This window comes from Kocuria sp. WN036 (assembly GCF_002287015.1).
Taxonomy (GTDB): Bacteria; Actinomycetota; Actinomycetes; order Actinomycetales; family Micrococcaceae; genus Kocuria; species Kocuria rosea.
The window spans coordinates 1-55,245 of the sequence record NZ_NSKF01000003.1 but is presented as its reverse complement, the minus strand read 5'-3'; the positions used below and the strand labels follow the sequence as shown (position 1 = coordinate 55,245).

The window sequence follows — 55,245 nt, the reverse complement described above, 5'->3', positions numbered from 1 at the left end:
GACGTGCGCGGGGTCGATGGGCAGCGGCTCGCCCAGCTGGCGGGAGAGGTGCACGGTGCGGGCCACGTCCTCGAGCATGGCCGCGGCCTTGACGGCGTCCCGGGCATCCTTGCCGATGGTGAACGGCCCGTGGCTGAGCATGAGGACCGCGCGGGAGCGGTGGCCGGAGAGGGTCTCCACGATGCCGCGGCCGATCGAGTCGTCGCCGATGATCGCGAAGGGCCCCACGGGGATCTCCCCGCCGAACTCGTCCGCCATGGCCGTCAGGACGCAGGGGATGGCCTCGCCGCGGGCCGCCCAGGCCGTGGCGTAGGGCGAGTGGGTGTGGACCACTCCCCCGACCTCCGGCATGTGCCGGTAGACGTAGGCGTGGGCGGCGGTGTCGCTGGACGGCGAGCGCTCCGCGCCGGGGGTGCCGGGGACCGGCCGGCCGTCCAGGTCGCACAGGATCTGGTTCTCCGGGCCGAGGTCGTCGTAGCTCACCCCGCTGGGCTTGATCACGAAGAGGTCCGTGCCGGGGACCCGCCCGGACACGTTGCCCGCCGTCCAGACCACCAGCCCGTAGCGGACCAGTTCGGCGTGCAGGTCCGCGACCTCGCGCCGCACGCGGGCGATCCGCTCCTCGAGCTCGGGCGTCAGGGCGTTCACGCGGAGACCTCCTGGGTGGAACGGGCGTTGCGCCGGAGCGCCTTGAGCCGGCGCATGACGTCGCTGCCGCCGCGGCCGAAGTGGTCGTGCAGCGCGGTGTAGTCCTCGTAGAGGACGGAGTAGGCCTCGGTGTGCGCGGGGTTCGGGGTGTAGGCGTTGCGCTCGAGCCGGCCCATCGCCGCGGCGGCCGCCCGGACGTCCGGGTAGGCGCCGGCGGCCACGGCCGCGTGGATGGCGGAGCCCAGGGCCGGGCCCTGGTCGCTGCCGATCACCGAGATCGGCATGCCGAGCACGTCGGCGTAGATCTGCATGAGGAACGCGTTCTTGATCAGCCCGCCGGCCGCCACGAACTCGGTGACGGGGATCCCGGAGGCGGCGAAGGCCTCGACGATCGTGCGGGTCCCGAAGGCGGTGGCCTCCAGCAGGGCGCGGTAGACCTCGTGCGGGCGGGTGGCCAGGGTGAGGCCGACGAGCAGCCCGGAGAGCTCGTGGTCCACGAGCACGGACCGGTTGCCGGACTGCCAGTCCAGGGCCAGGAGCCCGTGCGCGCCCACCGGTTCGCGGCTCGCCTGCTCGGTGAGCAGCTCGTGCACGCTCAGCCCGCGCTCGGCGGCCTCCTCCTGGAGCCGCCCCGGCACGAAGTGGGCCGTGAACCAGCCGAAGATGTCGCCCACCCCGGACTGCCCGGCCTCGTAGCCGTAGAGCCCGTCGATGATCCCGCCGTCCACCACGCCGCACATCCCGGGGACCTCGCGCAGGGTGTCGGAGCTCATCACGTGGCAGGTGGAGGTGCCCATGATCGCCACCATCTGACCCGGCGCGGTGGCCCGGGCGGCGGGGGCGCTCACGTGCGCGTCGACGTTGCCCACCGCCACGGCGATGCCGGCGGGCAGGCCCGTCCACTCCGCGGCCTGGGCGCTGAGCGTGCCCGCGGCGGTGCCGAGGGCCCCGATCGGGTGGTCGACCTTGTCCTGCGCGAAGTCGGCGAACCCGGGGTTGAGGGCGCCGAGGAACTCGCGGTCGGGGTACTCGCCGTCCTGCAGGATGCCCTTGTACCCGGCGGAGCACGCGTTGCGCACGTAGCTGCCCGTCAGCTGCCAGACGATCCAGTCGGCGGCCTCCACCCAGTGGTCCATCAGGTGGTACAGCTCGGGGTCCTCCTCGAGCAGCTGCAGGCCCTTGGCGAACTCCCACTCGCTCGAGATGAGACCGCCGTAGCGGGCCAGCCAGCGCTCTCCGCGCCGGGCCGCGAGATCGTTGATGCGGTCCGCCTGGCCCTGCGCGGCGTGGTGGCGCCACAGCTTCACGTAGGCGTGCGGGCGGCCCGCCAGGCCGGGCAGCTCGTTGAGGGGTGTGCCGTCAGCCCGGACGGGGACCATGGTGCAGGCGGTGAAGTCGGTGCCCACGCCCACCACGGCGCTCGGGTCCACGCCGGCGGCGCGGACGGCGGCGGGCACCGCCTGCCGCAGGACGTCCACGTAGTCGGCGGGAACCTGGAGCGCCCACTCGGGCGGCAGGGCCTCCCCCGTGGCGGCGAGCACGGTGTCCATCACGCCGTGCTCGTACTCGTGCACCGCGGATCCAATCTCGGCGCCGTCGTGCACCCGCACGACGACGGCCCGCCCCGACAGGGTGCCGTAGTCGACGCCGATGACGTACGTGGGATCTGGGCTGGGCTGGCTCACGGAGGACCTCGTTGTCGTTCGAGCCGCACGTTCCGGAAGGGGCGGCCGCCGGCCGGCCCGCCTCGAAATGTGAACGGTCACATCTGATGTTCGGGCCAACCTATCGCAGCGTGGAAGCACGTGTCCCACATCACTTGATAACAGTTTGGTAACGGCGTGGCCGAGTGTCCGTCAGCCCTGGTCGGACGCGGGCGCGGCCGTGGACTCGCGGACCACGAGCACGGGCTCCACGTCCCCCGGCCGGACCGGCTGCTCCCTCCGCAGCTCCGCGAGCAGCACGGCCATGCAGCGCCGGCCCAGCTCGGGGAAGTCCTGGCGCACCGTGGTCAGCGGCGGCAGGAAGTGCGCGGCCTCGGGGACGTCATCGAAGCCCACCACGCTGACGTCCCCGGGCACGTCCAGCCCGGCCTCGGCGAACGCGTGGACGAGGCCGAGCGCGATGTGGTCGTTGCCGCAGAAGACCGCGCTGAGCCCCCGGTCCCCGCGCAGTCCGAGCCCCGCGCGGTAGCCGGAGTCCGCGGTCCACGCCCCGGCGGGGACCACCACGGGCTCGAACCCCCAGGCGGTCATCTCCTCGCGGTAGCCCTGGCGGCGGGCGTCCGTCTCGACCCACCCCTCAGGGCCGGGGACGTGGACCACGCGGTGGTGCCCCAGCTCCAGCAGGTGACGGGTGGCCAGCCGGGCCCCGGCCAGCTGGTCGACCGACATCCGGTGGTCCTCGCTGTGCAGGGAGTGCACGGTGACGAACGGGATCCGGATGGACAGCTGCTCGATCACCTCCAGCGTGCGCGACTGCGGCGCGAGGATCACCAGCCCCTCCACCGCGTGGCCGACCATCCGGTCCAGGGCGGACTCGATGGAGGCGCGGTCCGCGTGGTCGATGTGGGCGGTGTCCACGACGTAGCCGGCCTCGTCGGCCGCCGTCTCGACCGCCCGGAGACTCGCCGACGGGCCGTACTCGGCGCCCGAGGAGACGAGGGCGCCGATGGTCCTCGACTCGCTCGTGACCAGGGCGCGGGCGGCCCGGTTGGGCCGGAACCGCAGCTCCTCCATGGCCTGCAGCACCCGCTGCCGGGTCGAGTCGCGCAGCGCGGGGTGCCCGTTGATCACCCGGGAGACCGTCTGGTGGGAGACCCCGGCCGCGCGGGCCACGTCCCGGATGTTGGGGGCGCGCGGAGGCCGTGCGGAGTTCGCACCACCCTCAACGGTCATGGCCAGAACGGTACTGCACAGCACCGGACGGACCCAGTGGAGGGGTCCCCGGGAGGGACCTCCACCCCTCCGGTGCTTGCGCGGCGGACACGTCGCACCGCATGGTGGTCCCCGGCGCCCCCGGAACCCGGGCCGCCGTCCCCCGGGCCCCCGGGAGACCCTCCACCGATCGCGGAACGGGATTCTACGCATGGAGCAACGCACACTCGGCAGGACCGGACGGAAGGTCTCCACCGTGGGCCTGGGCACGTGGCAGCTGGGCGCGGACTGGGGGGACGTCGACCCCGCCGAGGCCACCGCCGTCCTGGAGGCCGCCGTGGAGTCGGGGGTCACGTTCTTCGACACCGCCGACGTCTACGGCGACGGCCGCAGCGAGCAGACCATCGGCGCGTTCCTGCGCGAGCGCCCCGACCTGGACATCACCGTGGCCACGAAGATGGGCCGCCGCGCGGACCAGGTCCCGGAGAACTACACCCTCGCGAACTTCCGGCAGTGGGTGGACCGCTCGCGCCGGAACCTGGGCACCGACACCCTCGACCTGGTCCAGCTGCACTGCCCGCCCACGCCGGTCTACAGCGACCAGGAGGTCTACGACGCCCTGGACACCCTGGTCCAGGAGGGCGCGATCCGCCACTACGGCGTCAGCGTGGAGCGCACCGACGAGGCGCTCGCGGCCATCGCCCGCGGGAGCACCGCCACCGTCCAGATCATCCTCAACGCCTTCCGGCTCAAGCCGCTGGACGCCGTGCTGCCGGCGGCGAAGGAGGCCGGGGTGGGGATCATCGCCCGGGTGCCGCTGGCCTCGGGGCTGCTGTCCGGGAAGTACACGGCGGACACCCGGTTCGCGGCCGACGACCACCGCAACTACAACCGCGGCGGCGAGGCCTTCGACGTCGGCGAGACGTTCTCCGGAGTGGACTTCCAGCGCGGCCTCGAGGCCGTCCGCGAGTTCGCCGGGCTGCTCCCGGACGGGGTGACCACGGCGCAGGCCGCGATCGCGTGGATCATCGCCCAGGACGGCGTCAGCACCGTGATCCCGGGGGCGCGCAGCGTGGAGCAGGTCCGCGGCAACGCCTCGGCGGCGGACACCGGGGACCTGGGCCGGGAGATCGACGCCGGGGTCCGCAGGATCTACGACGCGTACTTCCGGGCGGACATCCACCCCCGCTGGTGAGCCCCTCCGGCACCTCCCCGGAAGAGCCCGGGGAGGCGCCGGGGAGGTGCCGGACGACGCCGGGGCAGTGCCGAGCCGGCGCCGTCCCGGCGTCGTTCCGGGCGACGACCGGGGCAGCCGCCGCGACCGGGAAATGCGGTGCGGCTAGGAGATCTGCAGCCCCCCGTTGATGTCGTATGTCGCCGCGGTGATGAATCCGGCGTCCTGTCCCACGAGGAACGCGAGCAGGGCCGCCATGTCCCGCACGGTGCCCACACGCCCCACCAGGATGTCCTTGGACATGTCCGCCTTGCGCTCGTCGCTCAGCGTGCCGCCCATGATGTCGGTGTCCACGGGACCGGGGGCGATGCAGTTCACGGTGATCCCGTGCTCGCCCATCTCGCGCGCCACGGCCCGGGTGAAGCCGATGATCGCGGCCTTGGACGCGCTGTAGGCCACCTTGGAGTAGGTCCCGCCGCCGCGCTGGGCGGAGATCGAGGAGACGCTGACCACGCGGCCGAGCTTGCGCTCGATCATCCCGGCCAGCACGCGCTGGGTCATCATGAACGTGCCGGTCATGTTGATGGCGAAGACCCGGTCCCACGCCTCCCGGGTCTCCTGCATGAACTCCGTGGGCGAGCTGATGCCCGCGAGGTTGACGAGGGCCACGATCGGCGGGAGCTCCGCCTCGACCCGTGCGACGGACTCGTCCACGGAGGCCTGGTCGGACACGTCCGTGCGCAGCCCGAGGGCCTGCACACCGTGCCGTCCGGCGATGTCCTGGGCGGCCTCCGCGGCGGCCTCGCCGTCGATGTCGAGGACGGCGACGTTCCAGCCCTGGCTCGCGAGCAGGTCGGCGGTGGCGCGGCCGATGCCGCGCGGGGAGGCGGCGCCGGTGAGCACGGCGGTGCGCTCGGCGGGAAAGGGAATGGTCTCGGTCATGTCAGTCGTCTCCTGTGCTGTGGGGAAAGGGTCCGGGTGCCGGGTCGGGACCGCCGGGTGCGGTCCCGCCGCCGATGTAGTGCTCGTAGTCGGCGTAGGTCTGGTCGATGTGGGCCTCCATGGCCTTGCGCGCCGTCTCGGGGTCGCGGGTGCCGATGGCCTCCAGGACGAGCCGGTGGTGCTCGATGGCGTGCCGCTGCACCTCGGGGAAGGCGGAGGTCGCCCGCCGCTCGGCGTAGAGCAGCTGGGAGAGCTGGGCCAGCAGGACGGGCACGAACGGATTGCCCGAGGCCCGGAGCACCACGTCGTGGAAGGCCATGTCGGCGCGGGTGACCTCGTCCAGGTCCTGCGCCTCGTGCGCGCGCTGGAGGTCCCGGACCGCGGTCTCCATCGCGGCGAGGTCCTCCGGGGTGACGTGCACGGCGGCCAGCTCCGCGGAGCCCGTCTCCACCATGCGCCGCACCTCCAGCAGCCGCAGCGCCACCTGGTGGGAGGTCGCCCCCCGGGAGGCGGCCTTCAGGATCGCCTCGAGGCCGGTCCACGCGTCGGGGGGGTTGACGTAGGTCCCGAGGCCGCGCCGCACGTAGACGATGTTCTGCGCCTGGAGCGCCTTGAGGGCCTCGCGCACGGTGAGCCGGCTGACGTCGGACTCCCGGGCGATCTCCGCCTCGGGGGGCAGAGCCTCGTGCGCGCCCACCTCGCCCTCGAGGATGCGCTCGAGCAGGTCCTCGGCGACGGCCTCGACCAGCGACTTCCTAGCCATCGGCTCGCCGCCGCGCCGCGGCCCTCACAGGGGGAGCGGTGCGCACGTCGGGATCGGGGTTCACGGCGCGTACCTGCCTCTTGTCAGACGTCATATGTGTGACTAGCCTCACATGGAGCGCCGCTCTCGTCAATTCCCGCGCCCGGGCAGCAGCCCGGCCGTCCCACGTCCCCGAGGAGCCGATCGCCGTGGATCTGCAACTACTCCTGGCACTCGTGCTGGGCATCGCCACCATCATCGTCCTGGTGCTGCGCACGCGCCTGGACGCGTTCGTGGCGCTGCTCATCGCCGCCCTCGTCACCGGTCTGGTCGCGGGCCAGCCGGTGCTCGACATCGTCTCGGCCATCACCACCGGATTCGGCAACACCCTGGCCTCGATCGGCATCGTGATCGGCCTCGGCGTGGGCATCGGCAAGATCCTCGAGGTGTCGGGGGCCGCCAACGCGCTCGCCCTCGCCTTCCTCCGCGCCTTCGGCCACGGCCGCGAGCCATGGGCGATGGGCAGCGTGGGCGCCCTGGTCTCGATCCCCGTGTTCTGCGACTCCGGCTACGTGATCATGAACCCGCTCGCCCGGTCCATCGCCCGGGTGAAGCGCGCCGGCTACGTGACGCTCGCCCTGGCGCTGGGCTGCGGCATGACGCTCACCCACCACCTCGTGCCGCCCACCCCGGGCCCCCTGGCCGTGGCCGGCATCCTCGGCGCGGACATCGGGGCGATCATCCTCGTCGGCCTGGCCTTCACCGTGCTCCTGCTGCCCGTCGTGGTCCTCTACGCGCGCTGGATCGGTCCCCAGCTCGAGCCCAAGATCGAGGAGCACGTGCGCGAGGCCGTCTACGGCACCGTCGCCACGGCCGGCGTCGGGGGCGGCGGCTCCCGCACCTCGGGCACGGACCTGGTGGAGGGCCCGCGGGACGATCTCGACGACGAGGCCGCCCAGGCGCCCGCCGCGGAGCCGTCCCACGATCTCGGCGAGCCGCCGGCCGGCGCCGAGCCGCACCGGATCGGCGCGTTCGTCGGGTCCCTGCCGCTGGTCATCCCGCTGCTGCTGATCATCCTCAACACGGTCACCGGCGCGATCGACCAGAACGCCCAGGGCGTCGTCGGCGGAGACGAGTACGAGCCCTCCGCCTGGGCGGTCCCGTTCGCCTTCATCGGCAACCCGGTGGTCGCGCTGATCATCGGCATGGTGCTGGCCCTCTACGTGCTCCTGCCCCGGTGGACGCCCCGGAACAAGGCCCACGGCTGGTTCGCCGAGGCCGCGGCCTCGGCCGGTCTGATCCTGCTCATCACGGGCGCCGGCGGCGCGCTGGGCCAGGTGCTCCGCAGCTCCGGCGTGGGCGACGCCCTGGCCGAGGCCATCGCCTCCACCCCGCTGCCCGCGTTCCTCGTGCCGTTCCTCATCGCCACCCTCGTGCGCATCGCCCAGGGCTCCGGCACGGTGGCCATGATCACCGCGGCCTCCGTCTCGGCGCCGCTGGTGACCACCCTGGGCATCGACCCCGTCGTCGCCGCCGTGGCCTGCACGGCGGGCTCCATGGTGTTCAGCTATTTCAACGACTCCTACTTCTGGGTGGTCACCCGCTTCACCGGGCTGGAGGGCACGGACGCGCTGAAGGGCTGGTCCGGGATCACCACCGCCGTCTGGGCCGGGTCCATCCCGTTGCTGTTCGTCCTCAACCTCATCCTGGGCTGAACCCGGCCGGACCATGGCCCGACCCGGCGGGACAGCCGGGCTCCGACCGGGACGGGGCGGCGTGCCGGGGCACGCCGCCCCGTCTACGCTGTCCGGAGATCCTCCCTCCCGCGTCCTGAAAGGGTGTGCCGTGCTCACCAACGCGTCATCGGCCACGGGCCGGCGGGCCCGCCTCGGCTTCGGCTTCCTCGGCGTGGTGCTGATCGCGGTCAACCTGCGGGTCGGCTTCGTGACCGTGGGGCCGCTGCTCGAGGAGATCAGCCGCGACCTCGGCATCTCGGCGGGCCAGGCCGGGCTGCTGACCGGGCTGCCGCTGGCCATGTTCGCCCTGTTCTCCCCCGTGGCCCCGGCGGTGGCCGCCCGGACGGGCCTGGACCGGGCCCTGTGGCTGTCGCTGCTGCTGCTCGCGGCCGGGATCGCCGGCCGTTCCGCCCCGGTGGAGGGCGCCGTGTGGGTGGGCACGGCGGTGATCGGCATCGGCATCGCGTTCCTCAACGTGCTGCTGCCCTCGTTGGTGAAGCAGGAGTTCCCGCTGCGCGTGAGCCAGGTGACCGGCGTGTACACGTCGATCCAGGGCGCGGTGGCCGCGGCCGGCTCGGCGCTGGTGGTCCCGATCGCCCACTCCGGGCCGGCGGGCTGGCGCCTGGCCCTGGCGGTGTGGGCGGTGCCGGCCGTCGTGGCGCTGGTGGTGCTCTCGCCCGGGCTGCGGACCGGGAGCTCCGGGCCGGCGGTCCCCGCGGCGGAACCGGGCCCCTACCGGTCCCCGTGGCGGTCGGCGCTGGGCTGGCAGGTCACCCTGTTCATGGGCCTGCAGTCGGTGGCGTTCTACGTGCTCATGGCGTGGCTGCCGAGCATCGAGCGCAGCCACGGCGTCTCGGCGACCGCCGCGGGCACGCACATGGCGCTGTTCCTGCTGATCGGGATGGGCGCCAGCCTGGGCACCGGGGCGCTCATGCACCGGCTGGGCGACCAGCGGCCCGTGGCCTTCGCGGGCAGCGCCCTGGCCCTGGCCACCTTCGCGGGGCTGGCCGCCGCGCCTGAGCTGACGCTGCTGTGGATCGTGCTCGGGTCGATCGGCTGCGGCAGCCTCATCGTCGTCGCGCTGTCCCTGTTCAGCCTCCGGTCCACCGACCACCGCCAGGCGGCGGCCCTGTCCGGGATGGCCCAGTCCGTGGGCTACGCGCTGGCCGCGATCGCCCCCGCCGTCTTCGGCGCCCTCTACGACGCCGGAGGCCGGTGGGAGCCGCCGCTGCTGCTCATGGCGGGTCTCATGGCGGTGCTGTGCGTCGTGGCCCTCTTCGCCGGGCGCGACCGCGTCATCGGGCCGGGCCGCTGAGCGGTCCGCGCCGCCCGTCACGGCGGAACGCCGCCCGGCCGCGGCGGCCGGGCGGCGTTCCGGTGGGGACTGCCGGGCGCCCGAGGGGCGCCGGAGCGGATCAGACCATGCGGCGCGGGGCGAACCACTCCTTGACCGGGGCCTTGAACGCGGTGACCAGCCACAGGACGTTCACCACGACCAGCACCAGCCCGAGGACCAGCAGGACGATCCCCAGCCCGCCGTAGGCCATCGCGCCGAGGAGGCCGATCAGCGTCCCGACCACGCTGAGGATGGACAGGACGATGCCCAGGACGCGGGCCCAGTTCTTGCCCTTCTTCAGGAACACGTAGACGAGGGCGTACAGGCCCAGGGCGATCACCAGCATCACGATGCCGGTGATCTGCCCGATGCCCGAGGCCTGGTCGGCCGCCGCGATCTGGTCGGCGGACAAGCCCATCTCCCGGTACATCTCGGTGGTGTCCGCGGTGGTCGCGGCGATGATCCCCACGATGTCGTTGAGCAGGTAGACGGCCGCGGAGACGAGGGTCAGGGTCAGGAGCCGCTTGACCTCGGGGGGCGCGGCGCCGGGGTGCCCGCCCTGGTGGGCTCCGTACTGGTCGCCGCCGGCCTGGTACTGCGGCGGGCCGCCGCGGGCGCCCTCGGGCTGCTGGGGATAGGGGTTGCTCATGAGGATCTCCTTCGGTGGAACGGCAACGGCACAGGATGCGCCCTCCCATCCTCCCCCGCGGTGTGCGATCGCACCTCCGTCTTCAGGACGAGGCGTGTCCCCCGCCCCGGGCCCTGCGCCCTGGGGCCCGCGAGATCGCAGGTGTCGGCGACAGCGGCGCCCCCGGTCGCCGGCAGCTGCCATCTCGCGGGAGAAGGGAGGGGTCAGGTGGCGAGGGTCGCGTAGACCACGTAGTTGTCGTCGAACAGGCCGGTGGCGGGGTCGTAGCCGTCGCACGTGATCAGGCGCAGCTCCGCCCCGGCCGTGTTGCCGTAGACGGCCCGTGTGGGAAAGGCGTTCTTGGCGTGCTGCTCCCCGCGGTCGACGACGAACACCGCCGTGCTGCCGTCCGCCCGCGTGATCTCCACGGTGTCGCCGGGGGCCAGCCCGCGCAGCCCCGCGAAGACACCGGGCCCGCCGTCGGTCGCGTTGACGTGGCCGAGCAGGACGGCCGGCCCCCGCTCCCCCGGCGTGGGCGAGGACGTGTACCAGGAGGCCGGGGCCCCGGGACCGGTCGGCGGCACCTCCAGCGAGCCGTCCGGGCGCAGGCCCAGGTGCAGCAGCTCGGACGAGGCCCCCACCGCGGGGATCCGCACCGCCACGGGCGCGGACCCCGGCAGCACCGGCGGCAGCGCCTCGGGCGCCGGTGCGGCGGACGGTGCGGCAGCCGGTGTGGTGGGCGCTGCCGTCGCACCCGGCGCCGGCGTCCGCGCCGGCGCGGCGGACACCGCTGACGACGACGGGGCAGCGGGCTGCGCGGGGGACCCGCCCGCGCAGCCGCTGAGCAGCAGGAGGACGACCGCCGCAGGGACCAGGCGGCCCCTGCGGCGGCCGGCGGTCGGATCCGGCACGGGGACCGGTCCCTCCGCCCGGACCGGCCTAGGCCCGGCCGGCACCGCGCCGGCGCACCGCCACCGCGGCGGCCGCCGCGACCAGAGCCAGACCGCCGGCGAGGACCGGGGCGCCGGGACCGGCGTCCACGGCGGCACCGGTGTCGGCGCCACCCACGGGCACCTCGTCCACCTGGGTGTACGGGTCCTCGGCAGGCACTTCCCCGGGCACCTCGCCGGGCACCTCGCCGGGCTGGGCGTCCGGCCCGGGGCCGGCGCCGGGGACCCAGTCGATGACGGTGTGGCTCCAGCCCCCCGATGCGTTCTCCACGGGGATGCGGGTGGGGTCGTAGGACCACTCGGCGCTCTCGCACACGACGCCGTCGCCGTCGTCGTCGACGAGGCTCGTGCTGTAGCTGACGGAGCCCACCGGGATGTTGTGGACGCCGTACCCGGCGGCCGTGGCGCAGTCGGTGAAGACCATCGCGTCACCGGGCGCGGCCGTCGCCGGTCCTGCCGTCAGGACCGCGAGCCCGATCGCCGCCGCCGCCGCGCCCGCTGCACTGTTCTTCATGGTGTTCCCTCGCTTCTGGGAGTGCTGATGTGCAAGCGCATCGTAGGAGGTTCACCACTGCAACGTCACGTGCCGTTTCGTGATGGAAGCCCGGGCGGGGCCCGAGGGGCCGGATCACCCGCACGTCCGGCGCGACCGGACGCATCGGAACGCATCGTGTGCGTTTCATGACGCGGTCAGCGGCGCCGCCCCCATCCCCCCGGTCCGGGACAGCGCCGCTGCGGCCGGCCGCCTAGTGCACCGCGGTCTTCTCCGCGCGGGGACGCGTGCCCTGCACGGCCACCTGGGTGTCGCGGGGGGCCGCGCGGGCCACGTCCAGGCGGACGGCCACGTGGGCGAGCTCCACCTCGAGGGCAATGGCCACGTCGAGCACCACCGTCCCGTAGACCTGGTCCAGCACCCGGTCGACGGACGCGCCCGGGGCCAGGGTCAGGTCGAGGAGCAGCTCGGGGTCGCGGGCGGAGCCGGCCAGCTCCACGGCGGCCCGCTTCACGTCGGGCAGCTCCTCGCACTGCGCCTGGACCGCGGCGGCGATGACGGACGGCGCGATGCTGACCACGCCGTGGTCGTCGTCGTCCTGGAGCCGGTAGTCCACGGGCCGGTCCCTGGTGGGGACCTGGTGGGCCAGCCACCACAGGGCGACCAGCCCGGCGAGGACGGTCAGCGCGATCCCCACGGGCAGGAGGACCTGGTCGACCGGGCCGAGGAGATCCCCCACGGCGGCACCCTCGGCGGGGGCCAGGGCGCCCACGCCCTGGAGGCGTGCGGCCGTTCCGGTGGCGAGGAGCACGAGCCACACCCCGGAGAGGGTCAGGACCAGCCCCAGGACGGTGAGCAGGGCGCGGTTGCGGGTTCCGGAGACGGTGCGCATCGGTCAGCTCCTCTTCTCGGTGACGGACACGGACACCTGCGGGGCGGTGGCCAGCGGCAGGCGGACGAAGGCGTCCTCGGCGACCGTGCGCACCCGGGACGCCAGGGTCCCGGTCTCGCGCAGCGGGGTGTCCACGTGCAGGCGGACGCGGCGCTCGCCCACCTCGGCCCGGACGCGGCCCACGCCGTCGACCCGGGCGGTGCGGGCCTCCAGCAGCCGGCCGAGACCGCGGTGGGTGAGCACGGTCTCCTCGGAGCCGCCGTAGAGCTGCCGGGGCACCTGCACCCGGGCGGCGCGGTACCGGCCGGGAACGAGCCCGCACAGCAGCAGGACGAGGCCCAGCACGGTGAGGACGATGCCGGCGGCGAGCACCCCCGGGTCGGTGACCGGGGTCTCGAGGACGGCCGGGGCGCCGGTGGCGACCGGCTCGGGCCAGGAGCCCTGGGTGAAGCGCAGGACCGCGGCCCAGGCGAGCAGGCCCGCGGCGGTCAGCCCGAGCAGGCCCACCAGCACGGAGGGGACGACCCGGGCCGGGCGTCGGCGCAGGGGCGGGAAGGACGGGGTGCTCACAGCAGTGCTCCTCTCGTACCGCCGGCTCCGGCCGGGTGCAGCCAGGAGATCTTCACGTCCACCTGCTCCACGTCCAGACCGGTCAGGTCGCGGACCCGGGCGGTGACGTGCGTGCGGATCCGGTCCGCGGTCCGCCGCAGCGGGGTGGGGTAGGCGACCCCGAGGTCGAGCTCGATCACGGCGGCGCGGCCGTAGATGCGGGCGTCGGCCGTGGGCCGCCGCTCGAAGTCGCGGCGCGCGCCGAGGCCGAGCACACCGCCGGAGGCGGCGCCGACGGCGTCCAGCTCCCAGGCGGCCTGCGCCGCGATCTTGGCGACCACGGACGAGGGCACGGTCAGGGTGCCGCGCTCGGCGAGGGCCGGGCCCTGCGCCGGGCCGCGATCGGCGGCGCCGGCCGCGGACCGTGCCGCCGGGGCGTCAGAACGGACGATGGTGGTCACCGGTCACCTCCGGCCGCGGCCGACGAGCTCGGACAGGTCGAGCTTGCCCTCGAGCACACGGCCGATCAGGAGCCCGGCGGCGCCGAAGAGCACCACGAGCAGGAACTGGGTGAAGGTGCCGAAGGCGACGACAAGTCCCAGCAGCAGGCCCACGAAGAGGGCGGTACGGGAGACAGACACGATGAGGTCCTTTCACGGGACAACGGGGAAGGGAGGTGCCGCGGGCGGGGAGCGGGGGGGTCCGGCGGCACGCGGTGCTCGTCCGGGGCAGCCCCGGTGTGGCCCCGTCCGCCGCCCGCCGAGGGGCGGCGGACGGCGGACGGGAGTCGGTGGGCCCGCGCGCCCGGTGCGGGACCGGACGGTCCGGGCACCGGTGGCGCGCGGGCGGGGACGCTACTCCAGCTCGCCGGCCGAGGAGCCGGCGGGGACGCCGCGACCGGCGCCGTCCTCCTCGGGGAGGTGGACGTCGGAGACGTTGACGTTGACCTCGACGACCTCGAGCCCGGTGGTCTGCTCGACCGCCTGGATCACGTTGCGGCGGATGCCGTTGCCGACCTCCACCACGGAGGCGCCGTAGTCGACGACCACGGTCACGTCGATGGCCGTCTGCCGCTCGCCCTTCTCCACGCTGATGCCGCCGGAGACGTTGGTCTGGGAGTTGGGGATGCGGTCGCTGATCGCGTTGAACGCCCGGCGGGCGGCGTTGCCCATGGCGTAGACGCCGGGGACCTCGCGGGCGGCCATGCCTGCGATCTTGGCCACGACGGTGTCCTCCAGCGTCGTGTTGCCGCGGTCCGACTGCAGCGGACCCACCGGACGGCGGGGCTCCAGCGTGGTCGGGGTCTCCCGGGCCTCGTCGCGGCGGCGCTCCTCGCCGGTGCGGGGGATGCTCGTCCCGGACTGGGTCGAGGTGTTCTCGCCGGGACGGGGAACGGAGGTGTTCTGGGCCATGGTGCTTCTCCTCGGTCGTGGAAGACGGGTGGACTGGTCGTGCTCGGGTCGGCCTGCCGACGTCCCCGGTGCGGGGGCGGTCATCGGTGCCGGTACAGGTAAGACCGGCCGTCCTCGCCGTTCGTCACGCCCGTTCGCCGTGATCTGCATCACACCCAGTGGTCGGATCGGCGGATGCCGGTCACGACCGCCCCTCATCCAATCCCATTGTCGCTAGATCGTCTAGCTAAATTCCGCCCGGACGTGCATGCTGGTCCGGGCACGCTCCCGCACTTCGGGACGGCGTGCCCGGGTGCGGTCCTCCGACGGCACCGCGCAGGGTGGCCGCACGACCGGGCGACCCCGCCCGAGGAGCGGCACGCGGGCGGCACCGACGACGAGAGGCAGACCTGCACGTGGACGACGTGGACCCGGGGCAACCGCACGGAGCGGTGGCGCTGGACGAGGACACCCTCGTCGCCCGGGCGCAGGACGGGGACGTCGACGCGTTCGAGCAGCTGGTCGTCAGCTACGAGGGCCGGCTCTACCGGTACGCCTACAACATGGTGGGCAACCGGCAGGACGCCGAGGACATCGTCCAGGACACCCTGATCCGGGCCTGGCGGGCCCTGCCCACGCTGACCACCAACGGGGCGTTCGGCGGATGGCTGTACCGGATCGCCTCGCGCCGCTGCCTGGACCTGCTGCAGCGCGCCGGCAGCCGCGAAACGGACCCGTGGGCGCCCCAGGAAATCCCCGAATCCACGGCCGTGCATGACACAGTGGGTCCACGGTCGCCCTCCGACCCGGCCGCCGTGACCGAGACCCAGCACCAGCTCGACGAGCTCACCCAGCTGGTGCACCAGCTGCCACCCCCGTTGCGCGCCTGCTGGTTGATGCGGGAGATCCAGGAGCGCCCCTACCGCGAGATCGCCCAGGCGCTGTCCGTCTCCGAGTCGACGGTCCGGGGGCGCCTGGCCCGAGCACGAGCAGAACTGGCGAAGGGGATGATGTCATGGCGATAGACGAGAACCCCCGCCTGGGGTGCGGGCGCAGCATCGACGAGGTGTGGCAGAGCATCGACCGCCCGCCGGACGCCCACGAGTTCACGTGCGACCAGTGCCGGGCCGCCCGCGCGAGCCTGCAGACCCTTCGCTCGGTCACGGCCCGCCACCGCTCCCTCGAGGAGACGGCGGGCACGGACCCGGACGAGAGCCTCAGGCCCCGCGCCCGGGTGCGGGAGAACGTCCTCGCCGTGGCGCGCGCGGAGGTCCGCCGCGGCCGGCGCATCCCTGCCACCGTCACCGAGATCGGCCCCGTGCTCGTCAGCGAGCAGGCGCTCGTGAGCCTGGTCCGGCTCGCGGCCGACTCCGTGCCGGGCGTCCGCGCCCGGCGCATCGACATCACCCCGCGGCGGCGGCTCGACGGCCAGCTGGGCTACGACCCCGAGGCCCCCGTCCTCGACGCCGTGACGTGCCGCATCGCCATCTCGCACACGGTCACGGTGCCGCGGGTGAGCGCCGACATCCGCGATCGCGTCATCGCGGTCCTGAGCCGTCACGTGTCCGTGGACCCAGGCGCCGTGAACATCGTTGTGGAGGACGTCTACGATGCCTGACATCGACAGCTCGCACACCCTGCCCACCGGGGCGGACCCGGACGCCGAGGCCGTCACCGCCGCCCTCACGCAGGCCGTGCTCGCCGTGCCGGGCGTGGTCCGGCTCGAGCCGTCGCTGCTCGGACGCGTGGGCCAGTGGGGCGGCGCCCTGCTGCAGCGCGACGCCCTGCTCGGCGGTCAGGGCCTGGAGCTGGACCTGGCCGGGACCACGGCGGCCGTGTCCGTGGACATCGCCACCGCTCCGAGCCACCGTCTGCGCTCCGTGGCCGAGGACGTGCAGCGCGCAGTGGCCGCGACCCTGTCCGCCCTGGGCCTCACCTGCACCTCGGTGACAGTCTCCGTGCTCACGATCGGCGACTGAGCCCCACCCGGCGCGCGGCGGCGGCGCCAGGCCGGCTTCCGGCCACCCGGGCCGGCGACGACGTCGTCGACCGCCCCGCGCACGCTGCGGGGGACGCCGACGGTTCAGGCCGTCAGGACGCAGGTGTCAGCTGCGCGGCCGCGTGCCGGAGCACGGGACCGAAGTCCGGGCCGGCGCCGGGGCTCGCCGCCAGCGCCGCGACGTACAGGGCGGCCCAGGCGGCGGCGCGGCGCCACACGTCGTCGTCGTACCGGCCGGTGCTGTCCGCGACGGCGCGGAACCCGGAGCGCTGGTCCGCGTCGAAGGCCAGCCACGCGCCGGCGAGGTCGGACGCGGGGTCCCCGGCGCAGACGTCCCCGAAGTCGACGAGACCGGCCAGTCGCCCGCCCCGGTGCACGAGGTTCCAGGGGTGCGGGTCCCCGTGCAGCCAGACCGCCGACCGCAACCACGGGGCGGCGCGCAGGCCGTCGTCGACGACGCCGCGGAGCCGCTCGGTGCGCCGCGCCCCGAGCACCGCGGCCGCGGCCGGCCAGGACGGGGGCGCCGCGCGGAGCCGCGCGTCGAGCGGGACGCCCCGGTAGGGGTTGCGCGGGGCCTCCCCGGGTGCCGGCCGGTGCAGCGAGGACAGGGCCCGGGCCAGGTCCTCCGCGAGCCGCCCGCGCCGGGCGACCGGCAGGGTCGCGACGGCCTCGCCCTCGATCCACCGGACCACCGACCAGGGCCGCGGGTACCCGGCGCCGGGACCGCCGCGGAACACCGGCCGGGGCACGGCGATCCCCAGCGCGGCCAGCGGTGCGCCGGCCACGGCCGTCCACCGCACCTCGTGGAGGAGGCACGGGACGGCGGCGCGGCGCACCGGCAGGCGCACCGCGTGAGCGGGGCCGAGCCGGAACAGTGCGTTGTCCCAGCCCTGCGCCACCGGGGTCGGCGTCAGGTCCAGGAGTCCGCGGAGCTCCCGCGGCAGCTGCGCCTCCAGCAGGCGGCGCACCTGGGCGGCCGTCGGCTGCACCTCGACCTCGGGCATCGTCCACCCCTCCTCCCGGCTGCGTCGGCTCGGGCGCACCCCGATCCAGGCTGCCGGACCCGGGACCCGGTGCGGGGGTCCGGCAGAGAAAAACATCGCCACCCGGCCGGAGCCGGGTGGCGATGTCAGGTCGACGCCGGGGCGTTCAGCCCCGCGCCGGAGATCTCACGAGGAGATCAGAGCGTGATCACGCAAGCACGGTGATGTTCGCGGCCTGGGGGCCCTTGGGGCCGTCCTGGGTCTCGAACTCGACGCGCTGGTTCTCCTCGAGGGAGCGGAATCCGCCGGAGTTGATCGCGGAGAAGTGCGCGAACACGTCCTTGGAGCCGTCCTCGGGGGTGATGAAGCCGAAGCCCTTGTCGGCGTTGAACCACTTCACGGTGCCAGTAGTCATGGGGAACCTGTCTTTCTGGGAAACGGAGCGTCCCCGGCGATCGGGGTGCTCGGGCGTTGCGATGCCTGCCAAAACGTCTTCTCAGAAAAACTGCTGCGCCCGATGTCCGGGCGAACTGCTTGAACTGCAAGAACGAAACTTCAACAACTGGTGATGACTCTACAGGTGTTCGGGGAAAAGCACAGTGACGGGCCCCACTGCCCCCGCGGACACCCCGAGATCGCCGGGGGATCGCCCCGAGCCCGTTCCCACGGGCGCGTCGCGTCCATAGGCTGTGACCATGGCCACACCTGAGACCCGCACCCGGCCCACCGTCAACTCGGACATGGGCGAGGGGATCGGCCTGCACCGCTTCGGCAACGACCCGGAGCTGCTGCAGGTCGTGGACCTCGCCAACGTCGCCTGTGGCTTCCACGCCGGGGACCCGGACATCATGTCCGCCACCGTGGCCGCCGCCGTGGCCCACGACGTCGCGATCGGCGCCCATCCCTCCCTGCCCGACCAGTGGGGCTTCGGCCGCCGCGCCATGGTGCTCACCCCGGAGGAGGTCGAGTCCCTGGTCCGCTACCAGGTGGGCGCCCTCACCGGCTTCCTGCTCCAGCACGGGGCGGACCTGCACCACCTCAAGCCGCACGGCTCGCTCTACGGGATGGTCGCCAAGGACCCGGCGCTCATGGAGGCGGTGGCGGCGGTGGCCGCCGACTACCGCGTGCCCGTGCTCGGCATGGCCGGCACCGCCCACGAGTCCGTGTGCGCCGAGCGCGGCGTGCCGTTCGTGGCCGAGCTCTACGTGGACCTCGACTACAACGCCGAGGGCGGGCTGATCATCCAGCGCACGCCCCACGCCACCGACCCGCGCGCCGCCGCGGACCGGGTGGCGCAGGCCCTGGCCGAGGGGGTCGTGCGGGCCGAGGACGGCACGGAGCTGCCGATGCGCTTCGAGTCGGTCTGCGTGCACTCCGACGCCCCGGGGGCGCCCGCGGTGGCCCGCGCCGTCCGCGCGGCGATCGACGCCCACGCGGCGACGGTCACCTGACCCGCCCCGCCGTCGTCGTCCTGGCCTTCCGACCCGGACCCGGAGCTCCCCAACCCGGTGCCCGCCGACCCCACGTCTCCCCACCCGACCGAAAGGACCCGCACCATGACCGAGATCCAGTCCCCGCTCCCCGGTGTCTTCTACCGCCGCCCGTCCCCCGACAAGGACCCGTTCGTCCGGGACGGCGACCCGGTCGAGGCCGGCCAGGTCATCGGTCTCATCGAGGTGATGAAGCAGTTCTCGGAGGTCCAGTCGGACGCCGCCGGCACGATCCAGGCCTTCGAGGTGGAGGACGGCGACATGGTCAACCCGGGGGACGTCATCGCCGTCGTCGCGGAGAGCTGAGCCGTGCCGATCTCCACGCTCCTGGTGGCCAACCGGGGCGAGATCGCGGTCCGGATCCTGCGCTCGGCGCAGCAGATGGGCCTGCGCACCGTGCTGGCCGTGAGCGAGGTGGACCAGGACTCCATGGCGGCGGAGCTCGCCGACGCCGTGGCCGTGGTGGGCCCCGCCCCGGCCCAGAAGTCCTACCTGAACGCGGAGGCGCTCGTGGCCGCGGCCCTGGAGCACGGGTGCGACGCCGTGCACCCCGGCTACGGCTTCCTCTCCGAGAACGCCGCGTTCGCCCGGCGCGTCCAGGAGGCGGGTCTGACGTGGGTGGGCCCCGCCCCCGACGTCATCGATCTCATGGGCCACAAGACCCGGGCCCTGGAGGCCGCGATCGCCGCCGGGGTGCCCGTCCTCGCCGGGTCCAACGGGCCCCTGGAGGGCGACGACGACGCCGTCCTGGCGCTGGCCCGGGAGGTCGGCTACCCGCTCGTCATCAAGGCCTCGGCCGGTGGCGGCGGGCGCGGCATCCGCCTGGTCCGCGCCGAGGAGGACCTGCTGCGGACCGTCGACACCGCCCGGTCCGAGGCCGGGGCGAGCTTCGGGGACCCCACCGTGTACCTGGAGCGGTTCGTGGAGCGGGCCCGGCACGTGGAGGTCCAGGTCCTCGGCGACGGGCAGACCTTCCTGCACCTGGGCGACCGAGACTGCTCCCTGCAGCGCCGCTCCCAGAAGATCGTGGAGGAGGCCCCCGCCCCCAACCTGCCGGACGAGGTCCGCGAGCGCATCCGGGACTCCGCCGTGAACCTGGCCCGGCTGTGCTCCTACACCGGGGTGGGCACGGTCGAGTACCTCTACGACCCCGTCCGGCACGAGGCGGCGTTCATCGAGATGAACACCCGCCTGCAGGTGGAGCACCCGGTCACGGAGTTCGTCACGGGCGTGGACCTGGTCGCCGAGCAGCTCACGATCGCCTCGACCGGGCGCACGCAGCTGCGGCAGGAGGACATCTCCTTCGCCGGGCACTCCGTGGAGTGCCGGATCAACGCCGAGGACCCGGAGAAGGGGTTCATGCCGAGCCCGGGCACGATCAGCCGCCTCGACTGGCCGGAGGGCTCCGAGTACCGCGTGGACTCCGGCGTGCGCAGCGGCGACACCGTGGCCCCGTACTACGACTCGCTGCTGGCCAAGCTGATCGTGCACGCCGAGGACCGGGAGACGGCCGTGCAGCGGATGGGCGCGGCCCTGGCCGCCACGCACGTGGAGGGGATCAGGACCACGGTGCCGCTGCTGCGGCGGCTCGTGCTGGACCCGGAGTTCGCGGCCGTGGCGCACCACACCACCTGGATCGAGACCGAGCTGCTGACCGGCCGGGCCGGCGGCACACCCAGCGACGAGCCCGGCGACATTCCCAGTGAGGGGAGCGCACCATGACCGAGACCCTGTACCTGCCCACCGCCCGGTACACGTGGGGCGGTGACGAGTTCCTGTTCGTGGAGTTCGACGAGGCCATGAACCTCACCGCCAACTACCTGTCCACCACCGTGGCGCACGGCCTCTCCACCCTGGACCTGCCCGGCGTGGTGGACGTCTGCCCCGCCAACGCGTCCCTGCTGGTGCGCTTCGACCCGGACGTGATCAGGGCCGAGGACCTCAAGCGCCGCACCCAGGAGCTCGAGGGGCAGGCCCGCGAGTCCACGCAGTACACCGCCGAGACCCGGATCATCGAGGTCCCGGTCTGGTACCAGGACCCCTACACCGCCGAGGTCGTGGCCCGCTTCCGCGAGGGCTACCACCAGGACCCCTCCGGCACCGATCTCGACTACGCCGCGAAGGTCAACGGCCTCGCGGACGCCGCCGAGTTCATCCGCCGCCACCACGAGTCCCCGTGGCTGGTGTCCATGGTGGGCTTCGTGGCCGGGCTGCCGTTCATGTACCAGCTCGTGCCGAGGGACCGGCAGCTCGAGGTGCCCAAGTACCTCAGCCCCCGCACCGACACTCCCCCGCTCACCGTGGGCCACGGCGGGTGCTTCGCGTGCATCTACTCGGTGCGCGGCGCCGGCGGCTACCAGATGTTCGGCATCGCCGCCGCCCCCATCTACGACCCCGAGCAGCACCTGCGCGACTTCCGGGACTTCCTCATCCTGTTCCGGCCCGGGGACCTCGTGAAGTTCCGGCCGGTCGACGAGGCCGAGTACCGCTCCATCCAGCAGCAGGTCGAGGACGGCACCTGGCGGTACAAGCAGGCGCCCGTGACCCTCGACGTCGAAGCCGCGCTCGCCGATCCCGACCGCTACAACCGCACCCTTCTGGAGGCCCTCGATGGCGCTGACGATTGAGCAGCCCGGACTGCTGACCACCGTCCAGGACCAGGGACGGATCGGGTACTACCACGTGGGCATCCCGCAGGGCGGGGCCATGGACCAGGAGTCCGCGCAGGCGGCGAACAAGCTGGTCGGCAACACCGCCGTGGAGGCCGTGCTCGAGTGCACCTACACGGGCCCCGCCTTCACCGTGGACGCCCCGACGACGATCGCTGTGACCGGTGCGGACCTGCCCGTGCTGGTCAACGGCGAGGAGCGCCCGTCGTGGCGGCGGATCGAGCTGGCGGCGGGGGACGCCGTGAAGTTCGGCGTGCTCCGCGGCGGCGCCCGGTTCTACCTGGCCGTCCGCGGCGGCATCTCCGTGCCGGAGGTGCTCGGCTCGCGCTCCACCTACGCGATCGGGCGGCTGGGCGGGCTGGACGGCCGGAAGCTGGAGGCCGGGGACGTGGTGCCGGTGGGCGAGCCCACCGGCCTGCTGCCCGAGGTCGAGGAGATCCCGGAGCGCCTCCGACCGGGCTTCGGGAGGTCGCTGGAGCTGCGGATCATGTGGGGCCTCTACGACCACCTGCTCACCGACGAGGGCCGGCGCCGGCTGGTCGAGGAGGAGTGGAAGCTCACCCCCGTGGCGGACCGGATGGGCCTGCGCTTCGAGGGCCCGGGCGTGGAGTGGATCCAGCGCCGGCAGCCGTTCGGGGCGGGCTCGGACCCCTCCAACATCGTGGACGCCGGCTACGCCGTGGGCTCCATCCAGGTCCCCGGCGGCACCCAGCCGATCGTGCTGCACCGGGACGCGGTCTCGGGCGGGGGCTACGCCATGGTGGGCACCGTGATCTCCGCGGACATGGACCTGCTGGCCCGTGCCGCCCCGGGCACGGCCACCCGGTTCCGCGCGGTGTCCATGGAGGAGGCGCTGCAGGCGCGCCACGAGCGGGCGGAGCGGCTGGAGGAGATCTGGGCGCTGTGAGCAGCCGGGCCTCGCGGGCCGCGGCGGGTGGTGCCGGTGCGGCACCACCCGCCGCGGTGCGTCCGCTCAGGAGAGTTCCAGCTCCCAGTCCTTGACGTCGGCCAGGGGCGCGAGCAGGCTGCCGTCGAGCTCGGCGAGCGGCCGGCCCCCGCGCACCCGCTGCGGCCAGTCCCGGTTGGCCAGCGCCGCCTTGCCCAGGGCGACCACGTCGGCCGTGCCGTCCGCCAGCATGGACACGGCCGTCTCCGGGTCGTCCAGGTGCCCGTTGGCGATCACCGGCAGACCCGAGTGCTGCTTGGCCAGCGCCGCGAGCGAGGGCCCCTCGTCGCCGAACGCCGGGGCGGTCGCCCGGTACTCGGTGGTGTGGACGAAGTCGATCCCGGTGGCGCCCAGGGTCGAGAAGATCACCTCCGCCTCGTCGGGCCCGCCGCTCCACCGGTGGTCGTGGTCGCTGACCTTGGCCTGGGAGATGCGGATGCCCACCGCCAGGTCCGGCCCCACGGCGTCGCGCACGGCCCGGCAGACCTCGGCGGCGAACCGCACCCGGTTCTCCGGCGAACCGCCGTACTCGTCGGTCCGGAGGTTGAGGTAGTCGGTGAGGAACTGGTCGAGCAGGTACCCGTTGGCGCCGTGGATCTCGACGCCGTCGAAACCGGCGTCGCGGGCGCGCAGCGCGGCGTCCACGAACGCCTGCCGGACCTCCGCCATCTGCTCCGCCGTGATCTCCGCGGGCACGGGGTACGGGCCCTCACCGCGGTAGAAGCCCAGCTGCTCGCCCTTGGGGGCCACCGCGGAGGGGCCGATCGTGGAGTCGACGAACCGGTTGCCCTGGGCCTGGGACCCCGCGTGCATGAGCTGGGCGAAGATCTTCGCGCCGGCGGCGTGGACGGCGCCGACCACCTCGGCCCACGCCCGGGCCTGGTCGTCGGTGGCGATCCCGGGCTGGTACAGGTAGCCCTGCCCGTGGGCGGCGTCGGGGTAGATCCCCTCGGTGATCAGCAGCCCGAAGCCGCCGCGGGCGAAGGCCTCGTAGTAGGAGACCATGCGCTCGGTGGCGTGGCCCTCCTCCGTGGCGCTGATCCGGGTCATCGGAGCCAGCGCCACGCGGTTCTCCAGTGCGGCGGGACCGATCTGCAGGGGGGACCAGAGGGGGTCGAGATCCGGCATGTGCATCTCCTTCGACAGTCGTTCAGGGGTTGTTCGGTCGGTGGGTGCCTCTGACAGCCTCACACGGTGTCGGCGCTGAGGAGAAGCGCCCGCACGAGCCGCCCCGCGTCCATGGGCGGGGCGCTGTGGGTCCCGGCGGCGAGGATCCGCTCGAACTCCGCGCCGCCGTCGTCCGGCAGGGCGCGCCGGTCGACCAGGTGCTGGTCGACCAGGGCGTCGGCCAGCGTCTCGACGTCGGGGAAGACCTGCTGGGCGCCCGTCCGGGAGCCCAGCACCCACCGGTCGCCGAGCACGGTGATCCTCGCGCGGCGCCCCACGCTGCGCCGCAGCTCCGCGAGGACGGCCTGCTTCATCCCGTTGAGGTTGATGTAGGCGGTCACCTTCGAGACCGCACGCCCGCCGGGGCATCCTGCGCACATCGTGACATCTCCTCCCGGGCCGGCTACGGCATCACGTCGCCGCTGTTGGGGCCCAGCGTCTGGCCGGTGTAGAGGTCGCCGCCGGGCGAGGAGGCCAGCAGCAGCGCGGTGGGCGCCACCTCGTGGGCCTGGCCGAAGCGGCCGATGGGCAGCTCGGCCTGCTTGGCGGCCTTCCACTCCTCGGACAGTCCCTCGATCAGCGGTGTCACGACCGGACCGGGCGCGATCGAGTTGACGAGGATGCGGTGCTCGGCGAGCTCCAGCGCCATGGCCTTCGTCATGCCGATCACCCCGGCCTTGGCCGCCACGTAGTGCGTCAGGCCGGTGCCGCCCTTGATGCCCAGCTGGGAGGCGATGTTGATGATCCGCCCGCCGCCGCGCTCCACCATGTGGGGCGCGGCCCAGCGCGCGGCCAGGAAGACGCCCTTGAGGTCCACGGCCAGGACCTTGTCGAACGTCGCCTCGGTCATCTCCAGCAGCGGCGTCTCGTCGAGGATGCCGGCGGCGCTGACGAGGACGTCGATCCCGCCGAGCTCCTCGACGACCCGTGCCATCGCCTGCTGCACCGCCTCGCCGTCGGTGACGTCCACGGCGATCGCCGTGGTGCGCCCGCCGAAGCTGCCGCTCTCCTCGGCGACGGCGGCCGCGTGCTGCTCGTCGCGGTCCAGCACGGCCACGTCCGCGCCCTCCCGGGCGAAGAGCAGGGCGATCGCCGCGCCGATGCCGCTGCCGCCGCCGGTGACGACGGCGACCTTTCCGGTCAGTTGCTGTTCCATGTCTGCCTTTCCTGGGGGGCTCAGCTCGGCCAGCGGACGGTGAGCCCGCCGTCGACGATCAGCTGCTGGCCCGTGACGTAGGCCGAGTCGTCGCCGGTGAGGAAGCGGATGGTGCGCGCGGCCTCGTCGACGTTGCCCACGCGGCCCCACGGGATGATCGAGCCCGCGGCGTCGAGGCCCTCGCGGCCCAGCGAGTTCACCGGGTCCAGGGACTGGGGGCTCTCGATCAGCCCCGGGATGACGGCGTTGACCCGGATCTTCCGGGGGGCGAGCTCCACGGCCAGCGAGCGGCACAGGCCGATGAGCCCGGACTTCGCCGCCGCGTAGTGGCTGTGCTCCTCCCACCCGTAGACGCCGCCGGCGATCGACGACGTCGCCACCATCGCCCCGCCGCGGGTCATCCGCGTGCTGCAGGAGCGGAAGACGCGCATCACCCCGGAGAGGTCGACGGCCATCATGTCGTCCCACGCCTGGTCGGTCATGTCCGCGAGCGCGGCACGGCGCAGGATGCCGGCCGCGGCCACCGAGATGTCCAGCCGGCCGAACTCGTCGAGCGCGGCCTGGGCGAGCTCCTCGGTGTCCTCGAAGCTGCGCACGTCCATGGGGACGGCCGTGCAGCGCCCGCCCGCGGCCTCCACGGCGCGGACGGTGTCCGTCGCGTCGTGGGGGTCCGAGGGAAGGTAGCCGATGACGCTGTGCGCCCCGGCCCGGGCGTAGGCGACCGCCAGCGCCCGGCCGATCCCGCTGCCGCCGCCGGAGATGACGGCGACCTTTCCCTCGAGTCCGTCGTCGCGGATCATGCGATCACCGTGGTCTTCAGGTGGGCGTCCTTCAGGGTGCGGGTCCCGGCCATGCACAGCGCCGAGAGGATCAGCCCGCCGGAGCCGGTGATGATCGCCGCCGTGGCCGTGTCCACCCCTGCGGTCAGCAGGATGGTGAGCAGCCCGGAGCCGGCGATGCCGCCGAGCGGCGCCATCACGTGGGCCACGTTCGCCCCCATGCCGCGCACCTGTGGCGGGAAGGACTCGCCCATGTAGAACAGCAGCGCCGCGTACGGGCCGGTGAGGAAGAACAGCGTCATGGCGTACAGCGGGATGATGTAGCCGGAGGTGCCCGGGCCCAGCAGCATCGCCAGGCTGACGATGCCGCCGGCGATCCAGCCGAGGACCACGGTCGGCTTGCGGCCGATCTTGTCGCCCAGCCAGCCGTGGAAGACGTAGCCCACGAAGCCCACCGCGTTGGAGAGCACCAGGATGATGAGGGCGTTGTCGAAGGAGACGCCCTTGGCCTCGACCAGGATGGTGGTGCCCAGGACGGAGAACACCTGGATGCCGAACCAGTTGAAGAACCACGCCAGGGACAGGCAGGTCGTGTGCCGACGCAGCTCCGGGGTGAAGACGTCCTTCACGCCGGTGGCGTGGTGGGCCGCCTCCTCGAGGTCGTGCTCGTCGGCCAGCGCGTGGGCACCGGCGGTGTCGCCGGCGGCCCGGCGCCGCCGGACCTCCTTCATCGCGGCGAAGGTCGGGGACTCCGGCAGGCGCAGGGCCAGGCCGACGACGATCAGGGACAGCACCGCGGCGACGACGAAGCTCCAGCGCCAGCCGATGAGCGGGAGCGTCAGGGCCGACAGTCCCGCGGAGACCAGCGCGCCGACCGGCCAGCCGCCCTGGACGAGCGAGTACATGAGGCCGCGGCTCTTGGCCTCCTTGTAGATCTCGTTGAGGTAGACCGCGTTGACGACCTCCTCGGACATGGAGAAGCCGGAGAAGGAGCGGATGATGACCAGGCTCGCGGCGCCGATGGCGGCGCCGGTGAGACCGGACGCCACGGCGCCGCCGAGCATGAGCACGATGAGCGCCTTCTTGCGGCCCATCTTGTCGATGATCGTGCCCACGGCCAGGGCCACGAGGAACACGCCGATCGTGGCGTAGGTGTTGATCGCGGTGGACTCGGCCACCGACCAGCCGAAGTCCTCGGCGATCACGGGGAGCAGCGTGCCGAAGAGGGTGAAGTCGTAGACGGAGGCCACCCAGGCGATGAAGCAGACGATCGAGACCTGCTTGACCACCTTTGGGGTGATGGGCACGTTCCAGGGCTCGACGCCGGAGGGCGTCGGGTTCGAGCGCAGAGTGGACATGGCGGTGTTCCTTCGTGCCGGTGGGATCAGGCGGAGGTGCGGGGACTGCGGGCGGCGAAGTCGCGGGCGACGTCCTCCATGAACGCGAACTCCACGCCGTCGTGACCCTGGATGTGGTCGAAGAGGCGCTCGAGCATCAGCAGGTTCTGCGGGCGTCCGCAGACGTCGGGGTGGATCGTGAGGGGGAAGACCGCGTAGTCCATCTCGCGGTAGACCCAGTCGAACTGGTCCCTCCACAGCTGCTCGATGTCCCGCGGGGACACGAAGCCGTGGCTGTTCGGGCTGGACTTGATGAACATCATCGGCGGGAGGTCGTCCAGGTACCACGAGGCGGGGATCTCGATGAGGTCGGTCTCCTCGCCGCGCACCAGCGGTTTCATCCACTCCTGGGCCGAGGCCGCGTCGTAGTCGATCTTGGTCCAGGTGTCCCCGACGCGCACGTAGTACGGGGTGTGGTCGTCGTGCATGAGCGAGTGGTCGTAGAGGAAGCCGCGATCGAGCAGGATCTCGTTGGTCACCCCGGAGAACTCCCACCAGGGCGCCACGTAGCCGACGGGCTTCTTTCCGGAGCGCCGCTCGATGAGGTCGGTGCAGTAGTCGAGGATCTCGGTCTCCTGCTCGCGGGTCATCGCGATGGGGTTCTCGTGGCTGTAGCCGTGGACGCCGATCTCGTGACCGGCGGCGACGACCGCGTCGAACTCCTTCGGGAACGTCTCCACGGAGTGGCCGGGCCAGAACCAGGTCACGGGCATCTCGCGGCGCTGGGCGAGCTGGAGCAGCCGCGGCACGCCGACCTCGCCGGCGAAGAGGCCGCGGGAGATGTCGCCCGGGGAGTCCTCGCCGCCGTAGGAGCCGAGCCAGCCGCCGACGGCGTCGACGTCGATGCCGACGGACACGTAGATCTTCTTGGACATGATGTCTCCTCTGGTGGTGGGTGGTGTTCTAGAGGTGGGCGGTGAAGGCCCCGGGGAACTCGGCGGCCGAGGTCCCCAGGGAGAGCAGGAGGGCGGCGAGGATGCGCGCCTGGAGCGGGTTGAGGTCCCCGGAGGGGACGGCGCCGGCCGCCACGAGGTCGGTGCCCCCGCCGTTGCCGTAGAGCGGAACGACGGGTCCCCACGGGGCACGCGTGCTGAGCACCACCGCGCAGCCGGCCCCGGCCGCACGGGCCACCGACTCCGCGAAGCCGGGGCCCGCGTTGCCGACGCCCGATCCGGCGAGGACCACGGCCTGCGCGCCGGAGCGCACGGCGAAGTCGAAGAGGTCCGGGGTGGCGCCGGTGTGGGCCGTGATGATCTCGACCCTGGTGCTGTCGAAGGCCGCCGGCGGCAGCGGCAGCGGCTCCCGGCGGACCGGCCTGGCCGTGACGACGAGCTCGGACCCGGCCATGTGCGCCACCTCGGCGCCGCCCTGGAAGGGGCTGCTCGCGGTGGTGTGCGCCTTCCGGGCGCCGCGGGCGGAGCGGACCGTCCCGTCGAAGGAGATCAGCGCGCCGCTGCCCCGCAGCTCGGGCGAGGCGGCGGCCAGCACCGCCTCCTCGACGTTGCGGGGGCCGTCCGGGGCCGGGCTGTCGGCCGGCTGCTGGGCGCCGGTGAGCACCACGCTCTTCGGGGAGCCGTGCACCAGGTCCAGCAGGAACGCCGTCTCCTCCAGGGTGTCGGTCCCGTGGGTGACCACCACGCCGTCGTTGGCCGGATCGGCCAGCGCGTCCCGGGCCGCCTCGGCGATCGCCCGCAGCTCCCCCAGGGTGAGCCGGTAGCTGCCCGTGGTGAGGACGTCCCGGGCGGAGACGGTGAGCTCGCCGTACCGGTTGCGGGACAGGTCGGCCGCCGTGTCCGTGGCCACGGAGCCCGTGGACCCGCCGCCCCGGGACGCGATGGTGCCCCCCGTGCCGAGCAGCTGGATGTGTGTCACGTGCCGCCTCCCTTCCGTGGGGTCGTCCCGCTCCGCGGGAGCGTCAACGGTCTATGCAAACGAATGCCGCAATCGATTGCGTACGATGTTGGGATCGACCATAGAGCGCCTTTAGAGTGATGCGCAACACATTCACGAGAATTTAACGTCCGTTACTGTGTGGAAACAGCCGCGAGGAGGTGGACATGGGCGCACGACCGGCGGTCACGCTGAAGGCCCTGGCGGCCGAGCTGGGCCTCAATCCCTCCACGGTCTCCCGGGTGCTCAACGACCCCAAGGGCCTCGGCTCCAAGTGGGCCTCGCCGGACACCACGGAGCGGATCTTCGCGCTCGCGGAGGAGCGCGGCTACCGCAAGAACCCCTACGCCGCGTCGCTGCGCACGGCCAAGTCGCACATGATCGGGGTCGTCGTGCCCCGCCTGCAGGACTACGTCCTGGCCACGATGTACGAGGGCATCGACGAGGCCGCCTCCGAGCACGGCTACTTCACCGTGGTCTCCAACTCCCTGGACGACGCCGCGGCCCACCGCGCCAAGGCGGAGAAGCTGCTGGACCGCCGTGCCGACGGCCTGATCTTCGGCGACGCCCTGTTCGAGGACCCCTTCCTGGACGAGCTCGCCGAGCGCGGCGTGGCCTTCACGCTGGTGAGCCGGCGGTCCCCGGGGCACCGGTCCGTGACCTGCGACGACTACGCCGGGGGACGGATGGTCGCGGAGCACCTCGTCGCGTCCGGCCGGAGGACCTTCGGGCTCATCGCGGGCAATCCGCGGGCCTCGACCTCGATCGACCGCTGCGCCGGCTTCCTGGACGCGCTCGCCGGGCACGGCCTCGCGGTGGACCCGGAGCGGGTGGTCCCCGGCGGCTTCGACGCCCCGGCCGGCAGCGTGGCCGCCGCCCGGATCCTGGCCGCCGGGCCGCTGCCCGAGGCGGTGTTCGCGGTCAACGACTTCGCGGCGATCGGCGCGCTCGGCGTCTTCGCCCGGGAGGGGATCACGGTCCCGGAAGACCTGGCCCTCGTCGGGTTCAACGACACGCCGCTGGCCGGCAGCGTGGGGCTCACCACCGTGCGCTCCCCCATGCACAGCATCGGAAGGCAGGGCTTCGAGATGCTGATGGACGTTCTCGACGGCCGGGACGTGGAGAGCGTCCGACTCCCTCCGGAGCTCGTCGTGCGCACGAGCGCCTGAGCACCGGACGCTCCCACCGCAGGACCGGAGGGCCAGCACGCCGTCGGGTGCGGGGCGGAGCTCCGGGGCAAGTCGGCGCAACTGTGGACAGAATGCGAATCGATCAGGTAATAAGCCAGTGTTAGTGTTGATGCATCACGCAGGTGATCAGCCGGGGGGCTGAGCCGCCGCGTGAGGATCGCGTCGGGACGACCGGCCGCAAGGCCGCCGGCACGACGACGATCATGATGCCGCCGTCCTGGTGGCAGCGGGCCTCGGACCATCTGGTCAGTCGTCGGGGGGCGACTCCCCTGCCACCGGGACGCGCAGGCCCCTTTCCGCCCGCAGCAGCGGCTCCGCGGCGCGAACGCGGAGCCCGCCGGTCAGGCAGCCCGCCGGTCAGGCGAAGGCGAAGACCAGCGGGAAGACCACCACCACGATCGCGGCCCACACGCCGTAGACCGGCAGGTAGCGCGTCTGCCAGCGCTCGAGCTCCGCGAACGGCCGGCGTCCCCGCAGGCACCCGGCGCTCAGCCAGGCCGCCCGCACCAGGTGCACCAGCAGCAGCAGGTTCAGCCCGAGCGCGGCGATCTTGTTGGGGCTGGAGCCGAACTCGGCGATCCGGGTCAGCATCGCGGTCAGCATCACCGCGTCCACCGCCAGGGCCGCGACGACGAGCACCAGCTGCAGGCCGTCGAAGAGGCCGGGCGGCTCGAGCGGGTCCCGGGCGGAGATCGAGTAGAGCAGCAGCGCCAGGACCAGCACGAGGATTGCGTCCATCAGGATCAGCAGCCCGCGGTCGACGTCGACGAGCCCGCCGGCCGCCGTGAGCACCACCAGGAGGGACAGCAGCATCAGGATCGTCAGGGGCGTGAACACCCGGGTGAGGACCGGGGCGATGTTCTCGACGACGTTCTGCTTGGCCTCGACCAGCCACGCGGCCACCACGAGGGCACCGGGCACCGCGAACGGCAGGATCCAGTCCTCCAGCACCGGCTCAAGGTCGATCCCGAGGACCTGCAGGGCCCCGAACGTGAGCCCGACCAGCACCGCCCCGCCCAGGGCCAGGAGCGTGTAGTAGATCACGAGCTCGCCGGTGAAGCGGACGAAGTCCATCCGCCGGCTGTCGGAGCGCCACCTCCCGCCCGTGTAGGCGATCCCGGCCAGCAGCCACAGGACCACCGGGGCGTGCAGGGCGGCGAGCAGCTCGGTGGAACCGCCGGGGACGAACGGATAGACGTTGAGCACCACCGCCAGCAGCGCGAACGGGACGAGCAGCGCCGCCACCACGCGCGCGGTGAGCCGGCGCTTCCACGCGAAGTACCCGGCGAGGAAGGGCAGCACGAGCAGGCCGAGGTTGCGCGCCAGCACCGCCTCGTCGCCGAGCCAGGCGGTGCCGGCCTTGACCGCCAGCCCGGCCCCGACCGCGAGCGCCAGAACGACGCCCAGCTCCCGCCACGGCGGCGCGCCGGCGTCCTCGGCGTCCTCCGGGAGGAGCACGAGCTGCTTCCACAGCCGCTCGGAGTGCTCGCGGGCGAACTCGTGCGAGACGGCGTCGAGGTTGCCCATGCGCTTGATCGCGACGAGGAAGGCCTCGTCGTCGTCGAGCCCGGTGGCCCTCAGGTCCGCGACCTGTTCGCGCAGGTGGTCCTCGAGCTCGTCCACGTCGGCCGGGGAGATCGCCTGGCGGCGCTGGACCCAGCCGCGCCACCGCCCGATCTGGGCCTCCTGCTCCGCGTGCAGCTCCATCACGCCCACCGCTCGGTCGTGGCGGGCGGCTGCTGAGCGGCCTGCCACACCTGCCGCAGCGCGTCGGCCACGACCGCCCACTGCTCCTGCCGGTCGGCGAGCGCGGCCCGGCCCGAGGCCGTGATCGCGTAGTGCTTGCGCCGGCGCCCGGCCTCGGACGTGCCCCACGAGGAGGACACGTGGCCGAGGCGCTCGAGCCGGTGCAGCAGCGGGTAGAGCATGCCGTCGGTCCACTGCATGGAGCCGCCGGAGAGTTCGCTGACGCGCTTGAGGATCGCGTAGCCGTACAGGTCGCCGTCCGCCAGGATCCCCAGCACGAGCGGGGTGGCCGAGGCGGCGACCAGGTCCTTGTCGATGCGCACTGCGCCTCCTGATACCTAGGTGTGCTACGCATTGAACCCTAGCAGCGCTAGGTATGACAAGCGCGGCGCCGGAAACGACGGCGCGAGTCGGGCGGGGTGGGCACCGCCGCGTCCTGCGCCTACAGTCGAAGCAGAGTTGCAGAAGAGAACGCCCCGAGGAGGTGGTGATCCGTGAGCACGCAGCCCGGCCTCGCCGCGCTCCCACTGAGCACGCCGCCGGAGGCGGAGGTCCGCCCCTCCCGCGGCGTCTACGCCTGGTGGCTGGACACCGCCCGCTCCCCCACCCCGGAGGCGGCCGGGCTGCACCTGCCCGCGGTGCCGCGGCTCCGCCACTCGTCGGGGACGGCCGAGCTGCTCTACGTGGGCCGCGCCCGGCGCGACCTCCACCGGCGGATCAGCGGCCAGCACCTGCGGCGCACCCGCTCCTCCGCGCTGCGGCGCACGCTGCTCTCCGTCCTCCTGCCCGGGGACCCGTCCTGGCGGGAGGGCGCCGCCGTGGACGGGCGGGGCCGCGTCGTCCTCGACGAGGCGCACGAGCAGCGGCTCACGGCGTGGATGCAGGAGCACCTGCTCCTCGGCTGGGCGGAGTGCGGGACGAAGGACGACGTCGACGCCCTCGAGCAGCACTGGGTCGCCGCGCACCAGCCGGCGCTCAACACCGAGGGCACCGGCCACGGCCCGGAGCTGACCGAGCTCAAGCGGGTCTTCCGCGAGGGCCTGCCTCAGCGGTCCTGAGCCCCCGGGGCCGCTGGGGCCGCGGCGGTAGAATGGGTGCCCAGCACGCACGTGGTCGTTCGGGGGCCGTCATGAACAACACCGGGAGCAGCAGCGGAGCCGCCGTCTGGGTGGTGGCCCTGATCGCCGTGGTGGTCGCCGTCGGCCTGTTCCGGTTCGTGCTCCTCGGCGGGGTGGCCCTCCTCGGCCTGGTCCTGCTCGGCCTGCTGATCTGGCTCAGCGCCGGTGTCATCACGAGCCGGACCCGCGCCGCCGGGCAGGACGCGCGCGAGGACGACGACGCCGGGCCGCCGCTCGCCGGCCCGCAGACCGGGCGGACGTCCGTGGAGGAGGCCCGGACGGCAGGGGCGTCCAACATGCGCACGGCCTGGATCTCGTGGCACCTCCGCTCCCTGCCCCCGCCGGAGGACTCCCGGGATCCCCGGCTCCTCGTGGGCACCCTGTCCGTGGTGCCGCAGGCGGACTGGGACGTGGACCGGCTCCGCACGCACGGCCGCGCGCTGTGGTCCCTGCGCCGCGGCGCCCGGCGGCACGACCTGCTCGACCAGCTGGACGCCCGCCTGGACCGGGTGGTCGCCATGATCTCCGACCTGACGGACGCCGAGTTCGACACCGCCCTCGGCCAGGTCAACGACCAGTACCTGTACCACCCGGACCGGCAGGTCCGCACCGCCTACCTGGAGGGCGGCGCCCTGGGTGTGGACCTCATCATGGACGCCGTGACCGCCGCCCGGGCCCAGGCTCGCGAGGACGCCGCCACGAGGGCCGCCGCGGAGGCCCTGGCCCAGCAGCGCACCGCCGCGCTCCGCGCCCTGCGGGAGACCCACCACCCCACCGCGGGCCGGGACGCCCGCGCCGCCTGGGATGAACAGGCCCGGAAGCTCGAGGAGTGACCCGCCCGCGGACGGGGCGCCGGAACGGTCGATCCGTTCCGGCGCCCCGTCAACGCGCCCGGGCCGGCATCACCGGGGGTGGTGGGACTCCTCGAGCTCGAACACCGGGGTGGGCAGGCCCTCCATCCGGGCCTTGAGCTGCAGGGCGAGGTACTTGGAGTAGTGCCTGCTCTGGTGCAGGTTCCCGCCGTGGATCCAGAGATTCTCCACGTTGGTGGGCTTCCACATGTTCCGCAGCTCGCCCTCCCAGGGCCCGGGGTCCCGGGTGGTGTCGGAGCCGTAGCCCCAGCACTTGCCCACCCGGTCGGCGACCTCCGGGGAGATCAGGTCCGCGAGCCACTCGTTCATGGACCCGTAGCCGGTGGCGTGGACGACGAGGTCGGCCGGCAGCTCGGTCCCGTCTTCGAGCACCACCGCGTCCTCCGTGAGCCGGTCGACCTGGCCGGTGGCCAGCTGGACCCGCCCGTCGATGATCAGCTGCGAGGCGCCCACGTCGATGTAGTACCCGGAGCCCCGGCGCAGGTACTTCAGGAACAGCCCGGAGCCGTCCTCCCCGAAGTCGAGGTCGAAGCCGGCCGCCTCGAGCGCGTCGTAGAACTCGCGGTCCCGCTCGGCCATCGCCTCGAACGCGGGCCGCTGGACGTCCGGCAGGACCCGGTACGGCCAGGACGCGAACAGCATGTCCGCCTTCTCCGTGGTGATGCCGGCCTCCAGCGCCTCCTCGGAGTAGAGCGGCTTCAGGACGAGGTCCATGAGCGACTCGCTGCGGGAGATGTGGGTCGAGGAGCGCTGGACCATGGTGACCTCGGCCCCGTGCTCCCAGAGGTCCGCGCAGATGTCGTGGGCGGAGTTGTTGGAGCCGATGACCACGGCCCGCTTGCCCGCCCAGTCGTCGCCGCCGGCGTGGGCGGAGGAGTGGTGCTGCGCGCCCCGGAAGACGTCGGCGCCCGGGAAGTCAGGGATTCTCGGGTATCCGGAGACGCCCAGCGCGAAGACCAGCTGGGTGGGGTGCAGCACGACCTCCTCGCCGTCGCGGTCCACGACGACGGTCCAGGTCCCGGACTGCTCGTCCCACTCGGCCGACCGGCACTCGGTCCTCGCCCAGTAGTTCAGCTCCATGATGTCGGCGTAGTGCATCAGCCAGTCGGCGACCTTGTCCTTGGCGGGGAACACCGGCCAGTCGTCCGGGAACGGCAGGTAGGGCATGTGGTCGTACCAGACGGGGTCGTGCAGGTGCAGGGACTTGTAGCGGTTGCGCCAGGCGTCCCCGGCCTTCTCGTGCTTGTCCACCACGATCGTGGGGATGCCAAGACGCTGCAGCCGCGCGGCCAGGCCGATCCCGCCCTGCCCGCCGCCGACGACGAGGCAGTACGGCTGCTCCGTCCGGCCGAGGGCCTCCTCCCGCGCCCGGCGCCGCTCCAGCCAGGTGGTGCGCTCGCGGGTGATCTCGTGGACCACCCCGCGGTCCCGGCGCGAACCCTTCTGCTCCTCGAAGCCGCGCAGGTCCTGCAGCGTGGTCAGCAGGGTCCACGCCTTCCCGTCGCGAAGCCGCAGGTAGCCCCACCCGGATCCGGCGGAGGTCTCGAAGCGCACCCAGCACTCCGTCACCCCGTCCGCCTCGGTGGGCTCGCCCTCGACCTCCCACCCGGAGGGCCGGACGTGCGGCAGGGTCTGCGCGAGCATCCGGCAGATCTGCTCGCGGCCCTCCAGCGTCTTCAGGTTCCAGGTGAACGCCAGGAAGTCGCGCCAGAAGCTCTCCTCCGCGAACAGATCCGCAGCCGCGTCCGCGTTGCCGGCCGCGAGGGCGTCCTCCAGGGCGGCCAGCCAGGAGCGGGCGGTGTCCGTGCCGGCTCCCACGCCGGTGTCGATCGTGGTCATGGTTCCTCCTCGGTGTACGCCGGACGCCCAGTGGCATAGGGTCCGATGTGATGCGTGTCACCACTGTGGGGCCGAGGGGGTTTCCCCGGCGTTGCATCAGGACGGACGCCGTGACGGACCCCGTGACATCGGGACGGGCGCAGAGGACGGAGGAGCGCGCTGTGGACAGCTGCGGATCGGCGAGGACACCGGAACGGGTGCGTTCGGCGTGGGAGCGGTGCGCCGCCCGGGGCATGTCCCGCGACCTGGACGGCCCGCGGGAGGTGCTCCCGGACCACGAGGTCGAGCAGCTGCGCGCGCTCTCCCCGCTGGGGGCGCACGTCGACGTCGTCGCCGACCTCCTGGGCGTCGTCCGTGATGCCGCCGAGGCCCGGGTCGCCGTCCTCACGGGCCCCGACGGCACCGTGCTGTGGCGGCGCGGGGGACGCTCGCCGCTGGGACGCGCCGACGGGCTCGGCTTCGTCGAGGGCGCCGGCTGGGACGAGCACGGCGTGGGCACCAACGCGATCGCCCAGGCACTGCGCAGCGGGACCGCGGAGGAGCTGCGGGGCACGGAGCACTTCGCCCGGTCCCACAGCGCCTGGGACTGCACGTCCGCCCCGGTGCGCCACCCGGGCAGCGGGGAGGTGCTCGGCGTCATCGACCTGTCCGGGCCGCGGGGCACCGCCACCCCGGACACCAGGGCCCTGGTCCGCTCGGCCGCGCGCGTCGTCGAGACGCTGCTCGCCGCCCGGACGGACTCACGACACCCCGCCGGCACGACCGGCACGCCTCCCCTGGAGCTGCGCCTGCTCGCCGAGCCGGCCGCGGCCCGGGTGGGCGGCGGGGACTGGTTCCCCCTGCCGACGCGCTCGGCGGAGATCCTCGCGCTGCTCAGCCTGCGCGAGCGCGGGTGGAGTGCCGAGGAGATGGCCTACGAGCTCTACGGCGAGCACGGCACCCCCGGCACGGTCCGCACGGAGATCCACCGGGTCCGCCGCCGGCTCGGGGCGGTGATCACCACCGGCCCCTACCGCTTCGCCGATCCGGCCGCCGTCACCAGCGACGTCTCACAGCTGCGGACCGCTCTCGAGCAGGGCGAGGTGACCCGGGCCCTGAACATCTACCGGCAGCCGCTGCTGCGCTCCTCGGACCTGCTCACCATCGAGGAGTGGCGCTCCGAGCTGGACCGGGAGACCGCCGAGGCCGTGCGGCGCAGCGGCGACGCCCGGATCGAGACCCGCTGGTCCCACACCGAGATGGGCCACGCCTACCGGCGCGGATGAGCCGGGGCGGGCGCCGCGGTCCGGACTGACCGACAGGGCGCTGTGCCCGGCAGGAACACGCGGTTCAGCCGACGAGCGTCGCGAAGACGACGTAGTTGTCGTCGAACTCGCCGGTGAAGACGTTGTAGCCGTCGCAGGTGATGAGCCGGAGCTCGGGGCCCTCGGTGTTCCCGTAGACGGCGCGGGTGTCGAAGGTGTCCTTCGAGTACTGCTCGGCGCGATCCACGGCGAACACGGCGGTGGAGCCGTCCGCCCGGGCCACCTCGACGGTGTCCCCCGGCACCAGGTCGCGCAGGCCCGCGAAGACGCCGGGGCCGCCGTCGGTCGCGTTGACGTGGCCGAGCAGGATCGCCGGTCCCTGCTCTCCCGGCGTGGGCGACTGGTCGTACCAGGACGCGGGAGAACCGGGATCGCCGGGTGGGACGTCCAGCGTGCCGTCTCCCCACAGGCCCAGATGCAGCAGCTCGGAGCCGAGACCGAGGGCGGGGATGTCGACCGAGAGCGGCTCCGACCCCGTCATGGGCCGCGGGCCGCTTGTCGGCTCACCCGTCGGCCCACTTGTCGTCCTGGGCGTCGGGGCGGAGGCGGGCGCGGAGGTCGTCCCCGCCGACGGCGTCGCCCAGGGCGAGGGCACGGACGAGGAGGACGACGACGCCGGACCGGCCGCGCCCGCTCCGGGTTCAGCCGGCGGTTCCTGGGCGCACCCGGCGAGCAGCAGGGCAGCGACCGCCGCAGCAGCGAGGAAGCTGTTGCGGCGGTCGCGGGAGAACATCAGCACGGGCACGAACCTACCCCGCTGTCGCGGACCTGCTCTCAGCTCAGCCCTGGGTGGCGCGGCGGCGGGCCACGACGGTCGCACCGGCGGCCGCCATCACGGTCAGACCGCCCGCGAGCACGAGACCCGGCACGGCGGACTCGCCCTCGACACCGGTGTCGGCGCCGCCGGCGGGCACCTGGCCGACCTGGTCGTAGCCCTGGCCGCCGTCGGCCCAGTCCGCCGGCACCCGGTCGATGATCTCCTGGTACTGCACGCCGTCGTCGGTGCCGTCGGCGTCGCAGCCGAAGCCGTCACGGTCGGCGTCGAGGTGCAGGCCGTACGCGGGGTCACCGGCGGGGATGTTGACCCGGCCGGCCGCGCGAGCCTCGGTGCAGTTGTCGAACACGGCGGTGTTCTGCACGACGTCGGACGTGTCCGGCGCGACCGGCGTGTCGACCGTCGGGGAGATGTAGACCGTGGTGCCGCCGCCCTCGCACGCCACGCCGTCGCTATTGCCGTCAAGGTCGGGACTGTAAGCGGCGGACGAGGCAGGGATGTTGTAGTAACCGGCGTTGTTCGCCGCCTTGCAGTTCTGGAACATTTGCGCCGAGGCCGGGGCCATCGACAGTCCCGTGAACCCGGCGACGGCCAGTGCGGCCACTGCTGCTGCGGTCTTCTTCATGCTGATCCTCCAAGTGTGTGCACATGTAATTCGTTGTCTGTGCATCATAAGAAGGGGGATCACTCAGCAGTGCCATGGGGTCGCTAAGGGCCCGAAATCAGCCGCTGGCCACGGAAAACACTGGTTTCATGACGAGAACCGATGTCGTCTCACCGCTTCAGGGCTGTCTCCTATCCCCTGATTAGGGGACACGCGGATTCTCGGCACCCCGGGCACCCTGGTGCGGGGGCTGTCGCAGGTGCTCGCGCAGCCCGGGAATGGCGAAGCGGACCAGTCCGTACCCCGCGGGCTCGATCAACCCGGCGTCGATGAGCCGGGTCCTGTAGTTGCCGACGGTGTTCGGCCGGGCCCCGATCCGGGCGCCGATGTCCCCGGCGGTGGACGGGCCGTCGTCCTCGGCCATGGCCCGGAGGACGTCGAGATCGCGCGGGGAGGCCGTCGAGAGCGCCGCCTCGATGACCACGCGCTCGTTCCGGCGGCGAGCGGCGGTCACGGCGTGGTCCACCATCTCGTCCGTGAGCGCGGCGGAGACCTTCTCCGCCTCCTGCCACAGGAAGTACCCCACCAGCTGGATCAGGAAGGGATAGCCTCCGGTGGCCTCGGCGGCACGGCGGGCCTGATCGTCGTCGAGGACGAAGCCGCCCGCCGCGAAGGTCTCCAGGTAGGACTGCTGGACCTCGCCGACCGCGGCCGCGTGCAGGTCGATCCGGTCGGCGCGGCGGAGGAACGTGGCCACCCCCTCGTTCAGCAGGTCCGACACGGCCGCCGGCAGGCCGGCGAAGAGCAGACCGATGGGCAGGTCCGCCCGGATGAAGTGCTGCACGTCCGCGGCCAGCTGGGCGATCTCCTGGCGGTCTGCGGCATGGATCTCGTCCACGGTGATGAGCAGTCCCGTCCGCTGCTCCTCCAACAGCCGCAGCAGTCGCAGCCCCTCTTCGCGCCACTCCAGCTGCTGGTGTGGTGGCAGCTGAGTGGTGAAGCCGAAGCCCGCCGCCGTGACGGACGTGAGCCGCCGGCCCTGGGGTCCGCCGCCGAGCTCGTCGGCCAGCCGGCGCATCGAGTTGCCGATGCGGCCCATGAATCCCCGTGTCGCCGTCTCGGACACGATGGCCCAGCCCTCGGCCCGGGCCAGGTCCTCGGCGGCGCCCAGCATCACGGTCTTGCCCACCCCTCGGGCCCCCGTGAAGATGGTCAGCAGCCCGGGTGCTCCCGAACGGATACGCAGCCCGTAGGCGAACTCGTCTAGGACTCCGGCCCGCCCGATGATCTCGGGCGGGGAGGCCCCGGCCGTGGGACGGAAAGGATTCTCCACGGTGCTCCTGTGAATGTCGGTGAATCTTGTGAATCTTGTGAATCTGACGTCTCCAACATATTGCTCCGAAGCACGGAACGTGCCTCAGTCCCGGGTCGTCACGATCGGGTCCGCCCACACGATGTTCCACCGATGGCCGTCCAGGTCGGCGAACACCCGGTGGCTCGTGTAGCTGTCATCCTTGCGGTGCCCCGCGGTGGCGCCGGCGGCGACCGCCCGCTCGACCAGGGCGTCGACCTCCTCGGGGATGTCGACGAGCAGGGCGAAGCTGCCGCTCACCGTGCGAAGGGGGTCGGCGAGCTCCTGGTCCTCGCCGATCGCCTGCTGCGTGAACCGCCGCTCGACGAGCGTGACCCCGAAGTCCTCCCCGAGGTCCAGGATCAGGCTGTGCCCCTCGGCCATGCCGGGGGCCGTCCGCCAGCCCAGGGCCTGGTAGAAGGACCGCGAGCGCTCCAGGTCGGCGACGGGGATGTGGGGGAAGAACTTGTACGCCACGGGAACTCCTGGAGCTTCGGCGGGCCGGGTCTCCATGCTCCCCCCGCCCTCCGATCGGCACAACGGTGTGACCGCCCCGTTGCGGTGCACGGTGGGCGGCACCGTTCAGCGGGGCCGGTCCTCAGTGCCGGTGCTGGCGAAGCGGGCGCGGTACTGGCTGGGCGAGACGTCGAACCGGGCCACGAACGTCCGGCGCAGGGTCTCGGTGCTGCCGAAGCCGGCGGCGCGGGCGGTCTCCGCGATGCTGTGCCCGGCGTCCAGGAGGCCCTTGGCGTGGTCCAGGCGGGTGCGTTCCACGAACTTGGCCGGGGTGCTCTGCAGCTCGGCGGCGAAGAGCCGGGAGAGGTGGCGGGAGCTGACGCCGACGGCGGCGGCCAGCGCCTCGGCGCTGTGGTCCAGGGCGGGCTGGGCGCAGACCCGGTCGACGGCGGCGCGCAGCACCGGTGTCCGCGGGGGCGGGGCCTGCAGCGGGGCGGAGAACTGGGACTGGCCGCCGGGGCGCTGCATGAACATCACCAGGCCGCGGGCGACGTCCCGGGCGAGCTCCGGCCCGTGGTCCCGCTCGACGAGGGCAAGGGCCAGGTCGATGCCGGCGGAGACCCCGGCCGAGGTGAACACCCCGTTGTCCTCGACGAAGAGGGCGTCCGGCTCCACCCGGACGTCGGGGTGCGCCCGCGCCAGGAGCTCGGCGTGGCGCCAGTGCGTGGTGGCCCGCCGGCCGGAGAGCACCCCTGCGGCGGCGAGCACGAAGGACCCGGTGCAGATGGAGACCAGCCGCCGGGGCCGGGCCCCGGATGCGCGGACGGCGTCGACGAGTTCCTCGGGCAGCGGCGCGGAGACGAGGCCGTCGCCGCCGGCGATGATCAGCGTGTCGACGTCGGACAGCTCGGCGACGGGCGCGTCCACCGGCAGCAGGGCCCCGACGGAGGTGCGCACCGGCTCCCCGGACGGCGAGGCGTAGCTCAGCGCGTAGTCGGCGCCCAGGGTGTTGGCCTCGGCGAACACCTCGGCCGGGCCGGCGACGTCGAGCATCTTCACGCCGTCGAACACGAGGAACACCACCCGCCGGGAACCGGTCGTCACGGTCGTGTTCTCCCCCACCGCCGGTGCGCTCGGGCTCACTCGGGCCAGGCGTTCTCCTGGATGATGCGCACGAAGTCCTCCCGGTGGAAGTCGGGGTCGAAGTGGGCGAGCACGTCGTCGTTCATGGTGCCGAAGGTGGTCTCGGGCCGGTCGGCCATGCCGTCGTAGAACGCGCGGAGGATCTTGTTCTTGAAGTCCGGCCGGGGATGCGCGGCGACGACCTCGGCGCGGTGCGCCTCGGAGATCTGGTCCAGGTCCAGGCCCAGCACGTCGGTCTCGACGCCGAGGGTGACCACGGCGACCTCGGGCTCCAGGTGCAGCGGAATGGCCGGCGTGGTGTGCAGGGCGATCGCCAGCCACACGTTGCGCGCCTCCTCCGCGGAGCGGCCGTGGTCGCGCAGGAACGCCTGCGCCGCCGCGGCGCCGTCGATCTCGAAGCGCTGGTCCTGGGTGCGGTACTCATCGGTGAGGCCGAGGTCGTGGAACATCGCCCCCACGTAGGCGAGCTCCGGGTCCACCTCCATTCCGCGCGCGGCGGACTTGAGCATGCCGAAGAGGAAGACGCGGCGGGAGTGGTTGAACAGGCTCTCGTCGGCGGCTCGCCGGACCAGCTCGGTGGTCTCGCGGACGAGGGCGGAGTCCGGAACGGTGATGCCGGCGATGGTCTCGGCCAAGGTGTCTCCTCTGCTCGGGTGCGTGGTGTCGTGCGGGACCGGCGCGCGGCCGGCCCTCTCCTCACTCTCTCCCACCGGTGGCGGAATGCCCAGCGTCCGGACGGACGACCGTCCCACAGATCCGGACATTCCGGACGGCTCCACCCCGCGCCCCATGGGCACCGCCGGTGTCCCCCGCTCGGAGAAACGCGCTCAGGCGAGCGAGCAGCGGGACCGCAGGATCGAGATGCCCTCGCCGGTCAGGTCGTCGCAGTACGCCGCGCGGCCGGCCAGCGCCATGACGATCGCCAGCGTGGTCCCGCTGACCAGGGGCCCGGCGCCGGACTCGAACGGACCGTCGGTGGCCACCAGGTGGAGGCCCTGGGCGGCGCTGCGGCTGGGCACCGCGAAGTCCTTGCCCGCGTAGAACCGCGCCACCGCGGTCACGGTCCCGACCGGCGGCGTGCGCGGCAGCCCCAGCGGGCGGCGGACGTCCTGGCCGTGGACGACGACCTCCCCCAGCCACGCCGCGGTGTCCTTGGAGGGCGCCGCGGTGCTGTCGGCCACGGCCCGGAACCGCTGGAGCGTCTCGGCCGGGGTGGCGCCCCGGTGCTCCTCGAGGCGGCGCTGGTTGTGCAGGTCGAAGTCGAAGCGGGCGCCCAGCACGCTCCGGAGCCAGCGGAGCCGGCCGATGCTCGCGGCCGCGGTCAGGTGCGCGACGACGTCCTCCACGGTCCACCGCCCGCACAGGGACGGCACCGCCCACTGCGCCTCGTCCAGGCCGGCCAGGTCCTCGGCCAGGCGCGCCCGCTCGGCGTGGACGGCCGCCCACAGGTCGTTCCGGTTGCTCGGCTCCATGAGCCCCATCGAAGCACACGCCGGCGGTCCGGGGCGCCGGGGCCTTCGGTGTCCGCCGATCCCGATAGCGTGGCACTGGACCCACCCCCTGGGAGAGCACCCCCCGACCGCACGAGGAGCCTCGATGACGAGCATCCGATTCCTCCACACGAGCGACTGGCAGCTGGGCATGACCCGGCACTACCTCGAGGGCGAGGCCCAGTCCCGGTACACGGGCGACCGGGTCGAGACGATCCGCCGCATCGGGGAGCTGGCCCGCGCCCGGGGATGCGCGTTCGTGGTGGTGGCCGGCGACGTCTTCGAGCACGCCAACCTCAGCCGCCGGGACGTCGGGCGCGCCCTGGACGCCATGGGCTCGGTGGGGCTGCCGGTGTACCTGCTGCCGGGCAACCACGACCCGCTCGGTCCGGGGTCGATCTACGCCCAGGACGCGTTCGTCGGCGCGAAACCGGACAACGTCGTCCTCCTGGACGAGGTGGGCCCCTGGCCGGTCGCCCAGGGCGTCGAGCTCGTGGCCGCGCCCTGGCGCAGCAAGCGGCCCGACGCGGACCCGGTCGCCCCGGCCCTGGAGGGGCTGGAGCCGGACGGGACGCTGCGCGTCGTCGTCGGCCACGGGATGCTCGACGAGCTGGACCCCGACCGCACCTCTCAGGTGACCGTGCGGCGCGCGCCCCTGGACGAGGCGCTGGCCCGCGGGGCGGTCCACTACGTGGCGCTGGGCGACCGGCACATCCGCTGGCCCGAGGACGACCGCGGCGCGATCCACTACTCCGGCACCCACGAGTCCACGGGCTTCCGCGAGCACGGCCGCGGCCACGTGCTCGAGGTGGCGCTGGACGGGAGCACCGTGGAGGTCACCTCCCACGAGGTGGGCCAGTGGGAGCACCGCGTCCTCGCCCGGCAGCTCGACGGCGCCGACGACGTCGAGACGCTGCGGACCGAGCTCGCCGCCCTCACCCCGAAGGAGCGGATCATCCTCAAGACCGTCTTCACCGGCACCCTCAACCTCTCCGAGTCCGCGCAGCTGGACCGGCTGCTCGAGGAGCAGGCGGAGATCTTCGCGAGCCTCAACGCATGGGAGCGGCACACCGACCTGGTGGTGATCCCCGACGAGGACGAGTTCGAGAACCTCGACGTCGGCGGGTACGCCGCCGACGCCGTGACCGAGCTGCGCGAACTGGCCGCCTCGGAGTCCAAGGACGCGCCCGCCGCCGGGGACGCGCTCCGGCTCCTGTACCGCCTCGTGGGAGGACCGACCCGATGAAGCTGCACCGTCTCAAGCTGGAGAACTTCCGCGGCGTGACCGCCCGCGAGGTCGTCTTCCCCGACGCCGGGGTCGTGGTGCTGACCGGCCGCAACGAGATCGGCAAGACCTCGATGATCGACGCCCTGGACGCGCTGATCGAGCTCCCGGACAGCAGCCGGCACAAGAAGATCGCCGAGGCCAAGCCCGCCGGCCGGGACGTGCCCGTCCTGGTGGAGGCGGAGTTCTCGATCGGAACCACCCGCGTGGTCTACACCAAGCAGTGGCTGAAGCGGCCGTCCACGACCCTTCGTCACGTGGGCGGGGCCGGGGACGGCCGCACGCTCACCGGCCGCGAGGCCCACGACGCCGCCGAGCAGCTGTGGGGCGGGGCCGACACCGCGCTGTGGAAGGCCCTGCGCTTCATGCAGGCCGGCGGACTGACCCAGAACGCCCTCACCGACAGCGCTGCGCTGCGCCGGGCCCTGGAGTGCCACGCCGGCCAGGCCCAGGGCGACGACCGCGAGGTCGCCTCCCTCCTGGAGCGCGTGAGCGCGGAGTGCGACAGGTACTGGACCTCGACGCGGAAGAAGAACGCCAAGTACCTCCAGGCCGAGACCGACTGCCGTGCGGCCGGGACCGCGGCCGCGGAGGCCGCCGAGGAGCTGCGGGGCATCGCGGTGGTCGAGGAGGAGCTCGCCGAGCTCACCGAGGAGATCGCCGCCACCGGCCGGAAGCTCGGGACGGCCCGGGCGGAGAAGGCGGATCTGGACCGTGCCGCCGAGGAGATCGAGGCCGTCCAGCGGCAGCGGCAGGAGGCCCAGCGCCGGAAGGACGCCGCCCAGGGCGGGCTCGACCGCGCCCGGGAGCGCTCGGCCCGCCGTGCGGAGCTCGTGGCCGCACTGACCGCCGACGAGGAGCGCAGCGCAGCACTCGCCGAGGAGCTGCGGTCCTGCGAGCAGGAGCTCGCCCCGGTGCGCGAGCACGCAGCGGAGGCCGAGGAGCGCCGGACCGCGGCCCAGACCGCCGTGCAGGAGGCCCGGGCGGCCCACCGCTCCGCCCGGGAGGACCGGAAGCACCTCGACGACGTCGAGCGCCACCGCCGCGTGCTCGAGATCCTGGACTCGCTCGAGGCGGTCCGGGCGCAGCTGGCCGAGCTGCGGGCCCGTCCCGGCACGGAGATCGACGAGGACGTCCTGGACGAGCTGGAGCGGGCCGAGCGGGCCGCGGAGAAGGCCGAGGCGGAACTGGCGGCCGGCAGCGCCCGGGTGGAGCTGAGCGCGCTGGGCCGCGCGCGCCCCATCACCCGCGGCGGCAGTACCGAGGAGATCGACCCCGAGGAGCCGTGGTCCGTCCCGGTGACGGACGAGGTCGAGGTCGAGATCCCCGGCGAGTGGCGGCTGCGGGTCTTCCCGGAGCAGGGCATCGCGACCCGCCGGGACGCCGCCCGCACGGCCCGCGAGCGGTTCACCGCGCTGCTGGCGCGGCACGGGGTCGACTCGGTCGCCGAGGCCCGCACCCAGTGGCGCGCCGCCCAGGAGTTGGCGCAGCAGGTGCGCGAGGCCGTGGCCCAGCGCGACCGCCTGCTCGACGGCGAGGACGAGAGCCGCCTGCGCGACGACCGGGACAGTCTCGCCGCCTCGATCGAGCAGTACGGCGACCGGCGGGACGACGACGCTCCGCTGCCGGAGACCGCCGGCGCCGCCCAGGAGACGGTCGACGCCGCCGAGGCCGCCCTCAACGACGCCGAGGACGCCGCGCTCCATGCCGAGGCCGCCGCCGAGGCGGCCCGGTCCGCCCTCCAGTCCGCCCAGACGACGCTGCACTCCCTCCAGGGCGCCGCGCTCGAGCAGGAGCGCGCCCTCGCCGGTTCCCGGGCCCGGCTCGAGGACGCCCGCCGCGAGGTCCCGGACGAGGACCTCGACCGTGCCGTCACCGCGGCGGCCGAGGCGCTGGCCGCGGTCCAGGCGGAGATCGACGGGCACGAGGCGGCCCTCGCCGGTCTCGACGCGGACCGGGTGCTCGCCGATCAGCAGCACGTGGCGGACGAGATCACGGGGCTCGAGTCCCTGCTGGGCGAGCGACGGGGCCGCCACCAGTCCCTGGCGGGCCGGCTCGAGGGCATGGGCCGGGACCGGGTGCAGCTCGCCCACGACCAGGCCGAGACGCGGCTCGAGGCCGCCCGACGCCACCTCGCCGGCATCGAGCGGCGCGCCGAGGCCGCCCTGCTCCTGGAGCGGACGCTGCTGGAGCACCGCGAGCGCGCCCACGCCCAGTACGTCCAGCCGTTCCGCACCGAGGTGGAGCACCTCGGCAGGTCGGTCTACGGCCCGGACTTCGAGGTCCAGGTGAGCGGGTCCCTGGAGGTCGAGCAGCGCAAGCTCGACGGCGACTGGCTGCCGTTCTCCGCCCTCTCCACCGGGGCCAAGGAGCAGCTGGTGATCCTCATCCGGCTCGCCACCGCGCTGCTCGTGGACCCGGAGGACGGGGTGCCGGTGCTGCTCGACGACGCCCTGGGCCACTCCGACCCGCAGCGGCTCCGGCGGCTGGCCTCGGCCATCACCACCGCCGGGGAGCGGACCCAGGTGATCGTGCTGACCTCGAACCCCGAGCGCTTCGTGAACCTGCGCGACGCCCACCGGATCGAGATCTGAGCCGGGCCCGGGTTCAGGAGGCCGGTCCACCGCCCGAGGGCGCCAGCGGGCCCACGACGCGGTAGGTCGCGCAGACGAACGCGCGGTTGCGGGCCACGTCCGTCAGCTCCAGGTCGAACCGGCGGGGGAACAGGGGGCGGCCCGCCCCGAGCGTGACCGGCGCGATGGAGACCATCAACTGGTCCAGCAGTCCCGCCTCGGCGAACTGGGCGGCCAGGTCGCCGCCGCCGACCACCCAGATGTCCTTCCCGCCGGCGGCCTCCGCGAGAGCGGCGTGGATCGGTGCCACCTCCCCCTGGGCGAAGCGGAGGTCGGCCCCGGCGATCCCCGGCAGCTCGGCGTGGGTGACCACCCAGGTGGGCATGGCGTAGGGCCAGTCCTCGCCGGAGGCCCGCAGGTGCGCGCGGACCCACTCGTAGGTGGTGCGGCCCATCACGACCGCCCCGACCCCGGCGATGAACTCGTCGTAGCGGAACGGCCCCTCGGGATCGGTGTCCTGCCGGAACAGCCACTCCAGGGAGTCCTGCTCGTCGGCGAGGTAGCCGTCCAGGGTGGTGGCGGTGTAGAAGACGGTGCGGGTCATCGGAAGCCTCCTGGGCGTCGCTGCCACCCGTCGACCGGATCGCCGGAACCGGGGGTGGCTCCAGCATGGCGCAGCGCCGGCCGGGCCGGAAGGCACGGGTGCCCGCCGGCCGCCCGCGTGAGGTGGACCACATAGACTCGGGGCCAGCGAGGCGAGGAGGCGGCATGAGCATCAAGGACGAACGGCGTACCCGCGCTGCCGCCCGGGCAGCGCACGAGCCGCAGCCGCGCCGCCGCACCCCGCACGACCGCGGTGCCCGCGAGGCCGGCCTGGAGCGGGCCCTGGACGAGGTGCGCAAGGTCGGGATCGAGGCGAGCGAGCTGCTGCGCAGAGAGGGCCTGAAGCCGGCCAAGCTCGTGCACGTCCCCCGCGGCGCCCGGTCCTACCCGCTGGTCGGCCACGCGTTCTCCCGGGTCGCGTGCGGCTACGGGTGGCACGTCATCCGCGGCCTCGTCGTCGGCACGGACGGCCGGCTGTGGACCCGCTCGCCGCTCCACGACCCCACACCCCAGAAGGACCTGGACGCGTGGCGCCTGGACGTGGAGCCTCCCGGTGGGCGGGGCGAGCTGCCCCACCCCGTGCAGTACGACGGGACCTCCCTGCACACCGTGCGCCGGCTCTCGGAGCACGAGTACCTGAAGGTGGATCTCATCGACCACCTCACGGACGGCTACGCGCGGCTGCTCGTCCTGCACCACCGCCGGAGGTCATGAGCGGCGCGGGCGGTTCCGCAGGAGGCCGAGGAGCACGACCACGGCCAGGGCCATGACCATGCCGGCGTAGCCGATCGCCGTGGGCACCAGACCGACCTCGCCCGCGACGGCACCGGCGGCCACCGCCGGGATGCTGTGGGAGAGATAGCTGACCACGTAGATCGCCGAGAGCAGCCCCGCCCGCTCGTGCGGTGCCGCCTGCGGCAGCAGCGTGCGCAGCACCCCGAGGAAGCCGGCGCCGAAGCCGACGCCGGCCACCACCGTGGCGACGAAGTACAGCACCACGGATCCGACGACGAGCGCGGCGATCGTGGCGGCCATGCCCACCACCAGGACGCCCATGCCCACGGCGAGCACCCGCTCCGGCGCGGTCCTGCCGAACAGCAGGATCGCGATCCCGCCGGTGCCCGTCAGCGCCGCGACCACCAGTCCGGTGAGGACCACGGAGTCCGCCCCGGTCAGCGAGCGCACGAGGTTGGGCCCCAGGGAGATGATGAGCCCGCCCAGGGACCAGCACGCGGCCGTGGCGGGCAGCACCCACACCGCCGAGCGGCGCACCTGCGGCGGGAAGGAGACGCGCGGACGCAGCGAGGCCAGCGCCCCGGGGGCGCGCTCCACGGTCTCGGGCCCGAGCGCTGTGCCCACGAGCTGCAGCACGAGCAGCCCCAACAGCACGAGGAAGATGAGGTCGATCATTCCCGGGGCGGCCGCGACGATGAGGCTCGAGGCCACCGCTCCCCCGGCCAGCCCCAGCACCGGCCCCGCCCCGGTGATCACGGTCCCCAGCCCCCGGCGCTCCTCCGGCTCGAGCTCGATCACATAGGCGCCCAGCGCCCCGGTGGCCGTGCCGGTCGCCACGCCCTGGACCAGCCGGGCCACCACCAGGGTCGCCTCGCTGTCCGCCAGCACGAACACCGCCATCGCGGCGATCTCCAGGGCCAGGGCGACCAGCAGCACCGGGCGGCGCCCCAGGTGGTCGGACAGCGCCCCCACCGTGAGCAGGGCTGCGAGCAGGGACACCACGTACGCGGCGAAGATGACGGTCAGCACGACCGGCGGGAAGCCCCACAGGTCCTGGTACAGCGGGTACAGCGGACTGGGCGCACTGGAGGCGGCCATGACCACCACCAGCACGGACGCCTGCACCCAGAACGCCGCCTGCGCGGACAGCACGGGACGACGGCGGGGCGCGGCGCCGGAGCGGAGGAACATGCAGGGCCTTTCACGGCGGAAGTGGGAAGCGCGGCGTGACCGCGCTCACCTCACGCTAGCCCCACCGCGGCGCCGGTGCTGCTACGGAGCGTCCTGCCGGCGCACCATCTCGGCGATCCACAAGGGGGCGTACGGCGACGTGCAGTTCGGCGGCGTCGGATAGTCCTTGAGCACCTCCAGTCGCTCCCCGATCTCGAGGGCACGGGCCCGGTGCTCCGGGTGCTCGATCCCGATCTGCGCCAGGCAGGTGTTCATCGCCCACTGCAGGCGGTCCGGGGCATCTCCCATCTCCGCCTCGACGACATCGAGCAGGCCGGAGAGGTCGAGCCCCTCGGGCTTTCTCACCACGCGGTCGGCGGTCAGTGCCCAGCCGGCGCTCGCGACCGCGGGATCCGGATCGGCGAACCACGCCATGCGCAGCTCCTCGGCGTGCGGGCTCTTCTTCACCACGTAGTTCACGAGCCAGTCCTGGACCTTGGGAGTGCGCGCCTCCTGCACCATGGCGTCCAGCTCGTCCCGCTCGAACGCCTTCGGCCGGCAGATCAGCAGCGCCAGCAGTCTCGCCGCCGTGTCACCGGTCGCCCAGAGCTCGAGCGCGAGATCCTGCTGCGTTCCCAGCCGCTTCGCGACCGCCCGCAGCTTGGTCAGGTTCACCCCGTGGTCGTCCCCGTGCCGCTCGTTCACCGCGCGCACCCTGGGGTCCTCGAGCGCGGCCAGCTCGGCCAGCACGTCCTCCACCGTTGTCCCGGCCATTCCGGCCTCCTGTTCGTTGCGCGTGAGAGCCAGCCTACGAGGGACGCGGTGCCCGCGCGGAGGCACGCTAGATCAGGTCGAGATGTCCCCTGATCTTGCAACAGACCCATCGTCAGTGAGCATTCGCATACGGCACCCTGCAGGGCCATCCCAAACGAGGCGAGGAAAGATTCTGCGCTCAATGGCTGGAGGATAATGCGGCCGCGTCCACCCTCACCGCGTTCTCCCGCCCGGGCATGTGGTGGTCCAGCGCCGTGGCGCCGATCAGCCGTCGCCTGCAGTAGAGATACTTCCGCCGGACCTGCAGGCTCTGTAGCGCCTCCTCGATGGCGAGCGGGTGCGCCCCACAGGGACCCCACGCGCAGGGGCGCAGTCCCTGGAAACATCCAGCGCCTCAGCATCCCCTCGTTGTGAAGCGTCGTCATGATTAACGTTGCTCTCGCTGAACAGAAGAGAGACTCCCCAAGGGCGTAATTCTTTATCTTGCTGTCCCTCGGACCCTGGCTACTACGCTGATCTTCATTCGTGAACCACCAGAACCGGCCGCTCCGCGGATGTCGCCCTGCGAGGGCGGGAAAACCCCAGACAGTAGTCACCGAAGGGCCACGCTCCGTGATTATTACATCGGGAAAGGTCGTGCAGTGAGGCGGCTTCGTGTCATGAAGCTGTGAGCGTTTCGCATCTGCGAATATGGAGCAATGACACCACCAGGACCCCCCAGGGAGAGCTCACAGCAAGTTCCGCCCCGCCAGTCACAGCAACCATATCCCGCCCATTCTGGCCAGGGAGCGTCCGCGCAGACGCTGCCGCCTCAGCAGATCAAGGCGAAAAAGCAGTCGAACGTCGTGGGACTCATCGCGCTGATCACAGCAGTGCTCGGCTTCGTTTTCGCCTGCATCCCCGGCGCCCTCATCGTCGGCTGGATCCTGCTGCCGATTGCCTTTGTTCTGGGCCTCGTTTCCCTGTTCCTCAAGGACAAGTCCAAATGGATGGGCATCACCGCTGTGATCCTCTCGATCGTGGGAACGATTGTCGGAGTCGTCGTGTTCCTCACCGTCGTCACGACCTCTTTCGATGAAGCTCTCGGCAGCGGGAACACCACCGTCGTCGAACCGTCTGATGACGCGGTTGCCGATGATGGAGCAGCCGAGGAAGACGGCGCTGAGGGAGACGCGGCCGCCGAAGCCGGAACGCGCGGGAACCCCTACCCCATCGGCTCGGTGATTGAGTCCGACGATTGGCGCGTCGTCGTCAACTCCGTCACCCTCGACGCTACGGACGCCGTTGTCTCTGTCAACGAATTCAACGAGCCGCCCGCCGAGGGATCGGAGTACATCCTCGTGAATTACTCCACGACCTATCTGGGCGATGACCCAGACGGGCAGGTGCCGGCTTTCGTCACAGTCGAGTACGTGACAGCAGACAGCACGACGGTCAACAGCTTCGACAACACCGTCGTCGCACCGGAAGCTATCGATACCACGAGCACGCTCTACACGGATGGCACTGCAACAGGCAATGCAGCCTTTGAAGTGCCGACCGCCACGGCTGACCAAGGCGTTCTAGCCGTCAGCCCAGGCATGCTCGGAGACAAGGTATTCGTCGCCGTGCAGTAACACCCGCAGGAAAGAAGCAAAGCCCTCGGTGAATTACCGGGGGCTTTGCTGCGCCGGGAAGCCGTTGTTGCCCTGCTCGGAAGGACATGGTCAGTGTCCGATAGCCAGCCTTATGTAAAAAGACAACGACTCTATTCGCGGTTTCTGCACATCGTGAGGTTCCGGGTAACGGCCCCGATGCTCCCCCAACTGCCTTCTGACCTGGGCTTATCCTGCTTGATCACCGCGGGGTGACGTGCCGTGCGGGATGCGAATGGCCCCCGGACCTACCATGCCCGTTCGGCTTCTAGCCTGGACTTTCCCGGTGACGATTGCGGTACACGCAATCTGTGTGCGAGTATCGCAAGCATCTTCTGACATCCAAGGACGACTCATGGGCCACGATGGCGAGAACGTGCGGTTCGTTCCCTTCGGTGGGCAAGCCCCCGATCCGGACGTCTTCCTGGCCAGTGTCTTGGATGGGTGGGGCGCTCAGCAGCGGGCGAAGGACTTCGCGCCGGCCACGATTCGCACCCGGCGCAGCGTCGTGATGAGCCTGGTGGACTTCTCCGGGCGCTACCCGTGGGAGTGGACGCTGTCAGATGCGGACGACTTCTTCTCCCACGCCCGTGCGGTGCGCAACCTCTCTCACGGGAGCGTGCGCTCCTATCAGGGGGCGATCAAGCTGTTCTGCGACTACGCCTGCGATCCGCACTACGACTGGTGCGAGCAGGCCGCGAGGTCGTTCGGGCAGGTCTTCGCCCAGGTCGTGACCGAGCTCAACCGCCTCACCCATGCCCAGCCCACCGAGGCGCGCCCGGCCAAACGTCCTTTCACCCAGGCCGAGCTGCAGGAGTTGTTCGATCTGGCCGATCTGGAGGTCGAGCGGATCCTGGTCTCCGGGCGCAAGGGTGCGGTGGCCGCCTGGCGCGATGCGATCGCGTTCAAGACGGCCTACAGCTGGGGGCTGCGCTCCAACGAACTGCGGCACCTGCAGGTCGTGGACTTCTCGTCCAACAACCGGGCCCCCTACCTGGGCGGCCACGGCGTGCTGCGCGTGCGCTGGGGAAAGTCCCACCGCGGCTCGGCGAAGAAGGTCCGCTCCGTGCTGACCGTCTGGCCCTGGTCCGCGGAGATGATCCAGGACTGGATCCGCAACGGGCTGCCCCGCTACGGGCACCCGGTGAGTGATCTCTTCCCCACCAGCACCGGGGCGATCGTGGGCGAATCGCATCTGCTCGGGCGGCTGCGTGCCTTCATCGATGAGCTCGGTTTCCCGCCCGGGCTCGATCTGCACTCCTTCCGTCGTTCCTACGCCACACAGCTGATCACCGGGGCGGGCTTCGACGTCACCTTCGTCCAACTCCAGCTCGGTCACGAGCACGCCGCGACGACCTCGATCTACTCCCTACCCTCCCCCGACTACCAGCGACTGGCCCTGGAACGGGCCCACGACCGCACCATCCAGGCAGCCCTCGGGCTGCCCGCACCCAGGAGAGCCCCATGAGCACACGCGAGATCACCTACACCTGGCGGGTCCGCGAGATCATGGCACGCCGCGGCGTGCACACCGCCAAAGACCTCGCCGAGCTGTTGCACGAACGCGGCATCACCCTCACCGCCAACGCCGTGTGGCGCATCGTGACCCAGCAGCCGGAGCGGATCTCCTTCAAGGTCCTCGTCGCCCTCTGCGACGCCCTCGAGGTCACGCCCAACGACCTGATCACCTACACGGCCACCGACGCCAAGACCGCCCGGCAACACCGCGCGGGGACCGGTGAAGACCTCCCCGACCTCCGCCACTACCGCCCCGTGCGCGCCCGCATCATCGACGACGACAATGACTGACCCCTGGCGCCCGGCCACCGACGGCAACGGATCCGCCCGGCCCCCCACGCTCACCGACCTCCCCACCCCGAACAAACGCGGCCGACCCCGCTCGGCCGGGCCCCACGCCTGCGACCGCTGCCACCAGCAGGTCGCCAAGATCCGCCTCCACTGGCCCGACGGAGCCATCTGCGGGGCCTGCTTCACCGAAGCCACCCACACCTACGGAACCTGCCCGCACTGCGGGGAACACCGCATGCTCCCGGGTCGCTCCGCCGAACGAGAGCCCCTCTGCCGTGACTGCGCCGGCATCACCACCGCCCTGACCTGCACCCGCTGTCACCGCGAGGCCGAGAGGTTCCGGGCCGGGCTCTGCATCCGCTGCGCGCTCACCGACGACCTCACCACCGTGCTCGCCCCGGGCGACGACCTACGCCTGCACCGGCTCATCAAAGTGCTCACCGGTTCCCAACGACCCGAAAGCGTCTACACCTACATGCGCCCAGGCACCCGGGCCAGGACCCTGCTGGAAGCCATCGGCGCCCGCGAACTGGCGCTCACCCACGAAGCCTTCGACCGCCTCCCCCGCTCGAACGCCGCCGAACACCTCCGGGCTCTGCTCGTCCATCACCGCATGATGGACGCCCGCGGCAACGAGACCCTCGCACGGTTCGAACACTGGCTCACCACCAGGATCGCGGCCCTGCCCGACGACGGCACCGCCCACCTCATCGAACGCTTCGCCACCTGGCACCACCTCCAGCGCATCCGCGCCCAGGCGGCCGATCCCGATGCCGATCTTCAGGCCAGCACCCATACGGCCAAACAAGAGATCACCGAAGCCGGGAAGTTCCTCATCTGGCTCCGAGCCCACCATCACGCGACCGCGCAAGAACTTCAGCAACTCCACCTCGACGACTACCTCAGCGCCGGCCCCAGTACCCGCAAGCACATCCGGGCCTTCATCCGCTGGCTCGACCACGACCAAGACCACCGCACCGGGGCACTTCAGGTGCCGTTCCGCAACGCCCACTCCACGCCCATGATCACCCAGTCACAGCGCCTCGAGCTCCTCCGGAACTGCCTCGAACACCGCCAGGTCACCAGTTCCACCCGCCTGGCCGGGCTGATCCTGCTGCTGTGGGCCCATCCCCTGAACAAGATCGTCCTGCTCCGCCGGGAACACCTCACGGCCACACCGGACGGCATGCTCCTCACCCTCGGGACCACCCCGACAGCCATTCCCGAAGCGCTCACCGAGGTGTTCTGGCAGCACCTGCAGGACCCCGGGCACCAGAACACCATCAACACCGGCACGCCGTGGCTGTTCCCTGGCACCCGTGCGGGCCGGCACCTGCACCCGCGGGCCGGCACCTGCACCCGAACACTCTCTCCGGCAGGCTCAAAGTCCTCGGCATTGACGCCCAACGGGCCCGCAACGCCACCCTGCGCGACCTCACCCAAGAAGTCGACGCACGAACCCTGATCGATCTCCTCGGCTACAGCCCCGACATCATCGCCCAGCACGCCGCCCGATCCGCCACACCCATGTCCGACTACATCGACCTGAAACGCCAACAGCCCCGATGACCTCGATCACCGAAGAAACGGATAACGCACTTTCCCATCAGCGTTTGCAGAGCCTCTGCTGGCCATGGGTTTAGGCACCTGTCGTATCCCTCTGGGCCGCCCCAGGGGCAAGCCAGGTCAATATGACCTGACCTATGGTTTGGTTGCCAGTCGTGGTCGCTAGCTTCCAGCGGTGGTGAGTGCCTGCGGCGTTCGAGCGAGGTCGTATTCGTGCGGGGTGGCGTACTCGAGTGCGGAGTGTCGGCGGCGTCGGTTGTAGAACACTTCGATGTACTCAAAGATCGCGTTCGCCAGCTCGATCCGGGTCTTCCACTTCCGACGGTTCAGCAGTTCGATCTGCATCGTCGACCAGAAGGATTCCATCATGGCATT

Annotated in this window: 58 protein-coding genes and 1 pseudogene (1 of these 59 only partly in view); 23 read left to right on the top strand and 36 right to left on the bottom strand. The window is 72.6% G+C overall.

Annotated elements, in window-relative coordinates:
* From CK505_RS03085 to CK505_RS03075, 3 genes are all read right to left on the bottom strand, one after another.
* Window positions 1-648, bottom strand: partial view of an L-ribulose-5-phosphate 4-epimerase gene (locus CK505_RS03085; RefSeq protein ID WP_095650197.1) — the 5' portion only. The gene continues 105 nt to the left of window position 1, outside the view; the window shows 648 of its 753 coding nt (coding positions 1-648); the start codon lies at window positions 646-648; its stop codon lies beyond the left edge, outside the window.
* On the bottom strand, window positions 645-2,333 hold the full coding sequence (gene araB, locus CK505_RS03080) for a ribulokinase (RefSeq protein WP_095650196.1): 1,689 nt from the start codon (window positions 2,331-2,333) through the stop codon (window positions 645-647). The genes CK505_RS03085 and araB overlap by 4 nt, the downstream gene beginning before the upstream one ends.
* Before the next feature lie 171 nt (window positions 2,334-2,504).
* Window positions 2,505-3,545 (bottom strand): LacI family DNA-binding transcriptional regulator, encoded by a 1,041-nt coding sequence (locus CK505_RS03075; RefSeq protein WP_095650195.1) that lies wholly within the window; start codon window positions 3,543-3,545, stop codon window positions 2,505-2,507.
* A gap of 190 nt (window positions 3,546-3,735) precedes the next feature.
* On the opposite strand from CK505_RS03075, the gene CK505_RS03070 reads away from it, so the two are divergent.
* Entirely contained in the window at window positions 3,736-4,719 is a 984-nt protein-coding gene (locus tag CK505_RS03070; RefSeq protein WP_095650194.1) for an aldo/keto reductase, read from the top strand.
* A gap of 144 nt (window positions 4,720-4,863) precedes the next feature.
* Here CK505_RS03070 and CK505_RS03065 read toward each other — a convergent pair whose 3' ends face one another.
* Window positions 4,864-5,640, bottom strand: coding sequence for an SDR family NAD(P)-dependent oxidoreductase (locus CK505_RS03065; RefSeq protein WP_095650193.1), 777 nt, complete (start codon window positions 5,638-5,640; stop codon window positions 4,864-4,866).
* A gap of 1 nt (window position 5,641) precedes the next feature.
* Window positions 5,642-6,403 (bottom strand): FadR/GntR family transcriptional regulator, encoded by a 762-nt coding sequence (locus CK505_RS03060; protein ID WP_095650192.1) that lies wholly within the window; start codon window positions 6,401-6,403, stop codon window positions 5,642-5,644.
* Window positions 6,404-6,591: 188 nt separating this feature from the next.
* Between CK505_RS03060 and CK505_RS03055 the strand changes: the two genes are divergently transcribed.
* Together CK505_RS03055 and CK505_RS03050 are read left to right on the top strand one after the other, a co-directional pair.
* The gene (locus CK505_RS03055) at window positions 6,592-8,097 is read left to right on the top strand and encodes a GntP family permease (RefSeq protein ID WP_095650191.1); all 1,506 of its coding nucleotides are present in this window, start codon (window positions 6,592-6,594) and stop codon (window positions 8,095-8,097) included.
* A gap of 130 nt (window positions 8,098-8,227) precedes the next feature.
* Window positions 8,228-9,433: an MFS transporter gene (locus CK505_RS03050; RefSeq protein ID WP_255250878.1), complete on the top strand. Its 1,206-nt coding sequence runs from the start codon at window positions 8,228-8,230 to the stop codon at window positions 9,431-9,433.
* A 100-nt stretch (window positions 9,434-9,533) separates the two neighbouring features.
* Here CK505_RS03050 and CK505_RS03045 read toward each other — a convergent pair whose 3' ends face one another.
* The 8 genes from CK505_RS03045 to CK505_RS03010 form a co-directional block, all read right to left on the bottom strand.
* Window positions 9,534-10,103, bottom strand: coding sequence for a hypothetical protein (locus tag CK505_RS03045; protein ID WP_095650190.1), 570 nt, complete (start codon window positions 10,101-10,103; stop codon window positions 9,534-9,536).
* Window positions 10,104-10,306: 203 nt separating this feature from the next.
* A complete protein-coding gene (locus tag CK505_RS03040; RefSeq protein ID WP_095650189.1) occupies window positions 10,307-10,993 on the bottom strand; it encodes a class F sortase in 687 nt (228 codons plus the stop codon).
* A gap of 28 nt (window positions 10,994-11,021) precedes the next feature.
* Window positions 11,022-11,546 (bottom strand): excalibur calcium-binding domain-containing protein, encoded by a 525-nt coding sequence (locus tag CK505_RS03035; protein ID WP_141246770.1) that lies wholly within the window; start codon window positions 11,544-11,546, stop codon window positions 11,022-11,024.
* Between the two features lie 232 nt (window positions 11,547-11,778).
* Window positions 11,779-12,417: a hypothetical protein gene (locus CK505_RS03030; RefSeq protein WP_095650187.1), complete on the bottom strand. Its 639-nt coding sequence runs from the start codon at window positions 12,415-12,417 to the stop codon at window positions 11,779-11,781.
* A gap of 3 nt (window positions 12,418-12,420) precedes the next feature.
* Window positions 12,421-12,987, bottom strand: coding sequence for a DUF6286 domain-containing protein (locus CK505_RS03025; RefSeq protein ID WP_017834463.1), 567 nt, complete (start codon window positions 12,985-12,987; stop codon window positions 12,421-12,423).
* Window positions 12,984-13,427: an Asp23/Gls24 family envelope stress response protein gene (locus CK505_RS03020; RefSeq protein ID WP_217987518.1), complete on the bottom strand. Its 444-nt coding sequence runs from the start codon at window positions 13,425-13,427 to the stop codon at window positions 12,984-12,986. Before CK505_RS03020 ends, CK505_RS03025 begins: the two co-directional genes overlap by 4 nt.
* 3 nt (window positions 13,428-13,430) lie before the next feature.
* Entirely contained in the window at window positions 13,431-13,607 is a 177-nt protein-coding gene (locus tag CK505_RS18380) for a hypothetical protein (RefSeq protein ID WP_017834465.1), read from the bottom strand.
* 213 nt (window positions 13,608-13,820) lie between these two features.
* Window positions 13,821-14,378: an Asp23/Gls24 family envelope stress response protein gene (locus CK505_RS03010; protein WP_095650186.1), complete on the bottom strand. Its 558-nt coding sequence runs from the start codon at window positions 14,376-14,378 to the stop codon at window positions 13,821-13,823.
* Window positions 14,379-14,773: 395 nt separating this feature from the next.
* Between CK505_RS03010 and CK505_RS03005 the strand changes: the two genes are divergently transcribed.
* The 3 genes from CK505_RS03005 to CK505_RS02995 are packed head-to-tail and all read left to right on the top strand — an operon-like array spanning window position 14,774 to window position 16,336.
* Complete coding sequence (locus CK505_RS03005; protein WP_017834467.1) at window positions 14,774-15,382, top strand: RNA polymerase sigma factor; 609 nt, start codon at window positions 14,774-14,776, stop codon at window positions 15,380-15,382.
* Window positions 15,373-15,975, top strand: coding sequence for a hypothetical protein (locus tag CK505_RS03000; protein ID WP_017834468.1), 603 nt, complete (start codon window positions 15,373-15,375; stop codon window positions 15,973-15,975). The genes CK505_RS03005 and CK505_RS03000 overlap by 10 nt, the downstream gene beginning before the upstream one ends.
* Window positions 15,968-16,336 (top strand): Asp23/Gls24 family envelope stress response protein, encoded by a 369-nt coding sequence (locus tag CK505_RS02995; RefSeq protein ID WP_095650184.1) that lies wholly within the window; start codon window positions 15,968-15,970, stop codon window positions 16,334-16,336. Before CK505_RS03000 ends, CK505_RS02995 begins: the two co-directional genes overlap by 8 nt.
* Before the next feature lie 112 nt (window positions 16,337-16,448).
* On the opposite strand, the gene CK505_RS02990 is transcribed toward CK505_RS02995, so the two are convergent.
* Both CK505_RS02990 and CK505_RS02985 read right to left on the bottom strand, forming a co-directional pair.
* Window positions 16,449-17,360, bottom strand: a complete 912-nt coding sequence (locus tag CK505_RS02990; protein ID WP_176475276.1) for a phosphotransferase — start codon at window positions 17,358-17,360, stop codon at window positions 16,449-16,451.
* 187 nt (window positions 17,361-17,547) lie between these two features.
* Window positions 17,548-17,754 (bottom strand): cold-shock protein, encoded by a 207-nt coding sequence (locus tag CK505_RS02985; protein WP_035923571.1) that lies wholly within the window; start codon window positions 17,752-17,754, stop codon window positions 17,548-17,550.
* Between the two features lie 280 nt (window positions 17,755-18,034).
* Here CK505_RS02985 and CK505_RS02980 point away from each other — a divergent pair, with 280 nt between their 5' ends.
* The 5 genes from CK505_RS02980 (at window position 18,035) to CK505_RS02960 (ending at window position 22,405) form a co-directional block, all read left to right on the top strand.
* Window positions 18,035-18,790 (top strand): 5-oxoprolinase subunit PxpA, encoded by a 756-nt coding sequence (locus CK505_RS02980; RefSeq protein WP_176475275.1) that lies wholly within the window; start codon window positions 18,035-18,037, stop codon window positions 18,788-18,790.
* Between the two features lie 105 nt (window positions 18,791-18,895).
* Window positions 18,896-19,135 carry an acetyl-CoA carboxylase gene (locus CK505_RS02975; RefSeq protein WP_017834473.1) on the top strand — a complete coding sequence of 80 codons (240 nt, stop codon included), beginning with the start codon at window positions 18,896-18,898 and terminating at the stop codon, window positions 19,133-19,135.
* A 3-nt stretch (window positions 19,136-19,138) separates the two neighbouring features.
* A complete protein-coding gene (locus CK505_RS02970) occupies window positions 19,139-20,551 on the top strand; it encodes an acetyl/propionyl/methylcrotonyl-CoA carboxylase subunit alpha (RefSeq protein WP_095650181.1) in 1,413 nt (470 codons plus the stop codon).
* Window positions 20,548-21,456, top strand: coding sequence for an allophanate hydrolase subunit 1 (locus CK505_RS02965; RefSeq protein ID WP_035923885.1), 909 nt, complete (start codon window positions 20,548-20,550; stop codon window positions 21,454-21,456). Before CK505_RS02970 ends, CK505_RS02965 begins: the two co-directional genes overlap by 4 nt.
* Window positions 21,440-22,405, top strand: a complete 966-nt coding sequence (locus CK505_RS02960) for a biotin-dependent carboxyltransferase family protein (RefSeq protein WP_035923576.1) — start codon at window positions 21,440-21,442, stop codon at window positions 22,403-22,405. Before CK505_RS02965 ends, CK505_RS02960 begins: the two co-directional genes overlap by 17 nt.
* A 66-nt stretch (window positions 22,406-22,471) precedes the next feature.
* Here the strand turns inward: CK505_RS02960 and CK505_RS02955 are convergent, their stop codons facing one another.
* The 7 genes from CK505_RS02955 to CK505_RS02925 are packed head-to-tail and all read right to left on the bottom strand — an operon-like array spanning window position 22,472 to window position 28,815.
* Entirely contained in the window at window positions 22,472-23,572 is a 1,101-nt protein-coding gene (locus CK505_RS02955) for an NADH:flavin oxidoreductase (RefSeq protein ID WP_095650180.1), read from the bottom strand.
* A 59-nt stretch (window positions 23,573-23,631) separates the two neighbouring features.
* Complete coding sequence (locus CK505_RS02950; protein ID WP_126349689.1) at window positions 23,632-23,991, bottom strand: hypothetical protein; 360 nt, start codon at window positions 23,989-23,991, stop codon at window positions 23,632-23,634.
* 23 nt (window positions 23,992-24,014) lie between these two features.
* Window positions 24,015-24,767, bottom strand: coding sequence for an SDR family NAD(P)-dependent oxidoreductase (locus CK505_RS02945; protein ID WP_035923584.1), 753 nt, complete (start codon window positions 24,765-24,767; stop codon window positions 24,015-24,017).
* 20 nt (window positions 24,768-24,787) lie between these two features.
* Window positions 24,788-25,567 carry an SDR family NAD(P)-dependent oxidoreductase gene (locus tag CK505_RS02940; protein ID WP_095650179.1) on the bottom strand — a complete coding sequence of 260 codons (780 nt, stop codon included), beginning with the start codon at window positions 25,565-25,567 and terminating at the stop codon, window positions 24,788-24,790.
* On the bottom strand, window positions 25,564-26,904 hold the full coding sequence (locus CK505_RS02935) for an MFS transporter (RefSeq protein WP_095650178.1): 1,341 nt from the start codon (window positions 26,902-26,904) through the stop codon (window positions 25,564-25,566). Before CK505_RS02935 ends, CK505_RS02940 begins: the two co-directional genes overlap by 4 nt.
* A gap of 26 nt (window positions 26,905-26,930) precedes the next feature.
* Window positions 26,931-27,818 (bottom strand): polysaccharide deacetylase, encoded by an 888-nt coding sequence (locus CK505_RS02930; RefSeq protein ID WP_095650177.1) that lies wholly within the window; start codon window positions 27,816-27,818, stop codon window positions 26,931-26,933.
* A 28-nt stretch (window positions 27,819-27,846) separates the two neighbouring features.
* Complete coding sequence (locus CK505_RS02925; protein ID WP_095650176.1) at window positions 27,847-28,815, bottom strand: asparaginase; 969 nt, start codon at window positions 28,813-28,815, stop codon at window positions 27,847-27,849.
* 185 nt (window positions 28,816-29,000) lie between these two features.
* On the opposite strand from CK505_RS02925, the gene CK505_RS02920 reads away from it, so the two are divergent.
* Window positions 29,001-30,002: a LacI family DNA-binding transcriptional regulator gene (locus CK505_RS02920; RefSeq protein ID WP_095650175.1), complete on the top strand. Its 1,002-nt coding sequence runs from the start codon at window positions 29,001-29,003 to the stop codon at window positions 30,000-30,002.
* A gap of 378 nt (window positions 30,003-30,380) precedes the next feature.
* Here the strand turns inward: CK505_RS02920 and CK505_RS02915 are convergent, their stop codons facing one another.
* Window positions 30,381-31,739: a permease prefix domain 1-containing protein gene (locus CK505_RS02915; RefSeq protein WP_217987517.1), complete on the bottom strand. Its 1,359-nt coding sequence runs from the start codon at window positions 31,737-31,739 to the stop codon at window positions 30,381-30,383.
* Window positions 31,730-32,092: a PadR family transcriptional regulator gene (locus tag CK505_RS02910; RefSeq protein WP_095650174.1), complete on the bottom strand. Its 363-nt coding sequence runs from the start codon at window positions 32,090-32,092 to the stop codon at window positions 31,730-31,732. Before CK505_RS02910 ends, CK505_RS02915 begins: the two co-directional genes overlap by 10 nt.
* Window positions 32,093-32,263: 171 nt before the next feature.
* On the opposite strand from CK505_RS02910, the gene CK505_RS02905 reads away from it, so the two are divergent.
* Window positions 32,264-32,827 (top strand): GIY-YIG nuclease family protein, encoded by a 564-nt coding sequence (locus CK505_RS02905; RefSeq protein WP_095650173.1) that lies wholly within the window; start codon window positions 32,264-32,266, stop codon window positions 32,825-32,827.
* A 71-nt stretch (window positions 32,828-32,898) separates the two neighbouring features.
* Window positions 32,899-33,720 (top strand): hypothetical protein, encoded by an 822-nt coding sequence (locus CK505_RS02900; protein ID WP_095650172.1) that lies wholly within the window; start codon window positions 32,899-32,901, stop codon window positions 33,718-33,720.
* 69 nt (window positions 33,721-33,789) lie between these two features.
* Here the strand turns inward: CK505_RS02900 and CK505_RS02895 are convergent, their stop codons facing one another.
* Window positions 33,790-35,598 (bottom strand): NAD(P)/FAD-dependent oxidoreductase, encoded by a 1,809-nt coding sequence (locus CK505_RS02895; protein ID WP_095650171.1) that lies wholly within the window; start codon window positions 35,596-35,598, stop codon window positions 33,790-33,792.
* Window positions 35,599-35,795: 197 nt separating this feature from the next.
* On the opposite strand from CK505_RS02895, the gene CK505_RS02890 reads away from it, so the two are divergent.
* Window positions 35,796-36,863: a GAF domain-containing protein gene (locus CK505_RS02890; RefSeq protein ID WP_176475274.1), complete on the top strand. Its 1,068-nt coding sequence runs from the start codon at window positions 35,796-35,798 to the stop codon at window positions 36,861-36,863.
* Between the two features lie 64 nt (window positions 36,864-36,927).
* Here the strand turns inward: CK505_RS02890 and CK505_RS18790 are convergent, their stop codons facing one another.
* The 7 genes from CK505_RS18790 to CK505_RS02855 form a co-directional block, all read right to left on the bottom strand.
* Window positions 36,928-37,383, bottom strand: coding sequence for a class F sortase (locus tag CK505_RS18790; protein ID WP_255250877.1), 456 nt, complete (start codon window positions 37,381-37,383; stop codon window positions 36,928-36,930).
* Between the two features lie 298 nt (window positions 37,384-37,681).
* On the bottom strand, window positions 37,682-38,302 hold the full coding sequence (locus tag CK505_RS02880) for an excalibur calcium-binding domain-containing protein (RefSeq protein WP_176475273.1): 621 nt from the start codon (window positions 38,300-38,302) through the stop codon (window positions 37,682-37,684).
* Between the two features lie 181 nt (window positions 38,303-38,483).
* Window positions 38,484-39,614: an AAA family ATPase gene (locus tag CK505_RS02875; protein ID WP_095650168.1), complete on the bottom strand. Its 1,131-nt coding sequence runs from the start codon at window positions 39,612-39,614 to the stop codon at window positions 38,484-38,486.
* Window positions 39,615-39,698: 84 nt separating this feature from the next.
* Complete coding sequence (locus CK505_RS02870) at window positions 39,699-40,109, bottom strand: VOC family protein (protein ID WP_095650167.1); 411 nt, start codon at window positions 40,107-40,109, stop codon at window positions 39,699-39,701.
* A 105-nt stretch (window positions 40,110-40,214) separates the two neighbouring features.
* Complete coding sequence (locus CK505_RS02865; RefSeq protein WP_255250876.1) at window positions 40,215-41,192, bottom strand: GlxA family transcriptional regulator; 978 nt, start codon at window positions 41,190-41,192, stop codon at window positions 40,215-40,217.
* A 35-nt stretch (window positions 41,193-41,227) separates the two neighbouring features.
* Window positions 41,228-41,866, bottom strand: coding sequence for an HD domain-containing protein (locus tag CK505_RS02860; protein ID WP_095650166.1), 639 nt, complete (start codon window positions 41,864-41,866; stop codon window positions 41,228-41,230).
* A gap of 192 nt (window positions 41,867-42,058) precedes the next feature.
* Window positions 42,059-42,712, bottom strand: coding sequence for a maleylpyruvate isomerase family mycothiol-dependent enzyme (locus CK505_RS02855; protein ID WP_095650165.1), 654 nt, complete (start codon window positions 42,710-42,712; stop codon window positions 42,059-42,061).
* A 115-nt stretch (window positions 42,713-42,827) separates the two neighbouring features.
* On the opposite strand from CK505_RS02855, the gene CK505_RS02850 reads away from it, so the two are divergent.
* A complete protein-coding gene (locus tag CK505_RS02850) occupies window positions 42,828-43,967 on the top strand; it encodes an exonuclease SbcCD subunit D (protein WP_095650164.1) in 1,140 nt (379 codons plus the stop codon).
* A complete protein-coding gene (locus tag CK505_RS02845; protein ID WP_095650163.1) occupies window positions 43,964-46,600 on the top strand; it encodes an AAA family ATPase in 2,637 nt (878 codons plus the stop codon). The genes CK505_RS02850 and CK505_RS02845 overlap by 4 nt, the downstream gene beginning before the upstream one ends.
* A gap of 13 nt (window positions 46,601-46,613) precedes the next feature.
* On the opposite strand, the gene CK505_RS02840 is transcribed toward CK505_RS02845, so the two are convergent.
* On the bottom strand, window positions 46,614-47,183 hold the full coding sequence (locus CK505_RS02840; RefSeq protein WP_095650162.1) for a dihydrofolate reductase family protein: 570 nt from the start codon (window positions 47,181-47,183) through the stop codon (window positions 46,614-46,616).
* A gap of 164 nt (window positions 47,184-47,347) precedes the next feature.
* Between CK505_RS02840 and CK505_RS02835 the strand changes: the two genes are divergently transcribed.
* Entirely contained in the window at window positions 47,348-47,896 is a 549-nt protein-coding gene (locus tag CK505_RS02835; RefSeq protein WP_095650161.1) for a hypothetical protein, read from the top strand.
* Here CK505_RS02835 and CK505_RS02830 read toward each other — a convergent pair.
* Both CK505_RS02830 and CK505_RS02825 read right to left on the bottom strand, forming a co-directional pair.
* Complete coding sequence (locus tag CK505_RS02830; RefSeq protein WP_095650160.1) at window positions 47,891-49,108, bottom strand: MFS transporter; 1,218 nt, start codon at window positions 49,106-49,108, stop codon at window positions 47,891-47,893. The two genes, CK505_RS02835 and CK505_RS02830, sit on opposite strands and share 6 nt — an antisense overlap.
* Before the next feature lie 81 nt (window positions 49,109-49,189).
* Window positions 49,190-49,861, bottom strand: a complete 672-nt coding sequence (locus CK505_RS02825; protein WP_095650159.1) for a DNA alkylation repair protein — start codon at window positions 49,859-49,861, stop codon at window positions 49,190-49,192.
* A gap of 131 nt (window positions 49,862-49,992) precedes the next feature.
* Here CK505_RS02825 and CK505_RS19050 point away from each other — a divergent pair.
* From CK505_RS19050 to CK505_RS02800, 5 genes and pseudogenes are all read left to right on the top strand, one after another.
* Window positions 49,993-50,145 (top strand): annotated as a pseudogene (locus CK505_RS19050) (DUF1990 family protein); the annotation flags it as partial.
* Window positions 50,146-50,706: 561 nt separating this feature from the next.
* Window positions 50,707-51,477 (top strand): hypothetical protein, encoded by a 771-nt coding sequence (locus tag CK505_RS02815; RefSeq protein WP_255250875.1) that lies wholly within the window; start codon window positions 50,707-50,709, stop codon window positions 51,475-51,477.
* 373 nt (window positions 51,478-51,850) lie between these two features.
* Window positions 51,851-52,963, top strand: coding sequence for a site-specific integrase (locus CK505_RS02810; protein ID WP_047803179.1), 1,113 nt, complete (start codon window positions 51,851-51,853; stop codon window positions 52,961-52,963).
* Complete coding sequence (locus CK505_RS02805; protein ID WP_095650158.1) at window positions 52,960-53,304, top strand: helix-turn-helix transcriptional regulator; 345 nt, start codon at window positions 52,960-52,962, stop codon at window positions 53,302-53,304. The genes CK505_RS02810 and CK505_RS02805 overlap by 4 nt, the downstream gene beginning before the upstream one ends.
* Before the next feature lie 235 nt (window positions 53,305-53,539).
* Window positions 53,540-54,769 (top strand): hypothetical protein, encoded by a 1,230-nt coding sequence (locus CK505_RS02800; RefSeq protein WP_095650157.1) that lies wholly within the window; start codon window positions 53,540-53,542, stop codon window positions 54,767-54,769.
* Window positions 54,770-55,032: 263 nt separating this feature from the next.
* On the opposite strand, the gene CK505_RS02795 is transcribed toward CK505_RS02800, so the two are convergent.
* On the bottom strand, window positions 55,033-55,245 hold a 213-nt coding region (locus tag CK505_RS02795), incomplete at its 5' end, for an IS3 family transposase (protein WP_141246768.1).

What these genes read in the sequence shown, in the direction of transcription:
- CK505_RS02945 (WP_035923584.1), bottom strand. Translation starts at nt 24,767, where the DNA reads ATGGAACAGCAACTGACCGGAAAGGTCGCCGTCGTCACCGGCGGCGGC.
- CK505_RS02880 (WP_176475273.1), bottom strand. Translation starts at nt 38,302, where the DNA reads ATGAAGAAGACCGCAGCAGCAGTGGCCGCACTGGCCGTCGCCGGGTTC.
- CK505_RS02830 (WP_095650160.1), bottom strand. Translation starts at nt 49,108, where the DNA reads ATGTTCCTCCGCTCCGGCGCCGCGCCCCGCCGTCGTCCCGTGCTGTCC.
- CK505_RS02940 (WP_095650179.1), bottom strand. Translation starts at nt 25,567, where the DNA reads ATGATCCGCGACGACGGACTCGAGGGAAAGGTCGCCGTCATCTCCGGC.
- CK505_RS02825 (WP_095650159.1), bottom strand. Translation starts at nt 49,861, where the DNA reads ATGGCCGGGACAACGGTGGAGGACGTGCTGGCCGAGCTGGCCGCGCTC.
- CK505_RS03065 (WP_095650193.1), bottom strand. Translation starts at nt 5,640, where the DNA reads ATGACCGAGACCATTCCCTTTCCCGCCGAGCGCACCGCCGTGCTCACC.
- CK505_RS02980 (WP_176475275.1), top strand. Translation starts at nt 18,035, where the DNA reads ATGGCCACACCTGAGACCCGCACCCGGCCCACCGTCAACTCGGACATG.
- CK505_RS02850 (WP_095650164.1), top strand. Translation starts at nt 42,828, where the DNA reads ATGACGAGCATCCGATTCCTCCACACGAGCGACTGGCAGCTGGGCATG.
- CK505_RS02965 (WP_035923885.1), top strand. Translation starts at nt 20,548, where the DNA reads ATGACCGAGACCCTGTACCTGCCCACCGCCCGGTACACGTGGGGCGGT.
- CK505_RS02895 (WP_095650171.1), bottom strand. Translation starts at nt 35,598, where the DNA reads ATGACCACGATCGACACCGGCGTGGGAGCCGGCACGGACACCGCCCGC.
- CK505_RS02900 (WP_095650172.1), top strand. Translation starts at nt 32,899, where the DNA reads ATGAACAACACCGGGAGCAGCAGCGGAGCCGCCGTCTGGGTGGTGGCC.
- CK505_RS02955 (WP_095650180.1), bottom strand. Translation starts at nt 23,572, where the DNA reads ATGCCGGATCTCGACCCCCTCTGGTCCCCCCTGCAGATCGGTCCCGCC.
- CK505_RS02975 (WP_017834473.1), top strand. Translation starts at nt 18,896, where the DNA reads ATGACCGAGATCCAGTCCCCGCTCCCCGGTGTCTTCTACCGCCGCCCG.
- CK505_RS02935 (WP_095650178.1), bottom strand. Translation starts at nt 26,904, where the DNA reads ATGTCCACTCTGCGCTCGAACCCGACGCCCTCCGGCGTCGAGCCCTGG.
- CK505_RS02840 (WP_095650162.1), bottom strand. Translation starts at nt 47,183, where the DNA reads ATGACCCGCACCGTCTTCTACACCGCCACCACCCTGGACGGCTACCTC.
- CK505_RS02985 (WP_035923571.1), bottom strand. Translation starts at nt 17,754, where the DNA reads ATGACTACTGGCACCGTGAAGTGGTTCAACGCCGACAAGGGCTTCGGC.
- CK505_RS02920 (WP_095650175.1), top strand. Translation starts at nt 29,001, where the DNA reads ATGGGCGCACGACCGGCGGTCACGCTGAAGGCCCTGGCGGCCGAGCTG.
- CK505_RS02855 (WP_095650165.1), bottom strand. Translation starts at nt 42,712, where the DNA reads ATGGGGCTCATGGAGCCGAGCAACCGGAACGACCTGTGGGCGGCCGTC.
- CK505_RS03070 (WP_095650194.1), top strand. Translation starts at nt 3,736, where the DNA reads ATGGAGCAACGCACACTCGGCAGGACCGGACGGAAGGTCTCCACCGTG.
- CK505_RS02810 (WP_047803179.1), top strand. Translation starts at nt 51,851, where the DNA reads ATGGGCCACGATGGCGAGAACGTGCGGTTCGTTCCCTTCGGTGGGCAA.
- CK505_RS03010 (WP_095650186.1), bottom strand. Translation starts at nt 14,378, where the DNA reads ATGGCCCAGAACACCTCCGTTCCCCGTCCCGGCGAGAACACCTCGACC.
- CK505_RS02960 (WP_035923576.1), top strand. Translation starts at nt 21,440, where the DNA reads ATGGCGCTGACGATTGAGCAGCCCGGACTGCTGACCACCGTCCAGGAC.
- CK505_RS02800 (WP_095650157.1), top strand. Translation starts at nt 53,540, where the DNA reads ATGCTCCCGGGTCGCTCCGCCGAACGAGAGCCCCTCTGCCGTGACTGC.
- CK505_RS03075 (WP_095650195.1), bottom strand. Translation starts at nt 3,545, where the DNA reads ATGACCGTTGAGGGTGGTGCGAACTCCGCACGGCCTCCGCGCGCCCCC.
- CK505_RS02845 (WP_095650163.1), top strand. Translation starts at nt 43,964, where the DNA reads ATGAAGCTGCACCGTCTCAAGCTGGAGAACTTCCGCGGCGTGACCGCC.
- CK505_RS02995 (WP_095650184.1), top strand. Translation starts at nt 15,968, where the DNA reads ATGCCTGACATCGACAGCTCGCACACCCTGCCCACCGGGGCGGACCCG.
- CK505_RS03060 (WP_095650192.1), bottom strand. Translation starts at nt 6,403, where the DNA reads ATGGCTAGGAAGTCGCTGGTCGAGGCCGTCGCCGAGGACCTGCTCGAG.
- CK505_RS02835 (WP_095650161.1), top strand. Translation starts at nt 47,348, where the DNA reads ATGAGCATCAAGGACGAACGGCGTACCCGCGCTGCCGCCCGGGCAGCG.
- CK505_RS03045 (WP_095650190.1), bottom strand. Translation starts at nt 10,103, where the DNA reads ATGAGCAACCCCTATCCCCAGCAGCCCGAGGGCGCCCGCGGCGGCCCG.
- CK505_RS02805 (WP_095650158.1), top strand. Translation starts at nt 52,960, where the DNA reads ATGAGCACACGCGAGATCACCTACACCTGGCGGGTCCGCGAGATCATG.
- CK505_RS03035 (WP_141246770.1), bottom strand. Translation starts at nt 11,546, where the DNA reads ATGAAGAACAGTGCAGCGGGCGCGGCGGCGGCGGCGATCGGGCTCGCG.
- CK505_RS02990 (WP_176475276.1), bottom strand. Translation starts at nt 17,360, where the DNA reads ATGCCCGAGGTCGAGGTGCAGCCGACGGCCGCCCAGGTGCGCCGCCTG.
- CK505_RS18790 (WP_255250877.1), bottom strand. Translation starts at nt 37,383, where the DNA reads ATGACGGGGTCGGAGCCGCTCTCGGTCGACATCCCCGCCCTCGGTCTC.
- CK505_RS03000 (WP_017834468.1), top strand. Translation starts at nt 15,373, where the DNA reads ATGGCGATAGACGAGAACCCCCGCCTGGGGTGCGGGCGCAGCATCGAC.
- CK505_RS02950 (WP_126349689.1), bottom strand. Translation starts at nt 23,991, where the DNA reads ATGTGCGCAGGATGCCCCGGCGGGCGTGCGGTCTCGAAGGTGACCGCC.
- CK505_RS03030 (WP_095650187.1), bottom strand. Translation starts at nt 12,417, where the DNA reads ATGCGCACCGTCTCCGGAACCCGCAACCGCGCCCTGCTCACCGTCCTG.
- CK505_RS02930 (WP_095650177.1), bottom strand. Translation starts at nt 27,818, where the DNA reads ATGTCCAAGAAGATCTACGTGTCCGTCGGCATCGACGTCGACGCCGTC.